Raw genomic sequence first — 56,519 nt, forward strand, 5'->3', positions numbered from 1 at the left:
GGGCCACGGCCACGACGTCGTCGCGGAACTCTTTGGGGTAGGGCTTTGCCACGGGGGACATCCTTCCGCCTGAGGCCGAAACCTCAGAGGTCAGGTGTCAACCGAACTCGGGGCAGACCCCGAAGACGATGTCGTGAGTCGTCACGATGCGCTCGAAGTCCTCGGCGCTCAGGTTCACGGTGCCCATGTGTCTTCTCTCTTCCTCCGGGTCTCTGACAGGTTCGTGCCCAGCAGAACCTTGATACCCCCGGCCGTATTCCAATTTCGCAACCGCGAGCACCAAGCACGACTTGGACATACCCCCGGGGGTGTGTATGGTCGACACGAACGCATACCCCGCCAGGTACCTCGCAACACGCGAAAGGACGATCGACACCGATGAGCGGACGCACACCTGAGATCGACGTCGAACACCTTGCCGCCGCGCGCGATGGCGAAGGGATGCTCATCGATGTCCGCGAATCAAGTGAGTACATCGCAGGCCACGTCCCTGGCGCCAGGCTGATGCCGATGACTCGCTTGGCCACTTCACTCAGCGAGCTGGACAAGACCCGGTCGGTGTTCGTGGTCTGCGCCTCCGGGAATCGCAGCGCTGCCATGACCGACTTCCTCGTGGCGAGCGGGTACGACGCGTACTCGGTGGTCGGCGGCACTACCGCATGGGTCCGCTCTGGCCGGGCTCTCGAGCTTGGCGCCCCGACGGTCGGCTGATCAGCGCAGTTCGGAACGCGGCCTAAGCAGTGTTCCTCCTTCGACAACGAGTTCCGTTCCTTTCCTCTTCCCACACACAGTTATCGGAGTAGCACCCATGTGCCGAGCAACCCGATGCAAGACCTGCGGCAAGACCACGTGGTCCGGCTGCGGGCAGCACATCGCCCAGGTGAAGGCCGGCGTCCCCGCCAAGGACTGGTGCAACGGCCAGCACACTGCGGCCGAGAAGGCCGCCAGCGGTCGAGATCGCGGGTTTTTGTCCCGCCTCTTCGGCCGCTGATCCCCTGAACTGGTGGGGACGCGCCCTCCCCCGAGCGCGTTCCCACCTTCCTGGACCATCGCCTCTAGAGGCCAAGGTGCAGAGAAGCCCCGAGCCACCATGTCGCACCTGTCGGCGCGCGGAACCATTTGGCGTCGCTGACGGTGAGGCTGCCCTCCAGGCTCACACTCCGTTGAAAGCGACCGGTCAGGCCCCGCCGGTCTCGACGGGCATGCCCGCGACGCGCCACTCGAGGACCCCGTCGCTGGCCCGCACGGCGTCGAGCCCCTCGGCGTTGAGGAGGCGGACGGCGTCGTGGGCCAGCACGCAGTACCTGCCGCGGCAGTACGCGATCACCTGGTGATCGCGGGGCAGCTCCCCGATCCGGTCGTTCAGCTCCTCGAGCGGGATGTGGATGGCCCCGGGAAGGTGCCCGGCGTCGTACTCCGGCTCGGGCCGGACGTCGAGGACGACGGCGGCCCCGTCAGCGAGTCGGCGCAGCAGCTCGTCGGTGTCGACGGCGATGGTGTCCTCGGGGCCGAGGTAGGCGCGCCGGGCGAGCTCCGTGTGCGGGCGGTGGGTCTGCGCCACCCGCCTCAGGTGGTCCCAGAGCCCGGCGACCTCGGTCCCGGCGAGCGAGTAGTAGATCCGCCTGCCGTCGCGCCGGGACTCCACGAGACCCGCCTCCCGCAGGGTCTGCAGCTGCGCAGAGCAGGTGCTCGTCCCCAGCCCAGCAGCGTCCGCGAGGCTCTCGACGCTGCGCGGGCCCTGGCTGAGGAGGTCGAGCAGCTCGAGCCTCCCGGGGTTGCCGAGCGCCTTGCCGACCGCGGCGAACTCTGCGAACAGCGCGTCCTTCCCCGCCCGGTCACCCATGCGTGGTCTCCTCGCTGGCCGACGCGGCCGGTCGGTGGTGGGTCTCGTACATGCGCACGGCCACGACGAGCCCGGATGCGGCGGTGAGGGCGGCCACGGTCCACACGGCAGCGGCAACGCCGAGGGCGTCGGCGACGACGCCGGCCAGCAGGGCCCCGGCGGCGAATCCGCCGTCGCGCCACAGCCGGTAGACGCCGACCGCGCGTGCGCGCCAGGCCGGGTGGGCCACGTCGCCGATCGAGGCGAGCAGGGTCGGGTAGACCATCGCCGTCCCGGCTCCGAGGAGCACCGCGGCGACCGCCCACGCGGGGAACGTGTCGGCGAGGGCGATCAGCGCGAGCGCGAGCGCCTGGATCCACATGCCTGCGGCGATGAGCCACTTGCGGCCCCACCGGTCGGAGAGCGCGCCGGTGACGAGCTGGCCGACGCCCCACACGGCGGGGTAGAGGGCAGCGAGGACGCCGATCTCGCCGACCGAGAGGCCAGCGCTGGCGAAGAGGATCGGGAACAGGCCCCAGGCGAGGCCGTCGTTGAGGTTGTTGACCAGGCCGGCCTGGCTGGCCGAGGAGAGAGCGGGCTCCTTGAAGCTGGTCTGCACGAACACCTGACCGTTGGTGAGCTCGCCGCGGAGGTGATCGTGCTTGCCGTCGATCCGGGCGACGTGCCCGGCAGCCTCGAGCCGGGCGTGCTCGCGGGTCTCCTGCACGCCGAGTGTCGACAACCCGAGCCCGAGCGCGGCGAAGGCGATGCCGAGGAAGAACGGCTCCGGCCGCAGCCCGTACGACTCCGCGACGTAGCCGGTGGCCAGCGCGGTCGCGGCGACGGCCGCGTAGCCGGCGGCCTCGTTGAACCCCATGGCGAGGCCGCGACGCGCGGGTCCCACGAGGTCGATCTTCATCACGACCGTCGTCGACCAGGTCAGGCCCTGGCTCACGCCGAGCAGCACGTTGGCGACGATGATCCAGGTCCACGACGGCGCCCAGATCAGCATGAGGGGCACCGGCACCGCGACGAGCCAGCCTGCGACCAGGACCGGCTTGCGGCCGAAGCGGTCCGACCAGGTGCCGGCGAAGTAGTTGGTGGCCGCCTTGGCGATGCCGAAGGCCAGGATGAAGCTCAACCCTGCGGTGTAGGCCGTGATGCCGAACTCTTCCTGGCCGAGCAGTGGGAGCACGGTCCGCTCCTGCCCCAGCATGCCGCCGACCAGGGCGTTCACGACGACGAGCAGGATGAACTGCGCGGCGTTCTGGCGCAGTCCGAGCTCGATGTGACGTCCGGTGCCACCGGTTCGGGTGTCGGCGGTCAATCTAATGCTCCTTCCGGGTGGCGGCTGATGATGGAGCGGAACATACGTCATTCCATGAAATCATGGATAATTAGGCTAGCGAGCACTCTTGGAAGGAAGAGGCGGACCGGGGCGGCAATGGCCGCGCGTCCACTACTGCTTGGCCTCCTTTGTCCTTCCCACGCGGGCCCCCTGCGGGCTCACCCGCTGCCCACGATCAAGAAGACCGCCGGGCACGGACTCCGTGCATATGTGCCACTACTCCCCTGATGGGTGTCAAAGCTCCCATCACAGCGAACTTCACCGCGTTCCAGAAGAAGAGCAGCACCAGGGCGTTGAGGTAGCCCGGGCCACCACCATCGACGGCATTTGCGCACAGGCTCGCGCAGAATAGGTAGGCCGGAACCACGGTCAGCGCGACAGGAGCAGCCCACGCAAGCCCCGGCGGGGTCTGCAGCCAATCCAACGCTCGATTGGACGGTAGGCCAGCGCGCGAATAGCCACGGACTATGGCGCTGAGGGTCCAGAGCAAACCCAGCATGACGATCTCCTTCCAGAGTCTCATCTGCCTACCGGACCCGGCGACGCTGCCGGACGTGGATCGTCTGCGCATGTGGACAATCGCCGAACGGCGGTCTTTTGGTCTTGATCAACCGATGAACTGTCCCGGCACGCGCGCGCTTCCGCTGTACGCGCTGCAGGCTGATAGCTCGCGCTGAACGACGCGAGCTCGGCCGATCGCCCGCCGAGCTTGGGTGGCGTCGAGCTTCTGAGCCTCGGACCGCGGCTCGTCCAGCGCACTTAATGTGACCACCTGGTAGCGATCGCGGTAGGCGGCCACTGTCCTGACGTCGTCCAACCAGCGGCCATGGGCTGCGTCTTCCTTCGGCGGCGTGCCGAGGCGTCTGAGCCAGGGCTCGTTCCTTTTGGCCGCCAAGTCAGCGAGTGCCTTGGCTCGTGACTCCATCAGCGTCTGCCGCGCATGCAAAGCGGCGCTCATCTCCGGGCTCATCGGGCCCTCGGCCAGGGGGATCAATCCGACGATGTAGTTGGGCTCGCCTAGGCCCATCGCGCGTTCGGAACGCGCTGCCCTGCGGAGTCGACCGATCAGTACGGCTCCTACGTCTTGGGCGTCTTGGAGTGATCGCAGTGCGACGAGTGCCGGCAGGAGACGGTCGACGTCATGACGATTCGCCTCGGCACGCCGCAGCGCAGCAGTGAGCGGCCCGAACGAGTCGGATCCGAGCACCGCGTCGAGCTGCTCGTCCGTCAACCCGCAGGTCTCCATCAAGCCGATCCATCGGTCCCGCTGGGCAACAGCAGCGATGGTCTCGTACTCCGCCGCGAGCTGCGCGATGGATGACCACTTCTCTTGCTCCTCGACGATTGTCTGGTGGGCGGACGGTTGTGCTCCCGCGTGCTTTAGCACGCCGAACAACACGGTGCGTGCGCTCACCTCGTCGGACCCCGGCGGGACGTGAACCTCATCTGGCTTGTCCAGCGCGACGTAAGCGATGTTCGCCTCCCTCCCCCGCGTCATGGAGACATAGAGACTCTCGCGAGCGGTCGCAGACGAGACGACGACATGGGAGGTGTCAACGGTGAGGCCTTGGGCGCGGTAAGCAGTAACGGCGTACCCGAGGTCGACGTGCTCCGCGACGTACGCCGCGGTCAACGTGACGGAGCCGGCGCCCGTACCGTCTCTGGACACGGTCATCGAACCGTCCTTGTTCACGTGGCTGACGCGCCAACGGTCGCCATTGCGGACCCATCCCTCTTGCGCGGCGTGTAGGCGGCGGTCATTTCGGCGAGTGATCACGAGATCACCCATCGACGCCCGCGTCCCGTCAGCGAGACTCACCTCGATACATCCACCTGGATCGCCCCCCGCGATGCGGTCGGCGCGAGCGCGGGTGTTGAGGTACGTCACCGTCTCCGTGGCATCCGCCACGAGGATCGCACTACGACCAGACCGGACGTCATCCCTCCACGCGAGGTACGCGGCGTCCATCATCTCTTCGGTAGTGCCCCCACGGACACGGTCGTGCTGGATGTACGTGCCGATGACCTCAGTGCAGCCGAAGCGCAGGTCGAGCGACGCGGCCTTCTCCCACTCGTTGCTGAAGCGGTGGACCTCGGTGAGCTCAGGGGTGTCGGGACGAGATGAGGCCAGGAGGGTGAATGCACCGCCGGCGTTGACGGATTGGAGCTGCGCCCAGTCCCCCACCAACAGCAACTTCGCACCGGCATCGGCTGCGAGAGCCGCGAGTCGGTCGAGAGCCAAGGTGCCGGCCAGTGTGGCTTCGTCGATAATCACGAGCTGTCCCTGCTGGAACTGCGCCCGCCCGCGGTCGTACTCGTGGAGCCACTTGGCGGTGTTCTCGCACCCGATGCCGAGGTCTTCGGCAAGCACCTGAGCGGCGAGAGCGCTCGGAGCGAGGCCGACGACACTGTTCTCCCCTTGCGCCTTCGTCCAGGCTGTCTTCAGGGCGTGCATGGCGGTGGTCTTACCGGCGCCGGCCGGACCGACGAGAAGGTCGACCTGCCGCCCGGACACGGCGATCCGCGCGAGAGTCTCGACCTGCTCAGCACTCAACAGGTGTTGCGTGCGAGCCACGCGCTCGATGACATCCCGGCTGACTGACGGAGCCGTGAGGTCGGTCGATCGAGCCAGCAACCGGTCCTCGGCCGAGAGCAGCGCCTCGGACGTGAAGACCATCGAGTGCCGCGGTCGGAACACGGACGAGCCGTCCTCTCGCCGGAAGACCTCGGGGCTGGTTGCCAACTCCGGTGGAGTCAGCGACTGCGACTGACCTTTCGCAACGTCGACGACCATCCCAACTACTGCTTCGCGGTCCTCGACACTGGCAAAGCGCCACCCCATCGTCTGTCGGGACGCCTCAGCCCAAAGGTTCCAATGTCGCCACGTCGAACGCTTTTCGCTGACCGACCTGACCACCGAGGCGCCCAGCGCGGCAACGACGTCGAGCGGGATGTCATCGGCCCGCAGAGTTGGACGGGCGACCGGACCGGCTGTGATTGTGCGGGCCCAATCAATTGCGCTGACACCCAGAATCGGGTGCGCCCGTTCCCGCCATGCGGTGGTGAGGTCGAACAGCGATCGGATGACCTTCTCGGGACGCGTGACAAGCGTCGCCTTCGCTCGCAGCTCGATGATCCGCGTCGCGGATGGGCGACGCCCGTGGCGGGCAACGTACTCCCGGACCAGACGGTCGGCCTCCTTGTCAACCATGCGCGAGCGACCTGAAAACTCGTGGATCAGCGATTCCGGGACGGACACCAGCTCCCAGGCAGCGTTGTGGTTCTTGCCCCTGTCGCGCTGCTCCCACTCGATCCCGAAAGTGAGTGTCATCCGGTCTGCGAGCACGGCGTTGTAGTGCGCAGACATGGCGACGACACCGGCGTGCAGTGGTCGTCCGTCCAGACTGCGCCAGCGCCCGTCCTCCGCGGTCTTGACCTTGTTGGAGATGACGACGTGCGTGTGGAGCTGCGGGTCACCAAGACGTGAATCCCAGTGGTCGTACGCCGTCGCGACGATCCCGACGATGTCGGCCTGGGCCACTGCGCCGTCGCCGGCGGCCACTCCTCTCCGCGTGGCGGCGACCTCGCGCTCGAGGAACGCGACTACTTCGTCTAGGGCCTGGTGATGAGCCTCGAGGATGAGTGCCTGGGTTCCCGAGTCCGCGACTCCCCAGAGCGCGGAGACTGACTTGGGGACGCTGAAGGTGAAGTCGTAGCCAGCGACGGCACGTCGTGTGCCAGCAGCCACTTCTTCGTGCGCGATGGTGGCCGCAGCCTCGATGCGCTGTTCGGTGCTGAGGTCACGAGGAAGCCTGGATACCCGAGCCGCGACCCGGGCCCTCACCCCGTCGTATTCGGGGAACGCCCGACCCAGCGGGTCGCCAGTCATCGGGTCTCGACCTGTACCGAGCAGCAGTGCGAGTTGTTGGGCGTCACTTCGTCCCCTCGCCTGATCTCGCCGTTGCCGAGCGCGTGGAGCCCTGAGCCGAGCCATCGGCCTGGTGGCGTGCCCGCCTCCGTGTAGTACCTCGTGAGCGGAGTAGCAGCGCCCATGTCGCGATCTCCACGGACCACGCTTTTGAGCAAATAGTCGTAGCCCCGGCCCGCCGACATCACCCGCATCGAGACGGTCACTCACGCACCTCCTTGGCATGCAGGTGCCGAAGTTGTTCCAGAGGCGGCCAGGCGGCTAATTGTCCACAGGCCGCAGACCCACAGAGCCCACCTCGTTCTGCAAACGGTGTATGTCGAGAAGGACGACGTGCAGGGCGAGGACGGGCGGACGGATGTGGACCGGCGATCGCACCTGGAGGGCAGCGAACAGATCAGTCAGGAGCGAGGAAGGAAAATCATGGGAGACAGTTGCGTGGGACGAGTAGTCAGTGCGTCAATTGGTCCTGACGGAGTTCAATCCGGAAGTCACAAAGTTCTCCGCCAATTCCTTCTCGGGGCGCCCTCGTGAGGGAAGTCAGGAACTCGGCGATGACGATCTCACGGGTAGCCCACGCACTCGCGACTGCAGCACTCCTGCTGGCCGCAGTGACTGCCTGCGCCGACGACGAGCCGGGCCCACCCGCAAGTGACCCGCCGAGCACAGCCGACCCCGTCTCACCGCCGGCGACCTCCGCAACGACGCCCAGGACCAGCAGCGAAGCAGCCGCTGCGGACGCGTCGGCACTGGTGCGGTCCTTCTATGCCGTTCGCGACGAGCTCCGCACGGACCCGGCGGTGAAGCTCACCAAGCTCCGCAGCGTCGCCATCGGCGGGGAGCTCTCTGCTCAAAGAACCTTGTTCGCCCGAGAGCGCGAACAGGGCCAGCACCAGACCGGCCACACGAAGATCGCCGAGCTCACGGTTGAGGGAGTCGTATTGGACAACTCTGATCCCGAAGGCGGTCGGGTACCCACGGTCCAGGTTGACGTTTGCTACGACGTCGGGGGCGTCGACATCCTCGACAGCAAAGGAACGTCGGTTGTCAGCGATGACCGACCCGACACCGGGTGGATTCGCTACTTGGTCTCCAACTACAACTTTGAGGCGGACCCGCGGGGTTCGTGGCGTGTCGCCTCGAGCCAGAATCTCGAGCGCCCGCCATGCGATCGCGCATAACGCGAGTCTTGACTCTCCTCATGGTCATGGCACCTCTGCTGCTGCTTGCCCCGGCCCCGGTCTTCGCGGACACCGAGTGCCAGGTCAATGACCCGCAAACCGGTGTCTGCCTCGTCTGGGTGGAGGTGCCCGGAACTCCCAGCACCCCCGGTGAAGAAGGTGATGACGTTCCGGTGGAGACGGGCGGCGGGGAGTCGTGCGTGTGGGATGGCACGGCTCTCGGTATCACGCAGCCCCCGCCGGGGCCGGTGCCGTGTTCGTCGGATGCGGGCTACTGGTCCAACGGCTTGAACTGTTACATCCAGCTGGCGACGCCGGTGCCACCCGCTGGAGACCCCGCCTGGCAGGGGCACGAACCAGGCGACGGCGCCGTCTACCACTGCTACCAACCGCAGACCGGGATCCTGGTCTACCTCTGGTCGCAGGATCCGCCCCCCGACTCAGGCACCACGCCGACGCCTGGCGAGGTCGCCCGGCTCGCGATCGAGGACATGCAGCTCAAGGCGATCAACATCGGGCTTGCCCCCGAACCCGGCCCGGGCAGCGTAGGTCTGGTCGGGATGCCGGTCTGGATGTGGGCCGCAGGCCCTGACGACCACACGTTCGGGCCGATCACAGCGAGCGCATCGGCCGGCGGGATCACGATCACTGCCACGGCCAGGGTTCACAGGGTCACGTGGGACATGGGTGATGGCACCGAGGTGGTGTGTCGTAACGCGGGAACGCCGTACAAGGCGGAGTACGGCAGGAAGCAGTCGCCCACCTGCGGCCATGTCTACGCGACGTCGAGCTCGCGGGAGCAGGACGGCAGGTTCACCGTCACGGCGAGCTCGGACTGGGTCGTGGCGTGGACGGGGGCTGGGCAGTCGGGGGTGATCCGCCTGAACGGACTACGGCGATCGGTCGCGGTTGCGGTCGGGGAAGCGCAGGTGCTCGTGCAGTAGCGGGCGCCGCGACCGGAGAGGTATCGAACATGACCAGCACCACCACGAGGAACGGTAGGAGCGTTGAGCGCGGGTCGACCCCTCCCTCCCCTCCACTCGTACCGCCTCCCAAGCTCCGGCGTCGGCCGGCATTGGTGGCGGGTGCTGTCGCCGCGATCTGTGTCGGGGCACTGCTCGCCGCTTGGGCCTGGACGTCGACCACGAACACGCAGGAGGTCCTGGTCGCGCGGTCCACCATCGAGCGCGGCTCACTGATCACGGAAGACGACCTCGCGCGGGTCCGGATCAGCGCTGATCCAGCCCTCTCCCCCGTGGCCGCCTCGGCGTTCAACGACCTTGTCGGGAAGCGGGCCGCGCTCGACATCGCTGAGGGCGGGCTGATCACGGCTGGGGCCACCACGACGGAGTCGGTTCCAGGGGACGGCGCTTCGATCGTCGGGGTTGCTCTCTCCGCAGCTCAGTCCCCAGGGATGGCGCTGCAGGCTGGTGACGTGGTGCGGCTCGTAGTCACCCCGCCACCGGGTGGTGAGCCGTCGTCAGGCCCTCCGGCGTTCAACGATGCTGAGGTCGTGGGGGTCAACTACGACCCCGAGAGCGGAGTCATGGTCGTCGACGTACTGGTCCCGCATGCCGATGCCACCGTGCTCGCCGCACGTGCCGCCACCGGCAACGTCGCGCTCATCCTCGATTCGCGGGAGAGGTGAGGTCATGGCCGTCATCGCGCTCACCTCGGCGTCCGGGTCGCCGGGTGTCACCACGACCGCACTGGGCCTGACGCTCCTCTGGCCGCGACCTGTGCTGCTGGTCGAGGCCGATCCGACGGGAGGCTCGGGGCTTCTGTCGGGTTTCTTCCGCGGCACACGGGAGTACGAGTCCGGGCTGATCGAGCTCGCCTTGTCGTCGTACGACATCTCCGACGCGCTACCGGGCGTGGTCCAGCCGATCGTTGGCTCGACGGCGGGGTTCATCGCTGGCACCCGATCTCACGCTCAGTCGGCGGGACTGCGCGACCTGTGGCAGCCACTGTCGGGAGCGTTGGCCGATCTCGACACGACCGGGCAGGACGTGATCGTCGACTCCGGACGTCTCGGTCTGGTCGGGGCGCCCGAACCGCTGCTCGCGAACGCAGACGTGTCACTCCTCGTCACCCGGACCACGCTCCCCGCCCTGGCTGCGGCGAGATCGTGGTCCGAGACGGTGAGGAAGGCCACGGCATGGCGTGATGCATGCGCCCTGCTCGTGGGTGAGGGCCAGCCCTACTCCCGCAGGGAGGTGGCGTCCGTGCTGGGACTGCCGGTGGTGGGCGCTGTCGCCGAGGACAGAGACGCCGCAGCCGTCTACCACCGTGGAGCCGCTCCCCCGCGGCGCTTCGAAACCGGTCCGCTCGTACGGAGCCTGCGGGCGACAATCGAGGCGATCCAGGCACGCATTGCTAGCGAGCGCACCGAGCTGGCGGAGGCCACTCGATGACCAGCCGGGCTGAGATCGACACCCCCGTCGAGGCGGCCGACGTCACCAGGCTGCCGCTGTTTGCCCAGACGATCCCGCCGCTCGGAAGCCCCGTGGTTGGACGTGAGCCGGCAGGCGTCAACCCCCCGGATCCGTCACAAGCATCAAACCTCGACTGGGGTTTGGTGGCCGCACTGCGTGCTCAAGCCTCCGAGCAGCTGAGCCAGTCGATCGCTGCCGATCGGGCTCGACTCGGTCCAGCATCACAGCAGGAGCTCGGCCGCTCCATCGTGCTGGAGCTGATCGACAGCGCACTGGCCGACGAGGTCAACGCCGGTGGCACAGCCTGGACGATCGCCCATCAGGACGCCATGGCCCGTGCGGTCTTCGACGCACTGTTCCGGCTCGGTCGTCTCCAGCCGCTTGTGGACGACGACCGCGTGGAGAACATCATCATCACCGGGCACGACCGAGTCATGCTCGAGCTCATCGATGGTTCCGTGACCCGAGGATCGGCCGTCGCGGACTCCGACGAGGAGCTCATCGACTTCCTGGTCTTCCTCGCCTCCCGTAGCGAGGTCAATGCCCGCGGATTCTCCGAGGCCCAGCCGAAGCTGCACCTGCGCCTCGACGGCGGTGCCAGGCTCGCCGCTGCGGCGTGGGTGACTCCTCGGCCGTCGGTCGTGATCCGCCGCCACCGCCTGATGAGCATCACGCTCGATGAGCTCGTCGACCGAGACATGCTTTCACCGGTCGCGGCCTCCTTCCTCCGTGCCGCCGTACGTGCTCGCAAGAGCATCGTCGTGTCCGGCAGTCAGGGAGCCGGCAAGACCACGTTGGTGCGCGCCTTGTGTGCCGAGATCGACTCGCTCGAGGCCATCGGAACCTTCGAGACCGAGTACGAGCTGCACCTCCACGAGCTCGATCGCCACGAGATCGTCCACGCCTGGGAGGCCCGACCAGGCTCAGGCGAGCGGGGCCTCGACGGCAGGCAGGCCGGGGAGTTCACCCTCGACGAGGCCTTGGTCGACTCATTCCGCTTCAACCTGTCGCGCCAAATCGTCGGCGAGGTCCGAGGCAGAGAAATCTGGGCGATGATCAAGGCGATGGAGTCCGGGACTGGATCCATCTCCACCACCCACGCCTCGGACGCGGTGGCAGCCGTCCGCAAGCTGGTCACCTGCGCGATGGAGGCCGGGCCCCACGTCACCCACGGCTTGGCGACCAGCAAGCTCGCCGCCACGATTGACCTGATCGTGCACCTCGACCTGCGCACAACGGCCTCCGACGGGGTCTCACATCGACATCGCCAGGTAGCCGAGATCATTGCCATCGAACCTGGTGAACGCGATACCGGCTACGCCACCACGCACGTCTTCACCCCCGACCGCAGCGGTAGGGCCGCGCCAGCGGTGTTGCCCGACGCCTACCGGAGCCTGGTTGCTGACGGCTTCGATCTCTCCGGCTTCCTCGCCCAGCAGGACGCACGGCCATGATCGTCCTCGTCCCTGCACTCAGTGGCGCGCTGATCGTGGCCGGAATCCTCGGACTCGTCGCCGGTCTACGACGCGTGGAGATCCCCGCCCCCAAGCCATCAACGGCGCGCTGGGGACGGCTCGGTGGCATGTCCCGCCGAACGCGGACCCTTATCGCGGCGGGTGTGGTGTCCGGGCTGGTGGCATTCTTGGTCACCGGGTGGGCCCTCGCCCTCGTCGCCCTCCCGGTTGCTGTCGTCGGTCTGCCGACCCTGCTCGCCTCGCCGCCCGCAGCTGCTCGCATCCGCCGGCTGGAGGCGATGGAGGAATGGACCCGCGCCTTGTCCGGCGTGCTGACGGTCGGCGTCGGTCTCGAGCAGGCCCTCGTGGCCACGTTGCGGTCGACCCCGGACGCGATCGCTCCCGAGGTGACTCGCCTGGTGGCCCGGCTGCGTGCCCGCTGGGTCACCGAGGACGCCATCCGAGCCTTCGCCGACGAGCTCGACGACGCCACCGGCGACCTCGTCGCAGCCAATCTGATCCTCGGAGCCCGCCGCCGCGGCGCCGGGCTGGCAGCCGTGCTCGAAGGACTGGCCGAGTCGGTCGCAGCCGACGTACGCGCCCGCCGCCAGGTCGAGGCGGACCGGGCCAAGCCTCGCTCGACGGCACGGTGGGTCACCATCATCAGCGTCGGCGTCCTCGTGATCCTCGCGGTCTCGGGGACGTACGTCGAGCCGTACCGCAGCCCGTTCGGTCAGGTCATCCTCGCGGTCCTGCTCTCGGCCTACGTCGCCACACTGGTGTGGATGCGGCAGATGGCGATCGGTCGTCCACTCCCCCGCTTCCTTGATCACCAGCCGGGAGCGAACCGATGACGACTGGGCTGCAGCTCGCGTTGCTCGCGGGAGCCATGGTCGGGCTGGGCCTCGTCCTCCTGGCGGCCCGACTGATGCCGGCGGAACCCGACCTCGCCGACGCCCTCCGCCGCTTGACGCCGACCCGCGCGCCCCGGGCAGACACATCAGGATCCGCGGCCGCGGGCAAGGAACGCATCGGGGTCTGGGCGATCCGCGCGCTCCCTCCCGGCGTGTGGGTCCGCACCCCCACACGGGAGCTCGCGCTGCTGCGAGTCCCGCTCGCACGGTTCTACGGGGACAAGATCGTCTTCGCGTTCCTCGGATTGCTCATCCCACCCCTCCTCGCCGCCTTCCTCGAGTTCCTCGACCTCGGGCTCCCGCTGACGATCCCCGCCTTCGCGTCCCTGGGGTTGGCCGTGGTGATGTTCTTCCTGCCCAACTACAACGCCATCGATGAGGCGAAGAAGGCGCGCCTCGAGTTCACTCGCGCCCTCGGCGCCTACATCGGGCTCGTCGCTCTGGAGCGCAACAACGGTTCGGGTGTACGCCAGGCCATGGAGGCAGCGGCCGAGATCGGGGACTCATGGGTCTTCCAACGCCTCAACGAAGAGCTGACGCGCTCCCGATGGTCAGGGCTCCCACCCTGGGAGGCCCTGCACACCCTGGCCGACGAGCTCGGACTCCCCGAGCTGGACGACTTCGCCGACATCATGCGCCTGTCCGGTGAGGAAGGTGCCAGCGTGTACGCCAACCTGCGTGCCCGCTCCGCAGCGATGCGCACCGCGATGCTCAACGACGAGCTCACCCAGGCCAACGCAGTCGGCGAGCGGATGACCATCCCCGGCTCATTGCTGGGCGTCATCTTCATGGCGCTGCTCGTCGCCCCGTCGCTGCTCCGGATGTTCGGCAACACCTAACCCAGAACGAACTCGAAGGAAGGAAGCAAACGATGCTCCAGATCTGCACTGCACTGATCAGGCTCAAGATCGAGCTGACTGCCCGGGCAGACCCTGACGAGCGTGGCTCGGTCACCACCGAGCACGTCCTGTGGGCCGTGGCCGTCATCGGGATCGTGGCCATCGTCGTCGCGGCGGTGAGGACCTATGTCACGACGCAGGCCGGCAACATCCAGTAGGCGCAGCGACCGCGGCTCCGCCACCATCGAGCTGGTCATCCTGCTGCCCGCACTGTTCGCGGTCATGTTCATCGGAGTTCAGGCCGCGCTCTACCACCATGCCCGCGAGGTGGCGATCGCCGCCGCCCAGGAGGGGGCTCGCACAGCCGCAGGCGAACACGGCAGCGAAGCCGCCGGCTCCACGGCCGCGACGTCATTCGTCGCCGATGCTGGCGGTGACGACGTCCTGGCCGATGTCGCCGTCTCGACGAGCCGCTCCGCCGGCACCGCGGTCGTCATCGTGACCGGACGCAGCCTCAGCGTCGTTCCCGGCTGGAACCCCGTCGTACGGCAACGCGCCAGCATGCCGGTCGAGAGAGTGACTGCGCCCTCCGGTGAGTTCACGAATACTGAAGGGTCTAGCGGTGGGAACTGACGGCTTCAGCCTCTCACGCAGCGCCGCGGTGGCCGCGGGTTCGCGAACCCACGCCACCAGGGGCAGCTACGGATGCTGCCCGGCGGTCGAGACGGCGCTCGAGGAGCAGCCACGATTGGTCAGCACTCACCGCGGGCGGACTCGTCGGAGCCTGGTTGCGGGGTCAGCTGATGAGGGTCCGATGGTCGCGCACCCAGGCGATCTCGGCGGCGTCCTGCTCGAGGGCGCCCTCGGCGACCCAGGTGCGTTGTGGTTCCTGTCCCTGCTCGGCGAGAGCTCGAACGAGATCGCTTGTCGCTTGCATGCGCTTGGTCACGGCGTCGACGACGTCGAATGCCGGCAGATTGCCGTAGGCGTCGAGGAAGACCTGGATCCTGTGGTTCCTGTCTGGGACCTCCGGGAAGTGATGCCATTCCAAGGCGAGTTCGTCGGAGCGGAGCGGAGCGAACCACTGCAGGGCGTATGCGACGTCGTCGATGCGGGGGGCGGGGTGGAGGTAGTCCCAGTCGATCAGGGCGACTGCCTCGTTGTCGTGCCAGATGAAGTTCCATGGTCCGGGGTCGCCGTGGCAGTAGACGATGTCGTCGCCGGGCACGCTTGGCGCACCCCACACGGCATCGGTGGGCGGGGTCCAGTCACGACCCGCTTCGTGGATCCGCCTCAGGAGGCGGGCGGCGGAAGCGAGGCCTTGGTCGGTGTGCTGGTGGTACCAGCCCTCGCCCCCGTCGGCGCCTGCGATGAATCGCAGTGTCTCGACGCCATCGTTGACACCCAGAGGCTCAGGAACGCAGTCGAGGCCTTGGCTTCGCAGATGGCGCAGAAGGCTGTGCACGGTGCTCGTGCCGTCAGCGGCTGGCCGACTCACTACTTCGCCATCAATCCCTATGGGGCGGAATTCCTCGTTGACCTGCTCGGCGCGAGCGCCTGCTTCGAGTGCGTCGTCCATGGCCGCACTCTTGTTGACAGCGGGGCAGCTCCGCAACGGAGTTTCCTGCGTTGCTCAATCGACAGGTCGGATCTGGCGAGGCACTTCGTCGGAGAGCCCGGGCAAGGGCTGCGCGCCGTCAACCTCAGGGCTTGGGAGGTAGCGCAAGGCTGCACCGACGGTTATCCCGAAGAGCTCGCAGATGCGTCGCAGGTCCCCGTCGGTGGCGGTCACTTCGTGGAGGATGCGGTCGTCGCGCATCACGCTGACGGGTACGTCCAGGGTCAGGCTGACCCAGTTGAATCCGACAGGGATGAGCTTGCCGGCGTTGCGGTGGTTGATGAACAGGTAGGGGTTGGCGCTGTTGGGCCAGCGGCGAGCGCGGTGGTCGAGCCAGGCTTCGATGCGGACTCGGACTGGTTCGGCGAGCGGGATCGTGCGGTTCCCGAGGTTGAGGCGGCCGTCCCTGAGGTCGGCGAGGTGCACGAAGCGGACCTCGCGGGTGCGAGCGCCGTGGAAGGCCGCGAGCGCGGCTATGGCGGCGCAGGCTGGGTTGGGCGAGTTCAGGGCGCGCTGGATTGTTGCGGTGTCCAGCGGCAGGGGTTGGCGACGTTCGTGTCCTCCGGTGCGGATGCGAGCGATCGGGTTGACGAAGAGAACCTTGCGGGCTTTGAGCAGGGTGAGGATCGAGCGGAGTCCGGCGCCCATAGTCGAGCGAGGGTTGCCGGCACCGGGCAACACCGCACGTACGTCGGCCGAGGTGATCTCGCGCAGCGACTCGATGCCTTCCTCGGCCCAGAAGGTGAGGGCTGGCAGTGCCCAGCGCAGGTAGAGCCTGATCGTTTGTTGATCGCGTGGCTTGCGTCGGGGCGGGGTCGTCGATCCGTTGAGCATCACGTCGAACCATTCGGTCAGCTCGGTGCGCATCTGCGTGGGCAGGTGGGCGGTGGTGGTTTCGAAGGAGGCGTGGATGGCGGGTTGACGGTCATCGAGCATGACGCCGGCGGCGGTGGCGACGTCGATGACCGGGATCGCCGTCAGTCCGATCTCTTGAAGCCGCATGGCGTCGGTGGCCAGGAGCATGGCGCCCGGGGTGTCCTGCGTGAGCTGCAGGACGCGCATCGAGCGTTGGGTGCGGTGGATCGTCGACTTGGGCCAGCCGTGGCGGCGGGCATGGTCGAGGACTGCGGCGTCGAGGAAGGTTGCCATCTGCTCGTGCGGCGGGTCAGGCAGCCGTTCGGTGGACAGTTCTCGATCCAGGGCGCTGGTGAGGTCGCGGGGCATGTCGAACAGCGCGAGCTGGATTTGCTCGACCGGGTAGAACTTGATGGTCTTCAGACGATTGGCACGGTCTGTGTGGAGAGGCCGAGGGTTGGGCTTGTTGAGCCGGCGAACGTTTCCCCCGCGGATCCTGGTGGGCTGCCAGGGCATGTTGGCGAAGTAGAGCTGCTGCCCGCCTGCGTTGGCGTCATCGACGGTGGTGCCGAGGAAGATGCTCATCTGCCGGTCGCACAGGTTGCACACTCGATCGAAGTTGACTCTGAGTGCGCGGCGACAGAGACGGCACGTTCCGTCCGGGAGTCGGGCGCGCCAGCTGTGGCAGCGCCAGCACAGCCACTTGTGCTTGCGGATGACGCCCCAGGAGTGGCAGTCGCGGCAGCTGTCGACGCGTTGGGGGGCACCCAGGTGGCAGCGGGTGCACATGCCTTGGGAGTAGTAGTCGACGCCGAACGGGTACCCCAGTGGGCCGTTGCCGGACTCGCAACGGGTACAGCCGGGCGGTTGGAACGGACCGCCTGGCAGGCACTGGTAGCAGTAGTCGACGCGCGGGTTGGTCCACGCGGCAGGACGTTCGCGGCAGCCAGTGCAGGGTTTTGGCTGTTTGGCGCTGCTCACGCAGGCGGTCGGGTGCGGTTACGCCCGAGTCGCGGCTGGACTGTCGAAGCTGACGGAAGTCCGCTGGCTGGCTGGTCGACGCCGTCGGCTGTCTTCGCGGACCGGCGTGCGGCGACCTTGGCCGGTTCACGGACCAGCAGCGTCGACGGCTCGCAGTCCAGGACCGCGCAGATCACGTCGAGGTCCTCGAGCCGGATGGTGGTCGGGGTTCCGGTCCACAGTGCCGACATCTTCCCTGCGGAGATCTCGAGACCGGCGTCGGCCAGCCTGCGGCGTAGTTCGGTGGATTTCCAGATGCCGCGTTCGGCGGCGGCCATGCGCAAGTTCCACTGCATCGGTTCATCGCTCCTTCGGATCGGATGGCAGGTCGAAGCGGTCGGTGAGGCGCTTGTTGGCTTCGGCCCAGGCGTGCTCGATGTGGTCGTCGTGGACGTGGACGTAGACGGTGGTGGTCTTGAGCCACTCGTGGCCGAGGAGCTCTTGGACGGCTTTGAGGGCCAGGCCGCGGTGGTAGAGCGACGTGGCGCAGTAGTGGCGCAGAACGTGCGGGGTGAGGCGTTGTTGCCAGGCCGGCAGCCAGCGTTCGACGGCGCTGACCAGTCCGGAGCGCAGGGTGTCGGCCCCGGCCCTGGTAGGGCGACCGGTCATCGGGTCGTGTCGCTCGCTCGGCAGCAGCGGCGCATCGGGGGCGTCCCAGTCGTCCCCGAACTGGTGGCGTACGTCGGTCAGCCACCAGTGCAGCAGGTCGTCGATGCCGTTGATGGCCGGCACCAGCCGGGTCTTCGGCCCGCGGCCGCAGGAGCCCTTGCCAAACCGGACGTGGAGCTTGCCGTGCTCACCGAGGTCGGGACGCCAGTCGCGCAGGTCGAGCATCACGGTCTCGTTCAGCCGCAGGCCAACCCGGCGCCACAGCGAGGCGGCCATGTAGTCCCGGGCCGCCGTGAGGTACTTGCGCTGATCGGGCAGCGCGTCGCCCCAGCAGGTGAAGAGGGTGTCGACTTCGTCGTCGCTGGGCGGCACCCGCACCGCCCGTGTCCAGGCGCTGGCCGGACGGTTGAACTCGTCGATCGGCTGGTCGACCACGACACCGGTCAGGGCGTGGATGTCCCCTTGGTAGCGGGCAATCATGAACTCGAAGAACCGCGCCACCGACCCCGCCCTGCCTTCCACTGTGGATCGCGACAGACCACGGTCGCGTCGCAGCCAGGTCAGGTAACGGTCGGCTTCCGATCCCGTCGCGGTCCACACGGGCCCACCGATGAACCGCGCGAACTCGATCACCGCGGAACGTTCGGCGTCGATGTACCCGTCAGTCAGGCCCGCTCCCACCATCGCCAGCGCGTGCTGATCGACGACCTCCTGCTCGAACTCCTCGACATCGGACGCCGACGTGAGTCGGCGCGGCGAGTCGAGCGAACGTACTACCGCCAGCGTCATGCGCGGCCCTTGGGATCACAAATCCGATGCACATGCCATGAATATCACGACTCGTTCAGGAATCTCGAACTATTGTCGAAGATCCATAGGAGTCCCCAATGGAGTGGCTGAGCAGCAACAACGGCCCCGGCAGGAACTCAGCGGGTCGACGAACTCACGGCACTAGGGACACCATGAAATCCCCGGGGGGCCCCCCAACCAGCAGGAATGGCAGCGAAGGTGGATCCGCATCGGTCGAGGCAGCGATTGCCGTGCCCGCATTCGCGATGTTCGTGGGCCTGATCATCTTCGGTGGCCGTACGACGGTTGCCCACCAGGCCGTCGAGTCGGCAGCTGTGGACGCCGCCCGATCCGCGTCGCTTGCACGAACCAGGTCGACGGCCGAGACCGCCGCCACCGCAGCCGCCACGAACAGCCTGGCGAATCAGGACGTGGCCTGCGTGAAGGTCACCGTCAAGGTCGACACCGCCGCTTTCGCCGCTGCAGTAGGCCAGAACGCTGCTGTGCACGTCACCGTCGGCTGCCTGCTGGACCTTGAGGATCTCGCTGTGCCGGGAGTACCAGGTAAGCGCACCGTCGAAGCGAGAGCAAGTAGCTCTCTCGACACGTGGCGGGAGCGCTCATGATCCGCGATGAGGATGGCTCGATAACACTGTGGATGGTCACCGCGAGCTTCGCGATGATGATGCTCGTCGGGCTTGCCGTCGACCTCGGCGGGCAGGTCCACGCCCAACAGCGCGCCCACAACGTCGCTGGCCAGGCTGCGCGCGCCGGCGGCCAGGAAGTACAGGCCGCACCGGCAGTCCAAGGACGCTACGTGGCCATCAACGCTGCGGCCGCGCGCAACGCAGCTCGGGACTATCTCTCCACCGCCGGTGTCAACGGGACTGTGTCCATCACCGACGGCACCACCATCACCGTGAACGTCACCGACACCTATCGCCCTAAGTTCCTGAGCATCATCGGCCTCGGCGACCTGCCCGTCACGGGTGAGGCCTCGGCACGACTGATCCGCACCGTCGCAGGGAGCGAACAATGACCCCGCCCACCCTCCGCCAGAGACTCCACGGACTCGCGGCCACGCTCGTCATCCTGCTGCTCGTGATCGGCACGCCCCTCATGCTGATCGCGATCGGCGCCCACCCGTGGGACACCGAGTTCAGCGAGCTCGGACTTCTGCTTTCCGCCCCAGACGACGGCACCCTCGCCCTCACCGTCATCGCCATGGCCGCGTGGACGGCGTGGATCGTGGTCGCAGTCTCGGTGGTCGTCGAAGGCGTCGCTCTCGTACGCGGAGTGCCGGCCCCGTCGCTTCCCGGGCTCAGCCTCCCGCAGCACGGTGCCAGCCAACTCGTCGCTGTGGCCGCGCTGTTGTTCATCGCAAGTCCGACAGTTTCCTTGGCGGTCTCGCCTGCGCCCGTCCACGCGGTCTCCGCGGCGCCCGTCCCGCACACGCCGCACCTGGGGTCCGCCGACGCTGCGCCCGTCCTCGCCGAGTCAGCGCCCGCCCCGACCGGTGTCTCGGCAGCTCCAACGCCCGTGAGCATCGACTACACCGTCAAACGGGGCGACAGCTTGTGGCGGATTGCCGAACGCATGCTCGGCGAGGGTGGGCGCTACACCGAGATCGTCGAGCTGAATCGCGAGGTGCTCCACGGGAGACCCGACTTCATCGTCGCTGGCACTGTGCTCAAGGTCCCTCACGAAGCGGACTCCTCTGCCACCGACCAGCCGGTAGAGCAGTACGAGGTGCAACCCGGTGACACACTCTCCGAGATCGCTGAAACGCAGCTGGGCGACCCGCTGCGCTACCCGGACTTGTTCGAGGCATCGCGCGACACGATCCAGCACAACGGGGCACACCTGACGGACCCCGACCTGATCAAGCCCGGCTGGACGATCACGATCCCCGACACCACGCATCGCGGCGGCAAGACCGGGGCACCTCAAGACCAACTACCGGAAGTCGTCGTCCCACCGCAGGTGCAGCCCACCCCTGAGGTCGACCCGACCCGTGCAGCTGTGCCGGAGCCCGACCCGACGCCTGCGGCGGAAGCGACGTCCCCAGCAGTCGACGAGACCGCTACCCCCTGGCTGCTGCCGGGCCTGACCGGCGCCGGCGCACTACTCGCCGGTCTGGTCCTGCTCGCGGTGCGAGCCCACCGCAACACCCAGCTCCGGTACCGCCGCCCCGGCCAGACCGTCGCCGCTCCCCCGCCGGAGCTGCGCGCCGTCGAGAAGACAGCGATGCACGCGGGAGCCCCGATGACAGCAACCATCAAGCAGCTCGACCAGGCATTGCGAGCGCTCACCGCCGACATGGCGGCCGCAGGGCTCGCCATCCCACGCCTGGTGCGGGCGGTCCTCGCCGACAACACGGTCACACTCCATCTTGCTGAGGACTCCGAGCTCCCTGCTCCGTGGACGGGCGCCGGTGAGGTCTGGGCGACCCGGTTGCGCGCGGAGGGGCCGACGACCGACGTGCTCGCCCCGTACCCCCTGCTCGTCTCAATCGGCCAGGACGAAGCACGCGGACTTCACCTCCTGAATCTGGAGGCGTTCGGTGTGGCGGGCCTAAGCGGGGACACCGACGCTGCGACAGCCCTCGCACGCCACGTGGCCGCGGAGCTGGCACTCAACCCGTGGTCGGTGCTCGTCGACGTCAACGTCATCGGCTTCGGGCAGGAACTGGCCGAGCTCGACACCCTGCGCCTTCATCACCACGACAACGGGGACAAGGTCATCACCTCGATCGCCGAGAACCTCGTAACCGCCCAGGAATCAGGCTCCGACGAGCCCGATCCGTTCTGGACAGTAATCACCACCGGGGACGGTGCGAGCGAACTCGCGATGCTGCTCACTACCACAACGACCGCTCGACTGGGCGCTGCCCTCGTGACTGTCAACGCGCCCGTGCCCGGATCGCTCGTCGTCGAGGTGGACAGCCGCGGACGCCTGCTCGCGCCCGCCCTCGGTCTGGACCTACAAGCCGCCGGACTCACCACCCTCGAAGCGTCGGCGTGCGCGGCCATTGTCGATCTCACCCGCGAGAGCGAAGCAATACCCATCCCGACCACCACCTCGGCCCCTGACGGGTGGCGGGCACTGACAGATCACGCAGGAGCTGTTCGCCCCGACCTAGCAGGCGCCCGCGCGGTTCACGGAGTCAGCGAGGGCTCGCTTCTGCCACGGCCGGTCGAGGAGTACCTCGACGCTGCCGCCACCACAGCCGAGGACGTGTTCACCCTCGCTCCGGTAGTTCCCGCACAGGTGCGCAGGCAGGTCGAGCAGTCCGACCCCACCCTGGACCAGGACGTTGCCGACTGGTTCGACAGCGAAAGCGTCCGCCCCCGCTTAGCCCTGCTGGGCCCGGTCAGCGCTCGCGCGTACGGCGTGGTCGCCCCGGCGATCACCAAGCGCAGGCCCTACTTCGTCGAGCTGCTCGCCTTCCTTGCCCTGCACCCCGAAGGCGTCACCGGCACTGCAGTGGCCGATGCCTTCTCAATCGCAGGCTCGCGAGCAAGGACTGACCTCGGCTCGCTGCGTGCTTGGCTAGGGGACAACCAGCGGACCGGCCACGAACACCTGCCGCCGGCAAACGACTCCCCGACCTTCCGAAAGACCGGAGTGAAGGCCTACCAGGTCCAAGACGTGCTCGTCGACCTCGACCTCTTCCGCCGACTACGAGCCCGAGGGGAAGTCCGTGGCGTTCAGGGCATCGTCGACCTCAAAACTGCGCTGAGCCTGGTCGAGGGCGTGCCCTTCAGCCACTTGCGCGAGCGAGGATGGAGCTGGTTGCTCGACGGCGAACGCCTTCACGAAACCATCGGCTGCGCGATCGTCGACACGGCACATGTCATCGTCGTCGACGCACTCGCGAAGGACGACCTGGCCACGGCCCGCAGAGCGGCCGAGACCGCGTGCAGGGCAGCGCCGTACGATGACATCTGCCGCCTCGACCTGGTAAAAGTGACCGCCGCCCAGGGGCACGTGGAGGCCGCTGACCGCATGCTCGTGGACGACGTCTTCAACCGAGCAGACGACCACCTGCCGCCAGTCGACGTGCCCGAGAGAACTCGAGATGTGGCCTCCAATCAAGGCTGGACCTCCCGGGGGCCGTCCGGAAGCAACTGATGGCGACAAGACGTCTCAAACGTGCCGCGCGTACCGGGACGAGCGACTGCCTGGATAGGGAGCAGGGACGGGCAATGGCGGGGCTAAGGCGCACCGACTGCGCCACAGGCGGACGCAGTTGGCTTCACCTCATGGCACTTCGACGATTCCTTTTCCATCATCTGGAACCCAATCCTCCGGGGCTTCGTTTAGCGCACCAAACGGCACGTGCACAGAAGGCGCCGACGTGGACGTCGAGACAAGGTGTCCCTGCTGATCGTCAAAGTAGATATGAGGTCGAAGCACGCTCATCACGGCACCCTTATCGATGCCTCCGAGGAAGAAGGCGTCGTTGACCATCACCCCCCACGATTTCAGTGACTGAATAGCTCGCTTATGGGACGGGGCGTTGCGCGCCGTAACTAGCGCGACGTGCAGACGCACGCGGTAGTCGGGATCCACCAGTTTGCGATCGCGCTCCGCCTCTTGGACCTTCGCGATCCTAAGAAGGAAGGGCTGCAGAGGTCCCGGGTCGTGTGCGGAGACGGCGTTAGCGGTCTCGTGCTCATGAAACTCCGGTAGGCCGCTCTCCTGCATGACCTGCTCAGACTTGTCGTCTGCGAGCACGCCGTCGAAGTCGAAGGCGATGCGCAGGTCGTCGTCGTCATCATCGACGGTCGCGGACGGCAGTACGCGCCCCGCAGGAAACCCTTGCTGGTTCGCGCTCCTGACAGTGTCGTCGTCGGCAGATAGGAACAGGGCGATGTTCAGGGTCGGGATGAATGCGAACGGCGCGCGCCCTTGCATGAAGATGGCTCGCGTGATCGGCAGATCGTGATGCTCGATCGACTCCATCACTCGGAGGCCAGTATCCGGGTCGTTGCGCGACATCACGATGACCTCGACAAGCGGATCCTCGGGCTCTGCCAGGTCGTTCAGAGACAGCAGCCGACGGATGAATGAGAAGGCGATCCCGGGTAAGAGTGGGACCTCAAGATGCGCTTCCTGGTATCGGCGATAGGCCTCTTCGCCATCCCGGCGGAACACTCGATCGGACTCCTCAAGATCGAACAACGCGCTCGACGCCACTCCAATGACGAGTCGATCTTCAAGCGAGTACGGCAAGGCGGTCCCCCAGTGTCGGCATGTAGCCAGTGTCCCTAGTCCAGCCTTTCGGGGAGCGATGACACGCGCGCGCCATACGATCCGCGGCGAAGTGAGGGATCGATCGAAGCATGCACGGGCGGAGGCGGTCCTCCGCTGCCTAGGGCTGAGGTGGTTGTGTTGGAAGTTTCGTCGTCCTGAGGTCACACGATTTCAACACTAGGACTCGAATGACTTCCAGCCTGTGGGCGTGACGCACGCCGGCGCCTGTTCGCCGTTACCGACAGCCGCTGCACACCCCGTCCTCGAGGTCGGGAGCCTTGCAGAAGCAGACGTTGCACGTGCCTTGCACGCCGTACCGCCGTTGGCAATCGCATTCGCCGCACTTCGGGCAATAGTGGTGACCGCACGCGTCGCATGGCCAACCGGCTACGGTTCCGGTGTAGCCGCAGTGGCAGCTAACCTCGCGCCGCGGAGCAATGGACTTTGATGGCGGAGCCTGACCTCCATGGAACTTGTCCACGCCCCAGAGGTCAGTAACGCTGAAGACTGCATATACGCGCTTCTCAGTCGCGACTGCGCTGACGTAGTAGGTCTGCTTGCGCCTCCATTCATCAGCCCAGGTCAGCTTCGTCGTCAAGCTGGTCCCGGGTGCGAGCGTGAGCAGTGGATGACTGGGCGACACGTACCCGTCCTTCCACGGATATACCACCAACTCATCGCCGCACAACGCGGAGTGGATGACCTTGGCGTTGGCGCGATCGAGAAGGGCAACGACGCCGGAAGAAAGGCGCGCCGAGAGCGCAATGGCGCACGCGGGGCCGCTCGCAGCCGAGTGAGTGACGAGATTCTTCAGGTCCTCGCCGGTGATCGGTCCTATGCCGACGATTTCGTTGAGCATGTCCTCGGGCAGGATGAGGGTTGCGGCTATCTCCTCGCAGAGACGCTCGAGCTCGACTTCGGGGTTGTCGCGGTCGGCGAGCCAGATCAGGGCGTCGTCGTCGTTTTCGACCAGGATGTGCGCGGCCTCATGGAGCAGGGTGAAGTTTTCTCTCTTCGAGCCTGGCGTTGGTGCGTACATGACCGTGTGGTGTTCGGCGAAGGATAGTCCGTCACACCAGCCGCCGGCGCCGCGCTTCGAGGTCAGCGCCAGTTCTGCAACGACGGTGTAGCCGAGGCTCTCGATGCCGGCGGTCGGATGGGCTGCAATGGCGGCACGCTGGACATCCGCCAACCGATTGACGATGCGGAGCGCGTGGGCGCGACGGGTGGTCATATCAGGTCTCCGAGCTATCGAATCCAGGCAGGTTCTTGAAGTGCTTGAGGATGGCCAGCAGTGTCTGCGGTGTGGCCGAGGTGGCGTTGCGCTTCCCGGCGGTGGCGAGAAGTCGTTTGGAGTGCTTGGCGAGTTCCTCGGCCGGAATGTTCGCCTCCCGCGCCCACTCATTGAGAAAGGCGTCTATGAGTTCGTCGTCGAACAAGACGTCCAAAGATTGTGTGGTGCCAGGGGTAACGCAGAGGATGGATTCCGCGGTCACATTCAGGACCTCGGCGATCGCATTGATGGTCGCCGGCGGGGGGTGGAGTCTGCCGCGCTCCCAGGCAGACACGGTGCTGACGGTCGTGTCCCAACCTCGCCGCTGGAGTCGGTTCGCAAGCTCTGCGATGTTGAGATTGGCCGCCTTGCGGACGGCGGCCAATCGGCGGCCGTCCAGATCGACGGCTGGGTCTACGACAAGGCCAAGCATGCGGGCGATCGGGTCGTCGGAGCGTACCGGTGTTCGAGCAGCTGGCTTATCGCCTGTTTCGAGGTTCGCGAGTGCTTCGGGAAGCCCCGGAGCCCATTCGCGAATGGCGAGGACCAACTTGCGCTCGTCTTCCGTGAGTCCTACGAAGATCTGGTGGCCGGCGACCGCGTCTAACACGGCTCCGGAGAACGCATCCAGAGTGGCCGCCGTCTCTTGGTCCTCGTCATCCGCGCTGGCGCGTCTTTGATCCGGGGTAGTGCCGTGGCTGTGCCCGTCCTTGCGCTCGTCAGTCATCTGTTGTCACCTCCTCATGAATCTGGTTCAAGATGGTCTTGAGTTGCTGACCGACGGCCTGCCCGCTGACGCCGAGCTCTTCGCCGATCTCCTTATTCGTGCGACCCTCCAAGACGCGTCGGACGACCGTCACTTGCCGCTCGCTGAGCTTCTCGAGTGCTTCGTCCAGTCGTGCCTGTTGCTGCCGCGCACGGTCGTCGTTAACGATCTCGTCGCCGAGCGGGTCGTGGTCGATGATGCGGGGCTTCTCGGGATCGCCCTGTGGGAACCTTTCGCGGACTCGGATCTCGCGGCGGACAAGGTCCACGCAGGTGTTGAGCACCATCCGGCGGAGATAACCACCCCAGCTGTCGCCCTTGTCGGTCAGCTTTTCCTTCTCGACTAGGTCCATGAGCCGAACGAAAACGATGCCGATCGCCTCGTCGACCAGGTCGGGCCGCTTCCCCTGAAAGTATCGACCGGCGTCGTTTCGCAACCGCTCATGATGCTGCTCGTACTGAGCAGCGACGTCTGACTGGGTGCAGATGCGGGCATCTGCACCGGGACCGTGTGGGTCCTGATCAGTCAGTTCGTCGGTCACCACTAAAGTATCGGCGATGCGCCGGTCAGAGCCCGGAAGGTCGCCGCGCGTTCTGCGGGGATTCGACGACTAGCCCCACACCCGGCTCTGGCCCCTGGCTGTAAAGCGACCGGTACCAGCGGCGACGCACGCCGGAGTGGCAGACGCAGGTCCCGGTGGTGTCGGCCAGCACGCTCCGCACAACACCAGCCGGCAGCCCGGCGACATCGAGGTCGACACGGCGGCTCACAGTCGGAAGCCCGAGCACATGCTTGACAAGCTCGGCGGCAACAAGAGTGCCCGCAAACCAAGACACCTGCGGCGAGGTGACGGCGATGACGTCGCCGCCAGCCCCGGGCGTCCCGTGGGGCCCGGCTCCTGGCAGCCGCATCTCGGCCTCCGCGTACGCCTGCCGGACCAGGTCGCTGAGAGGGGCGCCGACGAGCGCGTTGCGACGTTGCTCAGGCACGCGTCCAGCGGTGATCGCCGTGTCAACATCGCAGGCCTCCAAAGCCGCCCCGTCCTGCAGAAGCGCAAGCACCCGCTGTAGCGGGATGCCGGTCACTTGGGCGTACACCCCTGCTTGGGTTAGCGGCGGGTCAGCGCGGACGAAGTCGCAGAACGGGCAGGCATACCCGTCAGCGAACCCCTCCCACTGCACGTGCAGCTCGGTCCCCGACACCCCGGCCGACAAGGTCTGCTCGCCGAGCACGTCAGCGACGTCGAGCCGCCCGGCCAGGGTGTCGACGCTGGAGACCACGACGCCAACCCAACCGGGCTCTTCCTGAACGGTGTTCCACGTCGCCACGTCGCTATTCGAAGCCTTGGCGTTCAAGCCGAGCTGCATGAGGCGGTCGGCCATCCCGGTGGCCTTCTTGCCGGTCTCGCCGCCCAGCAGAGCGGGGTACCGAAACGGATTCCGGGACGGGTCAAAGACGTCCTTGTCGACGGCGGTCAGGTCCAGGGCCGCGGCCAACGCCACAGCGATGGAGCTGTTCGGGTTCAGGGTCGGGGAGCAGGCAGTCGCCAGCAGCGCGAGCGCGCTGGTTCCGACCGACCCCGCGCCAAGGAATGCGGTGGGGACGTGCGTGCGCAGAACGGTGGGCGGCAGTTCCTTGTCGAACCGGTGGAGGCCATGGTTGATGAGGTTCGTCTCGACCACCCCGGAGACTTCGACGCCCGGAAACCCGAGGTCGCCGAGCACCTTGAGGAGGACTTGGCTGACGGCCAAGCACGCGGCCGCGTGGATGCCAAGGCCGTGGTCGTTCCCGCTCTCCAGCGCGACGGGGCTGTCAGCGAGCACGATGTTCCAGTCTCCTCCGCCGACGTAAACGTCGCAGCCAGGCTCGAGTACGCCGAAGCCCACCGTCACGCGGCGGCAGGCAGGCAGGTCGGTCTGCGGGCGCACGGATGACAGCCGATCAAGTAGGTCGGCCCAGGAGGTGGCTCGCCACCAATTGGTCGGCAGCTCCGCGGAGGAGTCAACGATCACAGTAGGAACCAGCCGCGCGATCATGGTGATGAACGCGGCGGCAGCGACGCGCGCAGCGTCGTCCGTGCGTGAGTCGATCGAGACGACAACCTCGGTCCCGTCGAGCTCGCGCAGGACCGCCGCAGACGGGTGCCCCGCCCCGAGGAAAACCGGGGCGCTGTCTCCTGGCTGGCTCCCGAGCAGCCGCAAGCGCGGATCGTCAGTCATGCCGTCACCTCCTCGATTACCCAGCGGTCTCGGTCACAGCCGGGCTCCAGCTCGATCCAGCCGCCGTTGTGGAAAAGAAAGATGGCGCAGGCGTCCAGTCCGCGGCGAAGTCCCAGGCCGAAGAACGGCACTACGATCGACAGGCCGCCCTCGAACGAGATGACGGGATTGGCGTCGTCGGCCGCGGAGTGGAAGGCGTTGCCGGGGTGGGAGTGGATGCGCGCCACGTACAGGTCGTCGGGTCCGAGTGCGAGGGCGAGGTCCATCTGGCCTTCGCGGGGAACCTCGACACTGACATGGCCGTACTCGTCTCGGCGTGCGTTCTGCCGCGGCACGACCAAGTCGAGACTCGTGCCGGCCTTGATCATGGCGGTGCCCTCGAGGCCAAAGGTTCCGCGGTCCTCGAAGAAGGTTCGGGAGTCGTTGAGGACCTCCGAGGTCACGACCAGCGGGGCGGTGGGAGTCCGCAGCGCGCTCACGGTGTTGCGAGAGGTGTGGTGGTCACGCATGGATGCCTGCCTTTCGGAGCAGGGAGTCGAGCAGGGAGTCGAGCCGCAAGCTGAACCGATGGGAGTCCCACCGCTCGGTGAAATGGCTCTCGTGGGAGTAGTAGCCACGGGTGCCGCTCACGCAGACGAACGGGACGCCGAGGCTGGGGTGGATGCCCAGACCGAACCCGGGAATCCACTTTTCGACGGCGAGGACCGCGCCGTTGTCGTCGACCAGGGTCGCGTCGAACGGCTCAGAGTCGTACCGGGATCCGTCGAGCTGGAGGTTCCAGGAACCGTCGCCGCGGTTCAGGGTCATCAAGATGTTGGTCTCAACCCGGCGCAAGTCGCCGGCGTTCTCGCCGAGTTTCATGCGGGCCCGGCGGACCTCCGCGTCGAGGAGGTCCGCCAGGACAGCCGGGTGAAGAGTCACCGTCCGCTTCTAAGCGCGGACGGCGTGGGCGCCGTCAACCTGGGGCTTGCGATTGATCAGCACCAGGACGTCGGCCTCGACGATGCCCAGGTCGCCGAAGGTCGCCGACGGGTCGAGTTCGTTGTCGGAGACTCGGGGCAGGCTCAGCGAGTAGTCACCGACGGTGAGCCACCCCTTGTTGACGAAGTGCTTGACCTCCTTGTCGGCGACCTCGCCGATGATGTCGGTCGGCTTGACCGTCACCTTGTCGCTGTGGCCCGCCAATGACCGGACGGTCACCTTGAAGGGGTGGTCGGCGCCGGGACCCGGCTTGGACTTCGTGTCGCTCTCGCTGTGAGTGCTCACTGTGGGCTCCTCTCTGTTCGTGCCCGCGTACTAGATAGACGCCGGCGCGGGTCGCTGTGAAAGGCACCTAGAGGAAGAAGTTCGCCCGACATCCCAGTAGTCCGCCGGTTGGTCAAAGATGGCGCCTTTTCTGGGCAGGGTGCAGCGCCTGTTGGTACGCCCAATTTGGGCGGTTCACCTAGGTTCGTGCGCTGGGATCGCCCGCTGCGTCTCAACCTCTGGGCGGCCCGCACGCCAACCGAAACTTCGCGCTGAGGCCCTGGCGTCCGCCGTGCAGATACCTAGCAGCGCGCCTCCGCCCGTCCCATGCGCGAGGACGGGCGCCACCGAGGAGGGGCGGTAATTGGTGCCATAGCTGTGGACAGTCGAGTCCATGGACGACCAATCACAGCGGCAAGGCTCTGCACGGTGGAGTCCGCAGCTCCTGGACTCCCTCGTGCAAGCGCCGGACCTGGCGACGGCGGCGGCGTACGTCGCGGGCGGCGGCATCCCAGTCTTTCCGTGCGTCCCTCGTGGCAAGCAGCCCCTCACCGTCCACGGGTTCCACGACGCCAGGGCCGACACCGACATCGTTAGGGCTTGGTGGCGGCGATGGCCTAACGCCAACATCGGCGTCCCGACGGGTTCGGCCGGCGGCGTCGACGTGGTCGACGTGGACGTCCACGGCGCTCGGTCCGGGTTCGGTGCCTTCGAGCGCGCGCGACGGGCCGGACTCGTCGCGGGCTGGGCGTGGCTGGTCCGCACTCCCTCCGGCGGCCTCCACGCTTACTTCCTTCGCACCACCGCCACCGCCCAGAGGTCGTGGCAGGCTCCGAGCCAACACATCGACTTCCGCGGCGACGGCGGCTACATCATCATTCCGCCCTCCTGCGCGCGCACCGACGAAGGCGTCGACCGCCACTACCAGCAGATCGCGGTCGCCGAGCACCACCGACCCACTCCGGTCGACGCATCAGGGCTACGGCGGCTCCTTGACCCGCCCAAGCCGCTGCGCCCGTCCACGGCCCCGCCCTCGATCGGCACGGCCCCCGACAAACTGGCCGCCTGGGTCGCCTCACGTCCGGAAGGCGCGCGCAATGGCGGACTGTTCTGGGCAGCCTGCCGCATGGCTGAGGACGGACACGACCTGAGCAGCACGACATCGCTCCTCGGTCACGCCGCTCATGCTGCAGGCCTGCCCGAGCCCGAGGCACTGACCACCATCCGATCTGCCTTCCGGATCGTCTCGCGAGTGGCGCCGGCGCCGCCGTCACGCCCTACAAGAGCGGTCGAGGGGGTGGGACTGTGAACATCCGCCCGCCCTACCAACGCCGTCTCGATCGCGCACTTCCCGAGCCAATGCCGACGGCCGTACCCGACCCAGCTCCGAATGCTCTCGTCCTTCACGGGGACCCCTCACTCCCCCAGCCAGTCCAGCCGTCTGCAGAGCCGGGCCGACCGACGATCACGTGGGTCCGGCCCAGCGAGGTCTCCACGCTGATCGGGTCCCGATGGGCAGGGCGCGGGATCGACCTCCAGGACGAACTGACTCGACGCGCTCGACGCGCCCCCGCGGCTGCCGCAACCAAGGCAGCCCGACGCCTGACCCATCCCGCTCAAGGCCGATCGCTGCCCTCCGCACCGACGGCCACCCCACCGGAAGGACTCGGACTGTGAACAACCCGATCTACGCCACCGCAGAAGGACTTCGACTCCTGCTACTCGACCTCGCCTATGCCGGACCCGGTGCATGGGAGGCCGACCCCGACGCCGCCGAGCTGATGGCGTACGCCATGGACAAGTACGGCGCGCTCGCTCACAAGTACGGGCTGGAACCCGCAGACGCCGCGACGTACGCCTTCGAGATCATGAACGCACGTGCGACCCGGCTGGCCGAGGATCCGTGGGCAGTAATCACGCACGCGGTCCACCTCAGCCTCGTCTACGAGTCCCGAGCCCGAGGGCTGCTCTGCTCAACCCAGCAGGCGCGCCACAGCTCCGGCGCCAACTACCACGACGCCGAACGGTTCAGCGAGCGCGACGATGAGCTTGCGAACTACCACCCGGCCTTCCAGGTCGAGGACGACCTCAGCGCGATCGACGATCCGAGGCAGGAGTCCATCGAGGACGAGCCGACCAACGCCTACTTCGCCCTCGACCAGACGATCCAATTCTTCGTCGAGCTGGGCTGGTCCCGCCGCACTGCACGGCTCGGGTTGGAGTACATCGCCGCCCGCCTGATCCGCACCGGCACCCGCCTGAGTGCCTTCGAGTCCCTGCGACGCGACGCGAATGGACCCGCAATCCTGGACGTCGACCACAAGTCCTGGCTTGCCATCCTGCGCGGTGTGCTCGGAAACCAGCATCGCGACCGCTCCCACACCAGCGAAGGGCGCGGGATCCTGCTGCGTCTGATGTCCGGCGAGGGTCTCGACGAACTGTTCGAGGACGCGGCACTCGCCCGCCTCATCGAGCACGCAGCGCCCGACTACACGTCAGCGAGCACGGGCCGTGTCTGACAAGGGGTACGTCGAGCTCGAACGACAGATCGACTCGATCGTCGTCGGTGAGCGTCACCGTCGGCATACCGGTGACCTGACCAAGCTGACGGAATCGCTCACCCGCGTCGGCCTTCTTCAACCGGTCACGATCACCCCGGACGGCTACCTCATCTGTGGCTACCGTCGCTTGGCGGCCGCCAAGGAGCTCGGCTGGCAGACCCTGCGCGTCTGGGTGCGCTCGGGCATCAGCGACGAGCTGACTCGGTTGCTTGCCGAGCGCGACGAGAACATCACCCACCAGCCACTCACCCCCGACGAGGCAGCCAAGCTCTACCAAGAGCTTCTCGACCTGGTGAAGGAGGACGCGCGGCGCCGACAGGCTGCCACCCAGTACGGGGCGAAGAACGATCAAGTCGCAGGTCAGCACGGTCATGCTGAATCAGCATCACCGGGGCCGGGGCCGGGAGCCCTGGGATCGGCCCGCCGCCGAGCCGCAGAAATGGTCACGGGCAAGGCGTCGTACGCACGGCTCGAGCAAATACTGGAGATGGAACGCATCGCGGCGGACCGTTCCCAGCCCGAGACGATTCGCCAGGTGGCGACCGACGAGCTCGACTCGATCCGCAACGGCGGTCCTGTCGATCCTGGGTACCAGCGAGTCAAGGCAGCACAGCGCGTTGCCGCGCGGATGACCTCGCGCCAGGATTCGGACGTGGACGCCCTCACGGACGAGGCCCTGGCCGAGGCGAAGACTGATCACAGGCGTCGGGTCCGAGAGAACCGTGCGAAGCGGGCGTCGGCGGCAGCCAGCGCCAAGCGGTCCACGCGCGCCTTCGTCCTGACCTGGGCAGAACTCGACGGCTGGTCCACGCGATACGACGTCGAGCAGGTGGCACGAGAGGTGAAGCCGGACGACTGGACGCTCTTCCTTCGCGTCGTCGACGAGACGCGCGCGTTTGTCGAGGCTGTGACACGCGCACGGGAACACGCGGCCACCTCAGACACATGCGCTACCCGACACGTTCCGAAGTTGTCCGCCGACGTCACCTGATCATCGCCGGCCTCGCGCTGGGCCTCTTGTTGGTCGCCGTCTTCATCTACTCGCTGCAGATGGGTCCCTCACCGGCGCGGCCGGGCACCACCGGGGTCACACCCGCCACACCCAGGGCGATGACGACCAAGGCCCCCGTCTCCCCCGTCGGCGACCTCGCCCCGTTGCGCCCGACGAGCAACCCCGAAGCGTTCGCCCGCCTCGTCGCCGACGCCATCTTCGAGTGGAACACGGCAACGCTTGTCGGGCGGGCCGAACACGTCGAACAGCTCGTCGCCGTGAGTGACCCCACGGGTGAGTCCTCCCCCGGTCTGGTCTCTGATCTCGACAACTACCTGCCAACCGAGGAGACCTGGGCCGAGCTGGCCCAGTACGAAACCGCGCAGTGGCTCGCCATCGAGTCGGTGGTGACACCCACGCTGTGGGACGCGGCAGAGGCCCAAGCAGGTAACGAGCTGCTGCCCGGCACCACCGCCTTCACGATCGAGGGCACTCGACACCGCTCCGGAATCTGGGAGAACCAACCCGTCGCCTCGGAGCATGCGGTTGCCTTCACGGTCTTTATCGTGTGCGCGCCGTCCTACGCCGAGTGCCACCTGCTGCGCCTCTCGAGGCTCGATGAGCCCCTGGACTGAGCATGGCCAAGATTGCGCTCATCACCGTCCTAGCCCTCCTCTTCGGGCCCGCGATCCTGCTGCTGAGCCTCGGCGTGATGCTTAACCCGGCCGCCCAAGCCTCATGCCTGCCGGGCACCCTCTCGCCCCCGTCGATGAGCACCACCTCAGGCACCGAGCCAGAGACCTCGCGCGTGGTCTTCCCGCTCCCGGCCGGGTCGTGGACACGCTCGAGTGGGTTCGGGATGCGCGTCCATCCGATCACCGGCGAACTCAAGCTCCACACGGGAGTGGACCTGTCAGCCAATGCCGGCACACCCATCATGGCCGTTGCCGACGGACGCGTTGTCTCCACCGGGCCCGCCAGTGGCTACGGACACCTCATTGTGATCGAGCACACCGTGGGTGGACAGCCGGTGGCAACCGCGTACGCCCACATGTACGCCGAAGGCATCCACGTCAGCGTGGGTGACACGGTCACGGCTGGCCAGCACATCGCGGACGTCGGGTCGGACGGCTACTCGACGGGCGCCCACCTGCACTTCGAGGTCCGACCTGGCGGAGCGAACGCTGCGCCCGTCGACCCTGAACCGTGGCTGAGCACGAACAGTGCATCCGAGATCAATGGCAGCGAAAGCAACGGCTGCGACGAGACCACGAGCGGACAGGCGACGCCCTACCCAGGAACCAACCCGAACGGCTTGGTCGATGACCCCACGACCGACGGGCTGATCACCGAACAGACTGCGCACGTCCTCGCCCAGGTTCGGGCCACCTTCCCTGACACGGCCTGGGCATGCTGGTCACAGCGCCCCGGCAATGATTCCGAGCACGAGGTCGGACGCGCCTGCGACGGGACGTTCGGCAACGCGATCGGCACGGCTGCGACCGGGCCCGCCCTCGACCTCGGGTGGAATGTCACCAACTGGCTCAGGTCCAACGCCAGCAAGCTCGGCGTCGAGTACCTCATCTGGCAGGGTCGCATCTGGTCGGTGGTGCGCAGCAGCGAGGGCTGGCGTTCCTACGACGGTGGCGGGATGCACGACCCGACCAGCGTGACCGGCGGACACTTCGACCATCTGCACTTCACGGCCGTGGGCTGACGTCGGGAGCCATCCACCCACCTCGCGAGCTGGACCTGCTTGAGCACCTGCATGGCGTGCGCATCACGACAGCCCTGCTTCCACTGGTACAACCCGACTTCGGTGCCGTCGGCGGAGCAAACGACCTGCGGAAGATCGTCGGCGCACTGCTCACCTACGGCCTCGTCATCGCGGTCCTCATGGTGATCGCATGCGCAGCGACATGGGCGATCGGATCAGCACAGGGAAGCTGGCAGACGGCCAGCAAGGCAAAGACCGGGCTCTACGTCGCACTCGGCGGAGCCGTACTTACCGGGGGCTCACTCGTCTGGGTCAACTGGCTCCTCTCCATTGGGGCATCTCTGTAGCACCTGTAGCGAGTCCGCATCTCCCGCCGTTGCCTTCGATCCGGCGTCGCGCACGCACCTGCACTACAAGACCCCGTCCCTGCCCAGGAGGAACCGTGCTCTACCGCGCCCCGCTGCTCCCCTACGACATCACCATCAGTCCCAACTCCAACGGCCTACCGGGCATCGGACAGCTCCGAGATGTCGTCGGCGCCGCCATGACCGTCGGCCTCATCCTCGCGGTGCTGGCCCTCATCATCTCCGCGATCGTGTGGGCTCTCGGCGCAAACTCGTCCAACCCGCACCTCGCCGGGCGAGGCAAGGTCGGCGTCCTGGTGGGCCTCGGCGCCGCGATCATCACCGGCGCGTCCGTCACCCTCGTCAACTTCTTCTGGAACGTCGGCCAGTCGGTCTGACCCGGGCCTGAGACGAGAGGACGACACGATGGTCGACGTCTGCGACATCCCCGTGATCTCAGGTGTCTGCGACGTGGCCGGGGAAGCGGCCGGCTCCCTGGTCTCGGCTCCGTTCGACTACCTCGCGCAGTCCATGGGGAACGCAGCCGGCTGGATGTTCGAGTCAGTCTGGAGGGTCTTCGACTCGACCACCATGGTCGACGTCACCAGCAGCCACTACACCACGGTCTACAACATCCTGTTCGGCATCGCGGTCTTTGTGATGCTCGGCTTCTTCATGCTCCAGGTCATCGGCGGCATGATCCGGAGAGAACCCGCAGCCCTGTCCAGAGCCGCCCTCGGCATGGCGAAGTCGATCCTAGGTTCGTTCGTGGCGCTCACCCTGCTCGCAACCGCGCTGGAGCTCACCGACCAGCTGAGCGTCGGCATCGTCAAGGCCGCCGGAACCAACATGGAGGAGATGGGCGACCGGATCATGCTCCTGGTCGCAGGCCTCGGCGCCATCAGCCTTGCCGCACCCGGAGCGGGGGCCATCGTGACCATCTTCATCGCCGGCCTCGCCATCGGAGGCGCGGTGATCGTCTGGATCAGCCTGCTCGTACGAAAGGCACTACTTCTCATCGCGATCGTCTTCGCACCGATAGCGCTCGCAGGGGCGAGCTGGGACCACACACGCGGCTGGATCGGCAGGTGGGCGGGCTTCGTCCTCGCCCTCATCCTGTCCAAGGTCGTGCTGGTAGTGATCTTCCTGCTGGCGACCGCGCAGGTGTCCGCCCCCATCGACTCCGACCTCGCGTCGGCAAGCGAGCCGATCGCCGGTGTCGTGCTCATGCTCATGGCCGCGTTCGCCCCCTACCTCACCTACAAGGCAATCAGCTTCATGGGCTTCGACATGCACCACGCGATGTCGGCCGAACAGGAGACCAAGTCGGCGATGAACCGACCCATGCCCATCCCCCTGAATCGCCAGTCCGGGTCGACGCCCCGCAAGGTCCTCGGTGGCGGACCACAAGGCGGGAGTACGACGACGGGTGGCGGAGGTCCCTCGCCTGCCCCAGCGGCAGCACCTGGGTCCCCCCGGGGCAGGGCGGGAGGCGGCGCTGGGGGCGGATCTGGGGGCGGATCTGGGGGCGGAGCTGGGGGCGTCACGGGCGGAGGCTCTGGGGCCGGAGGCTCAGCGGGCGGGGTGTCGAGCGTGCGGACGGGCGGCGCGGCTGGGGGCGGCGTCGCTGCGGGACTGGCGGTCGCGAAGCAGTCCTTCTCCGCTGGCGTCAACACCGGCCGCTCGGTGGGAGCTGCGGCTTCGCAACAGATCGATGCCGCCAACCAGGCACCACCCAGCGCCGCGGCACCGCCGCCACCTCATGTGGCTGACCCGGTGCCCGCGTCGAACACCAAGAAAGGCCGAGGGTGATGAGTAGTGGTTCGGCGGGGCGCGACTACGACCTCGCGCCGGTGAAGTTCTCCCGCCTCGCCCGTCGCGGAGTCCTGCTAGGTCTCTCGGGCTCACAGCTCGTCGTAGTCGGCACGGGTGCCGTCACGCTGGTCGTCGCGCTGTACCTGGGCGGCGGCACCCTTTTGCTGTACGCCCTCCCGATGTTGCTCCTGTGCGCCGCCCTCGCGTGGGTCGGCATCGGTGGCCGCAAGCTGGTCGAGTGGCTCCCCGTGGTGGCTCGCTGGGTGTGGCGCTCGACCGGCGACCAACTGCTCTTCCGGCGCCGGATCGTGAGACCGCGACCTGTGGGGACTCTGGCGCTGCCAGGCGATGCTGCGCGGTTGCGGCAGTGGCTCGACCCCGAGAGCGGAGCTGTGATGATCCACGACCCGCACCGCTCAACACTGACGGCAATCGTCAGCGTCAACCATCCGGCATTCATCCTGCTCGACCCGATCGAGCAACAACGTCGCGTGGCCAGCTGGGGCCGTGTTCTGGCAACCGCCTGTCGATCCGGACGGATCGCGTCCCTGCAGGTGATGGAGAGGACACTGCCCGACTCGGGCAGAGGACTGGCGCAGTGGTGGTCCCAGCACGGTGTACAGGACGACTCGTGGACGTCCACGACGTACGCCGAACTCATCGACCGTGCCGGTCCCGCCGGTGAACGGCACGCGAGCACCGTCTCGATCTCGCTCGACATGAAAGCTGCTGGTCGTGCGATTCGCGCCGCGGGCGGGGGCAACCGCGGCGCTGCCGCGGTGCTCCGCCAGGAGATGTCGACGACCACCGCTGCCCTGAGGGCTGCCGACCTCGCACCGTCGGCGTGGCTCGAGCCGGGCGACCTGGCGGTGATCCTGCGTTCGGCGTACGACCCGGTCGTCGCCGGAGCGCTCGAACGCCACGGTGAGCTCGGTCGTGACCTCGCCGCGGCCGGGCCAGTCGGTGTCACCGAGCAGTGGTCAAGCGTGCGCAGCGACTCAGCCCACCACTGCGTGCTGTGGATCAGCGAGTGGCCGCGATCCTTGGTCTACCCCGGGTTCCTCGCGCCCGTGCTCCTGTCCTCGGGCGTACGACGCACCTTCACGCTGCTCTACACCCCGATGCGCACCGACCAGGCCGCGCGCGACATCCGCAAGAAGAAGACCGAGTACGTCTCCGACGCCTCGCAACGTCAGCGGATCGGCCAGATCGAGGACGCCCAACAATCCGCGGAGTACAGCGACGTACTCCAGCAGGAGGCGGACCTGACGGCAGGGCACGGCATCCTGCGCACCACCGGACTGATCGCCGTCAGCGCCGCGGACCTCGACGAACTCGAGCGCGCCGTGGCGCACCTCGAGCAGGCAGCCATCCAAGCCTCCTGCGAGACCCGTCGGCTCTGGGGCCAGCAGGCGCAGGCGTTCTCGGCAGCAGCCCTCCCCCTGTGCCGGGACGTGTGAGGGTGGCGCGCGACCGACAAGCGACGGGCTTCCGGGCACACCTCCTTCCCGACCACATCAAGTAGGAGGCGCCGATGCCCACGTTCGAGGACCCGGCTGTTGACGCCGAAAACGCACAGAGCGCGCTGGCGCACGTGACCCGGTCCGTCCATCCCATCGCCGTCGATCGTGGGCTCTCGTTGTGACGGGCTGGGATGAAGGCCGCTTGCACAGCTCCGTGTTGGTGTCGCCCCGTCGCGAGCGACGCCGTGACCGTCGCGTCCGGCAGAGTGCTGCGAAGTCCTTGCTCTCCGTGGACCGCGAGGCACGGAAGGCAGCAGCCAAGGCACGGGCCGACGAGCTGACAGCCGAGCGTCACGCCACCGTCGTACTGCCCCGGGCTGGCGAGCCGGGCCCCGCCGCGCTGCGTACCCCAGGCCGATTGCGCCTACGACGCCATCAAGACACGTCAGCCACGCTGGCGGGTGCATACCCGTTCCTCGCCGAGGGTGGCTTCGGAAGTGACGGCGTCTTCGTCGGTCAGGATCTCTACTCAGGCAGCTCCTTCGTCTATGACCCATGGGTGCTCTACTCCCGCGGTCTCATCACCGCACCGAACCTCGTCCTTGCCGGGATCGTGGGCGCCGGCAAGTCCGCGCTGGCGAAGAGCCTCTACACCCGCTCGATCCCGTTCGGGCGCCGCGTGTACGTGCCAGGAGACCCGAAGGGTGAGCACACCGCAGTCGCCGAGGCCGTCGGCGGCAAGGCCATCGCGCTCGGGCACGGCATGGCCAACCGGCTCAACCCCCTCGACGAGGGTCTTCGCCCCAGCGGCCTCGATGACGCGCAATGGACGGCGCAGGTCACGGCCAGGCGGCGGGACCTGGTCGGCGCCCTGGCCGAGACCGTGCTGGACCGACGACTGACGCCGCTGGAGCACACTGCAATCGACGTCGCCCTCGGTGACGTCGTCCGCGCCTCACCAACGCCTGTGCTGCCGATGGTGGTGGACCGGCTCCTCTCCCCCGACGCGGCCACCGACACGGACGGTCGGCTCGCAGAGGACGGACGCCTGGTCGCGCACGCGCTCCGACGTCTGGTCGCAGGCGACCTGGCCGGGCTGTTCGACGGCCCCAGCACGGTGCGGTTCGACCCGACCCTGCCGATGGTGTCGCTCGATCTTTCCCGCGTCACCGAGAACGCCACCCTGATCTCAGTACTGATGACGTGCGCGTCGGCGTGGATGGAGTCCGCACTCCTCGACCCGTCCGGCGGGCAGAGATGGGTGGTGTACGACGAGGCCTGGCGCCTTATGTCTCACCCGGCACTCCTGCGCCGGATGGACGCGCACTGGCGACTCGCGCGCCACTACGGCATCGCGAACATGCTGATCTTCCACAAGCTCTCCGACCTCGACAACGTCGGCGACCACGGCTCAGCAATGCGCGCCCTCGCGTCGTCACTGCTCGCCAATGCCGAGACACGCGTGGTCTACCGGCAGGAGTCAGACCAACTCGGTTCGACCGCGACAGCCCTGGGTCTGACCGGGACCGAGCAGTCGCTGCTACCGACCTTGGGGACCGGTCAGGGGCTGTGGCGGATCAAGGACAGGTCCTTCGTGGTACAGCACCAACTGCATCCCGCCGAGCTCGAGCTGTTCGACACATCCGCGCGGGCGTCCGGCACCCTCTAGAAGTTCGGGCGAAGGCGGGCGGTCCCGCGACGAACCTGGGCATACGCAACGTCCTCGAGCCCCGGCGGAAACCCAGGTTCAGAGACGCCGGGTTGGGAAGCGCGTCACGTGCCGGATGGGCCGCCACCGAGAACCTTTCCGGACGGCCTATTCGGGACTCTTGCGTAGCGGGTAGCAGGCCAGCCTGCGGCTTCACGTCGTGGGTTCAGCTGCCGGACGACCAGACGCGGCGTCGGCGTAGTCGGTGCGGATGGGTTCGAATCCGTCGTGGAAATCCCCCGACCCAGACCGGAAGCGGCGAGCCGGTGGTCTCGGCCGTTGGAAAGCACGCGCCGCTGGCGGCGGCGTTGGCGACGCGACACCTGAGATCCGTACCCGATGCATGGGTCGCTGATGTTCAAGGTCTTGCGATGGCGACGTTGTACAGGCCGAGGAGTCGTCGCAGGTGCCGGTTGCCGCGGGGAGTATCGAAGTCCTGCTCGTCCGGTGTCGGGAGTCCCGGGTTGTGCGGGTCGTGGTCGATCCCGCCCGAAGGAATCCGGTCCTCGAAGAGCACGTAGGCCAAGGTGGCTACTTCGCGTCGGCTGTACCAGACGTACCCCGCCGCTGAGGGCGACTTGCTGCGGATCCAGTGGCCCCAGTGACGGGTCTGGGCGTAGTCGCGAGGGTCGGCCATGGTGAGCCAGGTGTCTTGTGCGACCTGGGCGAGAGCTGGGCTCGTACGAAGGTCGACGAGCTCGAGGTTGGTTTGGACGGTCAGTGCGCTGATTCGGCGGCCCTGGTAGGCGGCTGCGGGTAGCTGGCGTGCACCGGTGTCATCGAACGGTAGGTCACGCAGCATGGTCTCGGCGATTGCGGTGGCCGGTTTCTCACCGGCGTACAAGTAGCCATATCGGTCATCGTGCGTACTGTCGAATCTGCCGCCGCCGTAGTACCTGTGACAGGGAACGGGGTTGAAGGCTTGGGCCGGGAACCGCTTCTGGTGGATGCGGAACAAACTGGTGCCTGCAGGCAAGACCGTCGTTGCGGGTGTTCTGGTGTACGCCGATGGTGGTTCGAGGTTCGACACCGCGTCACCAGCTGTCGTTGTAGAGCTGTCGAGCGGCATGGGCGAGTTCTGGCTCGCGTTCGGTGCCGAGCAGGAATGCAGGTTGGGTGCCGAGCCATGTGTTGGGCGACCACCACCATGAGAGGGCTCCAATAGGGTCGTAGTCGGCGGCGAGGATCTCGTTGACGTCGGCGAGCGCGGCATGTGTGTGGACGAGCTCGCGGTCAGCAAACTGGAAGGCCGGGTATGCGACGCCTTGGTCGAGCTGGACACCGATCAACCCGGGGGCGGTCTCGAACTGCTGACCCGGAGGCGTTAGTCGGTATCCGTGACCGAGTATCTGGCGGCGGACGACCTCGGTCACGGCGTCGGCCCCTGCGTCGGCGGCGATCCACTCCGATGCCATGGCTTCTCGCGCCAGGGCACCAATCTGTAGATAGGTTAGGTCCGCTCGGTCGGCCGAAGTCGTCGTTCGACGGGTGGCGGACATGTTGAGTGCCTCCCACGCCGCATGGGTGGGGGGCAGCACGCGCGCGAATTCCTGGAACACGGCGAGGACGTCGAACTCCTCCGTGTCGAGGGTCGCTGCGAGCAGAGAGAGTTGGGCCACCGAGAGTCGCGGTTCGACGTCGGCCCAGTCCTGGGCAATGGCTTCGAGGGCCTCGCGGATCGCCACAGTTAGGAAAGGTACATCAGTGCGGCCCAGCGGGCGGGGGCGTTGAAGGGTCGCGCGTCTGGTTTCCGGTTGGACGGGTGAAGACACAGGGCGCGTATCTCGTCCGCCAAGGTGGGAGGAAGCCACCCGTTGAAGTGGGCGTGCCTGTCGGTCTCAGCCAGGAGTTGGGCTGTACTTGTGTTCGCGACCCAGTGCTGGGCATGAGTGAGTGCGAGTTGCGGCGGGTCGCCGACGCCGAGCCGTTGGTAGAACTTGGCTACGACCACACTCGTTCCGAGGTCGTCGAGGTCCCATAGCGCGGCGACGACCCCTCGTGCTCCAGCGGCGAGCAGGGCAGCGCCCAGTCCGATCTGTTCGTCTGCGGCGCGTTGGTCGACGACGCCTGAGCTGCATGAGGTCGCAACGGCGAGGTTGATCCCGTGGAGGTCAATGTCGGCTAGCTCGCCGACGGTGATGGCGAGATTGTCTCCGAGATGAAACCGGGAGTTGAAGGGTTCGTGCGGGTCGGCCTCGCCGTGGCATGCGAGGTGGAGGTGGTCTACGTCCGCGATGTTGTCCAGCAGCCACCCCTTGATTCCGTGGCTGCCCGGTTCCACCACCGTGGTTGCGTACTGGTGGAGCGCCTGAACCTCTGTTCGGGCGAACAGCAGGTCACCTGTCGGGTCAACGACCGCGGCTGCGACGACTCCCGCCGCCGATCTCTCGCTGGCGTCGTCCTTCGTGCGTCGGAGTCCGACGAGGTTGTTGACGTCCAAGTGTTCGGCGAGCGTCCCGCGGCTTCCTGGGAGGTGAGCCATCGGGAGGGCTGTGAGTGTTCCACCCCAAACCGCGAGCAGCGTGTGCGCGTTGACTCCTTCGGCCAGCTGGAGCACGGCGTCAACAAGGGTCGGGCCCAGGTGTGAAGCGGCCCTATCGACTGCTTCTGAGATGAGGTCGGCGCGTCCGCTCGTCAGGTCAGTGAGGATGGGTTGCAGGACCGTCGATGGGATTGGCCACGTGAAGGCGCCTGCCCCGTCGGGAGTGACGACGACGGCGTAGGTGCCAAGAGAGCAAGTACCGGCGTAAATCAGTGCCGTGCGCGGTTGGAGCGCACGAGCTACCCGGTCGTCGAGGATGAAGCCCTCAGGGTCGTCTTCGGCGGGGCGCCAGCGGGCTCGTGCGCGCTCGATCGTGTGGATGGCGCTGCGTGCGTCACTGGCGTAAGCGTGCATGAAGGCGAGCCGTTGGAACAGGTCGCCGGTTGCGGACGCTTGCCCGAGGCGTGTCGCAGGGGTGCGTTCCTGGCCGATCAGTGCGTCAGCGTGCGCGGCGGCCTGCTGAAGGGCGGACCGGGCCTGATCGAGGTCGCCTCGCATCAGGTGCGCTTGCGCGAGGTTGCTGAGGACTACTTGATGAAGCCGCGTCGTGCTCGTAGAGGCGAGGTCGGCTGCGCAGTCCGTGAGCAGCCGCGTGGCTCGATCGAGGTCGGCACCGTCAGGATCGACAGAGGTGAGCAACGCGGCCAGAGTCATGCGCGACAGGACGCGCGTGGCGTCGTCAGCTGCAAATCCTTCGGTGTCGGTGATGGCGTTTTCAAGCCATCGTTCGGCACGCTCACGGAGTTCCACGGAATGCGGTTCGCGGAGGAGGCGGTCGGTGGCGATGCTGCCAAGGTTGGCCTGCGCCTTCACCCGGACGGGGTGAGCTGGTGGGAGGCTGTCCAACATGTCTTCGAGGGCTCTCATACCTGTGTCGAGTGCCGCGTCGGTGACCGGTCCCGGGTGAAGTTGAGCGTCGGTAGCGAGCGCGTTCAGTGCGTTGGTCTGACGCGTCACGCGATCGTGGGCGCTCACCGACGTCGGGTCTGAGAAAGAGTCATCGGCGATCTCTTGCAGTTCGACGAGCAGCGCCATGGCTTCGGCCGTGTTGAGTGTTTCGCTGCGCGTGAGACTCGACCGAATGGAAGCAGACAAGTTCACAATGACCGCAAGTCTGCGCTCGGGTCCGTCCGGGTCGAGGACGAGGTGGAGGTGAAGTGCGTCCCTGAGCATCCCGATCGCTTCTTCGTAGTCGTCGGCCGACGGTATCCGCGTCTTGGAGAGTGTCGCGATGCCGAGGTTGGTGGTGATGTCAGCCAAAATGCGCCTGCCTGAACGGGCTGCGCCGACCCGGGCGGACTGAAGGAGTTCCAGCGCCTCGGCGTGAAGGGCTGGCTGGTCCAGCATCAGCGCGGCTGCGTCGTTCTCTGCAGTGAGGGTCATTAGGTGATCTGGTCCGTACTTCGACCTTGCGAGGGCGACGAGCTCTCGCGCGACCTCTATTGCAGCGGCGAATCCGGCGGCCGTGTGGTCGCTGGAGTGGTTGAACCGCGTCAGTTCCTCAAGGAGGGCGATGTAGCGGTTGGCCTCATCGCGGTCGAAGTCCGGTCCTACGCTCAGGAGATGCGAAAGAAGGCTGACACGGGAGTCCTGCCCCAAAGCCTGCGCACCGGGTGCGCAGTTCACGGCGGGTTCCGACGGTTTCCGCCGGAGCGCCGGTAGCCAGGCGGCGAAGTCGACGTCCTGATGTTCAGCGAAGACCGCCTTGGCGGCGGTTTCGTCGGCTGCGTCGGAAAATGCCGTCAGGACTGGGATGGTTGCTTCCAGGTGGTGGGACATGACCGCCCGCAGCCATGCACCCAGTCGTCCCCCGGTCTGTTCGTTGAGGCTCCCTGCTGGATCGTCGGCACCCAGCAGCGCGAATCCGGTGTAGCGAGCGGCTACGCTCGGCAGTAGTGCGTGCTCAATGTTCGCGACCGGACCGACGACGACGCCTTGGTCATTGATTGCATGTCTCGCGAGTAGGTCCTCCAACGTCGCGACGTCAGTAGGGTCCGAACCGTCGATTGCGAAAAGCACCGGCACAGGGTCGCTGGGCCTCAAGACGACGATCGAACGATGGGCAGTCACCGTGCCTCCACACGATGGGCATGGCACGCACGGCACGGTTCGGTGCAGTTCATTGATGGCTTCTCGGTCACGCCAGTCGAGAAGGACAATCAGTTCTGAGCTCCAGCCGTGGCCACAACGTGCGCATGTGAGCATCGACCGTCTGGCCTCTCGGCGGAACAAGGGAGCGCCCGGTGGTACTGCAGAACGGTCCTCCCCGGGGATCGTCATCTCCTCAACATCCAGCAACCGAGGGTGCGAAGGCCACCCTGGGTTGGGTGTCACCCCCCTGGCGGCAGGCTGCCAAGTATCCAGTCACGAGCGACCTCCTTCTCGTTGCCGTCTAGTTCGAGGCCCGCTTGATCGCACCGCTGCAGCACGATTTCAAGCCACTTCTCTGCCAGTCCCTGGGCGTCGAGGTCCGCTGTGCGGGGGTCGCTCTTCCCATAGACCAGCCCGGTAACAACAAAGTCCACCGATTTACGCGGAACCGGCGCCGTGGAGTCCGCCGCGCGCTCGCGGACGTCGTAGCCGATCCGAGCCAGCCGTGTCTGTGTCTTGGCGACCTGTGCCAGCTCATCGAACAGGACGGCATACTGAGCGCTGGTTAGTGGGGGGACCTTGGTCACACGCGAGATACGGGATGGGAGGTCATCGTCTGGCTCCGTAGGGACCTCGCCTGGCTCTGTCGCATGCCGGGACGGATCAAGAACCATCCCTCCGCTGTCAGTTCTCACGAACCGCAACTCGGGAACCCGCTCGCGGATGAAGCTCGCGAAGTCGCCTGCGCCGGCCCAGCCAGCCTGTGCGATTCCCGGGACGGCTCGTCCTGCTTCGGCGGCTGCCGATGAGCCGGGCACGGGTGCCGCGCTACTTGCGACGCGAGATCGGATTGCTCCAACGGCTGCGTCGACATCGTCCTCGTCGGCCTGGTTGGTCTCGGGCGCGCCTGTAGCGTCGAACTGCGTAGCGTCTTCGTCGCCTGAGAACGCGGCTGCGATTTCCATTGCTCCGATTGTGACGTCGCATACCGCTTGGTACGCGGGAGCGGCGTTGCCGGCGGCAACCATGACAGTTCGCCGATCGTGCCGCCGCAGCTTGGTCATCAACGGACTGAAGTCGGCGTCGGCCGAGCAGATGATGAACTCGTCGTAGCGGGTCTGGTGAGAGATCGCGTCCACCACGTCAATCACGATGTGAGTGTCAGCCGCAGACTTGCCCCGCTGGGTCAGCGAAGGGCAATCGATTACACGGAAACCCGCGGCTACGAATTGCGGCCGGTACTTGGCGAAGTTCTGCGGGTTGATGTAGCAGTCTCGCACTAGGAAACGGCGCCGGAACGTGCCGACTTCGTCTGTGCCGGCGCTCAATAACTCCAAGAGCCGTGCGGGATCGTTCGCGAAGGCCTCTGCGGTGCTCTGATCGAAGTTGGCCAATCCGCTGTATATGTTGTCGAAGTCGATGTACAGGGCGGTCGTGACCTGACGCATGCTGTCCCCCGGTCGGTGTCGCTGCAGCCCAGAAACAACAGGCTGCTGCATTCGACTCGATGCCCGGCAGGCTCGTCAAGGCAATGTCCGGCCGGGTGTCGCTCGAGCGGTCGGCCCGCTCGGAGCCGCTGGCTCACCTGCGGGCTGGCTGGCGCGCCGGTCCGGAACCGTTACCAGCGCGGCCAGGCCGTAAGACGTCCATCGCAGCGAAACCACGTCAACACGGCAACCGGCCGTGCGTGTCGAGGTAGCCGCCCGTCGAACCGTCTATGTTGTGCCGCCCGCCGGAATCGAAGAACGAGTTGTGCCAACATTTGATCGACGCATCCGCAACCTTTCGTGTGAACGATGCGGCGCAGCTGCTGCTTGCGAATGAGCCGCCACGTTCGGATCTGCAATCGCGATCCTCGTCAAGATCCGTTCCGGTAGCGCTCACCGTATGACGATCCCGCACCGGGTCGCTCCGCGAGCCCGTGGTGTCGGGGACGCACCTGTCGTCTGAGAGACAGGAGTCGTGCGATGAGATCTCAGCCCCGAGGCGTCGCTTCCCGCGAGGAGAAGCTCGACGCGCTGCAGCAGAAGCTGGCCGAGTCCGTCGGCAATCTGGTGACTGGAGACGACTGGAAGCGGGCGATGGAGTTTGCGGCCAGATTTCGCACCCGTTCGTTCAACAACACGCTGCTGATCTATGTCCAGCACGCGGCCGCCTTCCAGGAAGGTCGCGTGCCCGAGCCTGCACCGTCGTACGTCGCTGGCTTCAAGCAGTGGCTCAGCCTGGGCCGGCACGTCATGAAGGGCCAGTCGGGCTACGCGATCGTCGCACCCGTGACGGCGCGGCTCGCGTCATCGACCCCGGCCAGCGCGGAGTCGTGGCGCCGCCTCGGCCAAGGTGAGAGGGCCAGACCCGGCGAGGTCGTGCGCACGCGCCTGGTTGGTCTCAAGCCTGCCCACGTCTGGGACCTGAGTCAGACCGACGGTGACGCGGTCCCCGAGCCACCGCGCCCCGTGTTGCTCCAAGGACAAGCCCCGGCAGGGTTGTGGGACGGACTCGCGGATCAGATCACCTCGCACGGTTTCGACCTGCGGCTGGTGTCGCACGCTGAGGCGATCGGCGGCGCCAACGGCCTCACGGACTACACGACCCGCGACGTGTCGGTGCGCATGGACATGGACGACGCCGCCCAGGTCAAGACGCTGGCCCACGAGCTAGGGCACGTCATGCTTCACGGACCTGACAACGCCGATGCCGCGATGCACCGCGGCATTGCGGAGGTCGAAGCGGAGTCCGTCGCGCTCATGGTGGGCGCCGGGCACGGTCTGGCGACCGACGACTACACCGTGCCATACGTCGCCACGTGGGCCGGCAGCGTCCCAGGCAAGTCTCCCGTCGAGGTCGTGCAGTCCACGGCCGAACGAGTCCGCAGCGCAGCCGTGACGATCCTCGACAAGCTGGAGACTCGCAAGATCGGCAACGGCGATCCACCAGGATTCGACCGCGAAGCGCTGACGAGCCGGCACAGCGTGGCACCGGCAAGGGCGCCCGCGCCGCCGCAGCCGTCGGAGGTGGTGGCACGATGAGCATGCTGAACGCTGCCGCGTCCTACCGACGCGAGGACCGTGCAGCCTCACGTGTGGAACAGCGTGTCCCCGTCGTCATGCCATTGGTCGATGTCCAGGTCGACCTCGACGGAACCGTGGCCGTCCGACTCAATCGAGAGCCGTACGCCGCCGGCACGCCCCTGCACCGTGAGGACCTCCAGCGCCTGCTCGGCAAGCTCGCGACCGATCTCGATACGCCGATCCGTGTCGAGGTACGCGAAGCAGACGGCTCGACGTTCACCGACATCGTCACACCTGGGTCTCAAGAGGTACGGCCGCCCGATCCTCCCCTGGCAGGCACCGCCCCACCCGACCAGACGACTGGCGAGACGGAAAGCGGACGGTTCCTTCCTTTCGAGGACGTCGCCGTGGCGGTCGTCATCGCTCGCCAGACCGCGAGCCAGGACGGCGTAGCCAACCTTCGCCTCCCGCCCGCGCTCCTCGAAACCCACGCAGGTCGTCTCGTGCTTGTGGGCCAGCAGTCCGGGGCCGTCGTGGTGGGCGGCGTCTCGGGATGAACCCTCGCGGTCGCGGAACCGACGACGAACTGGTCGATCTCGGTCTCGTCCTCGTCGCAGCCGTCGGTGTCATCGCAGCAACCCTTCGGCTAGCGGGATCTGCGGCGGCCTGGCTGTCCGGCGCTGGCCAGCCGGAGCGTGGCTGGGAGGCAGGATTGCGGGTCCTCGGCGACCCAACACGTCCTGCCGCGGCTTTGGGATCGACTGGTCTCGTGGCCTGGGTCTACTGGGTCGTCCTCGCGCTGATCGTGGCCATCGTCGTCACCAGCTCACTCGTGTTGTGGCGACGCATGGGGATGATCAGGCATCAGATGTCGAGCGACCCGCGGCGCCTGGCTGGGGTGGCGACAGGTCGCGACGTACGGGCCTACGCCTCGCGCAAGGCGTTGCTGGCTCGCGGCAAGGCACTTCGGCCGTCATTGGACCGACCGGAACCGTCGGAGGTTGGCTACCGCCTCGGGCGCTCGCGTGGTCACGACGTGTGGGCCTCGGTCGAGGACTCCATCCTGGTGCTTGGCCCTCCGCGATCCGGGAAGGGCTTGCACGTGGTCGTCAACGCGATCCTCGACGCCCCGGGGGCCGTCATCACCACAGCGACCCGACCGGACAACGTGGCCGCCACCATCCTCGAGCGCCAGCGACGCGGGCCCGTCGCCGTTTTCGACCCTCAGCGTCTCGCCGATGGGCTACCCGCAGGTCTGCGCTGGTCACCGGTCCGAGGATGCAGCGATCCCCTGACTGCGATGATCCGAGCGACCGGGCTCGCGTCGGCCACCGGCCTCTCGACTGGTGGTGTCGAGTCCGGCGGCTTCTGGGAGGGCAAGACCCGCACCGCCCTTCAGGCCCTGCTCCACGCGGCGGCCCTCGACAACCGAACCCCCCGCGAGCTGTTCGGGTGGACGCTCGCACCGTCGGCAGCCGCCGACGCGGTTGCCATCTTGTCCAGCGACCCGAGGGCAGCCCCCGGTTGGGCTGACTCGCTTGAGTCGACGATCCATGCCGATCCCCGCACCCGCGACTCGATCTGGATGGGCGTCTCCCTCGCACTGTCATGCCTGGCGGACCCTCGCGTCCTCGACGCGGTCTCCCCCGATCCCGGCGAGGGCTTCGACCCGGATGACTTCCTCACCAGCAACGGCACGCTGTACCTGCTGGCCACCGGTGCCGGAGCTGGCGCCTCCTGGTCGCTCGTTGCAGCCTTCATCGAGGACCTCGTCGAGACCGCCCGCCACCTTGCTGCGTCCTCCCCCGGCGCACGACTCGATCCGCCGCTGCTCCTCGCGCTCGACGAGATCGGCAACCTCTCGCCCCTTCCGTCCCTGCCCATGCTCATGGCAGAAGGGGGCGGGACCGGCATCACGACCATGCCCGTCCTCCAGTCGCTGTCGCAGGCCCGGGACAAGTGGGGCGATCACGCTGCCGGAGCGATCTGGGACGCCTCGATCGTCAAGGTCATCCTGGGTGGTGCATCGTCAGCGCGAGACCTACAAGACCTCTCCTCATTGATCGGCGAGCGCGACGAGCGCACCGACACCATCTCGATCGGCGACTACGGCTCGCGGTCACTCCAGCGCTCAATGCGCCGGGTACCGGTCATGCCGCCCGAGACCATCCGGACCCTCCCGTTCGGCAACGCCCTCGTCCTTCTGCGCAGCGCCCCACCGCTGGTCACGGACCTGCGCCCGTGGACGTCGCGGAAAGACGCGGAGCAACTGGGAAGGGAGCGCGCGCTTGTCGAGGCTGCCCTTCGCCGTGGGTCTCGCGGCACACCTCACTGGTAGAGCGGATGCCACCCAAGGCGCCGCATGGCCTCAGGAGTCAGCCATGACGATTCCCACGCAGATGAGCCTGCACGGCTACATCGCCACCGCGCCGGAGCTCAGCTTCACCGACAAGGGCCACGCACGGTTCTACTGCCGGGTGGGCATCGAGCAGCACCGCAAGGAAGTCGACGGGTCGTTCACCAGACTCGACCCCGTCTATGCCGACCTGGTGATGTTCGAGCGCACCGCCGAGCGCGCGTACTCCCGGTTCAAGCCCGGCGACCGGATCATCGCCTCGGGCTACATCCACGAATACGAGCAAGACCGACCCGGAGAGCCAAGCGAGATCCGCGAGCAGTTCGTCGCACGCCGCATCGGACACGACAGTGCCTGGACCCGCTATGTCGTCGACCGCACGCCGGCGAAGCAGCCTGACGCCCCGCACAACGAGATGACGGTGGTCAACGAGCCCACGCCAGCCATCAGTCTCTGACGGGGCTGCCACTCATGAGCGCTGACCTGGATCGATCGGATTGGCAGGGGCTCTGGGGACCGGACTTCGGTCAGGAGGACGACGCCACGTACGGGGATACCGGTCTCGAGCTACGGTCCTCCGACTTCGACCCGGACGCCCCCCTGCGCCCTATCAACTGGAACCTACTCTCGGCGGACGAGGCACTCGCGGAGTGGATGGATCTCGACGCCTGGGTCGACTGGCTTCGCAAGACCTTCGGCCTGCCCCCAGCCGTTGTGCCGCCGCTGTGGCACCGCCACGACGAGCTGGTGTGGGAGCTATCCGCGCTGCACACGCACTGGCTCAGCGCCTACGACCCGGACAGCTCGCCGTCGAGTCCGATCGGATGGCATCGCGACTTCGCCGAGTCCCGGCACCGGTTGCGAGAGTGGGTCTCGACCGCCGGATGCAGGCTCGACCGCGACCGCCCCACGCGCCAGACCACCTGGCCGGGCGAGGCACCAGCCGAGACGAGCGCCGAGGTGGAGATCACCGACCGGCGCGCGGACTTCGTTCGCTTCGTCGACGACGACGTGGCCACTCGACGCCTGGTCGAGGAGCGGGCTCGAGCGCTGTCGTCGCCCCATCACAGTCCGCCAATTCAGCGTCCGTCCACAGGCCACGGATCTCGAACCAAGCCACACGAACTGTGAGCGCACGGTGGTCGGACCGCCGGCTCGTCGAAAGGGAGAAGCACCATGCTGCCCGCCCACGCTGTTCTGCTCTCGGAAGCTCGCTCCTACATCGCCGCGCTCGCACACAACGCGAAGACTCTCGAAGCGTCCTCGGCGTACGACCTCGCGCTCATCGAGCTGGACTGGCTGCACGGTGACGACGCGTTCGCGCTAGACGCCACGAGCCCCCCGGTGGACCGCGATGTCCTGATGGCTCTGGCCACCGCTGCCGTCGAGTGGCTCACCGCATTCGGCGTGGACACGCTGCACAGCGAACTCCTGCTGGCGTCGCTTGAGAACGCCCGCGCGTTGGACATGCCCTGATGTACGGCGAAAACGGAGCGCTGCTGCGAACCGAGCTGTCCGCACTCCTCGCACAGCACCGGGTCCAGCTCAGGCTGGGCGGCGGGGGCAGTCCCTCAGTCCCTGTGACCATCAGCAGGGCGGACCGTGAGGAGATCGGCAAGCTGATCCGTCGATACCGGCAATCGGCTCTGGTGTGGTGCCAGCAAGCCTCACGGGCGGTCGCCCCGTACGCGTCCAGCAACCTCTCACCCGCGCCGCCCACCCCATTCCGACTGCCCCCGACGCAACACGGCGGACTAGCGTCCTTGAGGCTTGCCCTCGACCACACGGTAGACACTTCAAGCGCGCGGCTACCCGAGTTGCACGAGCTGGTGGCCCCACAGGAGCTGCCGCTGGTCGAGCACTGGCGACAGGCAGCCCGGGGCGCGGCTCTTGGCGAGCACGACTTCGCCGCTGGACTCCATCACGCCAGCCTCGACGTCCCCCAGGTCCACACCCTCGTCGGCGACATCGCGGCAGTCGTCCGCGCGCTCGTGATCCTGGACCAGCGCTACAGGTCCATCCCGGGCTGGGAGAGACTCCACCGGGCAGAGCGGCTCGGCTGGAGCGCCCTCGCGTGTGCCCTGGACTCAAGCCTTGAGCCGCCCAGCTACGCGATAGATGCACTCGGCTGGAGGGCCCCGACGAACGTCATGCCAGGCCCAGCCCGGCCCGGACTACTCGGCGTCCTCCAGGCCGAACGGAACCTCGCCGTGAGACTGCGGCCGCTGCCCAGCGCCATCAATCTGCGCCGGATCGTCCACTCACAGCAAGTGGTGTCCGGCGGCATCGCGGAGCTCGCCGCGAACGTCGACATTGCCCTCCGAGACCGGTGCCTCACACGCCAACAGACCTATGCCGACCTACAGCGAGAGCTACGCGACGTCGGCTCCCTCATCGGCACCGGTGAACTCGCGGTCGCTGACAGCGCCGACGTCATCGGCAGGCTCAGAGCACTGCGACCGGAGGTGGACCGTGACCTCCGGGTGCTTCGTGCATTCACCATCCTGTTCGACAAGATCGACACCCAGATCGCCGGCCACATCGAGACCGGTATCGAGCGCAACGCCTACCTGCGTCGAGTTACACTCCCTCGCCTCGTCGAAGACAGCGGCCAACTCGTCGCGCCAGTTCGAGAGCGGTTCACACCGTTCAGTGCTGCGGCGATCAGCACCATGACGGACCTGGTCCATGACCGCCTTCGGCCCTCCTCCGAGCCGACCGCTCGCACCCCAGATGCGGCCAGGAGCCGGGCGGAACTCCACTCCGCCATCGTGCATCGTCCGCAGTGCCGGAACGATGTCCTCGGCATCTGAGTCACACGTGTCCGGCTTTCGCGGCAACTTACGCATCTGGGCATCGAGTTCCTCCCCCGCGCACCTGCGGCGAGGAACAATCTTCCTTGCGGAGCCCCTCAGCGCCCACGCTAGGCCTGTCAGAAAGCGCCAGGCTGCGCCCGCACTGGGTTCACCGGCAGGCGCTGCACCCCGCCGCTTGTTGGCGCCGCCTGCGAGTTACCGGATCTGCCGATGACCGGTTGCGCTGCTTATTGAGAATGGCATGTTGCGACGACACCGCCGCTGTTGCCGTATGGCCCTTGTGGTCACGCTCGTTGTGCCTGGTGGCCTACGGCGCCCGTGGGTTGCTCCTCCTCGTCGGACTCGGCGTCGAGCCGAGCCCGCAACGCCGCCAGGCCGCGTGATGAGTGGCTTTTGACCGTGCCGTCAGAGATGTTCAGTTCGCGGGCTGTCTCGTGCACGTCAAAGCCGAGCCAGTGCCGCAGCACGATGACCTTGCGCTGCATCTCCGGGAGCCGCTGAACGGCCTCGATGAGCGCGTCGCGCTCGTCAACGGGCAACCCAGCCAGCGCGGCTGGGTCACCGGCTGCATCGAGGCGCGCCGTGCGAACACGACGGCCCCGCAGGCGGTGGTTATCGACGTTTGCTCGCATCAAGATGGTGCGCACGTAGGCCTCGGGGTTCCCGTCAGAGGAGATGCGTGGCCACGCCGTGTAGAGCCTTGTCAACGCGACTTGAAGCAGGTCGTCGGCGTCGTGCCAGTTGCCACACAGGGCGTATGCGATGCGTCGGAGGTGGTCCTGTCTGGACAGGACGAATGCCGAGTAGGCCGCTTCGCGTTCTGCTCGCCTCATGAGGTTGCCGGAGCGCCCGGGTAGTCGATGCCTGGTACGGCTTCTCCGCAACCCTGGTGCTCGGACTCTGCCAAGTAGGTGATGTCGACGTCCTCACCAGGAAGCATCCGAGCGACCACGCACAACAGCGCCCCGTCAACGTCGATCGTGCCAACTGCGCTGGGCACATCAGCGGGTGCCTGGTCGATCCTCGCCGGAGTGGATTGCTCCACGACGGTGGCCCCATTCTGAGCCGTCAGACCGCCGTCGCTGTCCAGCGTGACCCAGTCGCCGTCGGATGAGCCGTCGCTGAACATCTGCGCCGTGTTCAGAACCGTGAGTTCATGCACCCACTGCCCAAAGTTCCGGGACGAGGTCGCCTCTATGTCGGATCCCCAGCCCGACCGCCCGCGGACGACGGCTGCCATGACCCACCTGCGCTCGCCCCTGTAGTCCACCACGGCGGCCGCAGACGTGACGTCCTTGTGAGGGACCGGGTTCTCGACCTGTCGCACGATGGTGACACCGTCGGCCACCTCAAGCGCGGCGGTGTCGAGGTCGTAGCGGAACAGGGCGGTCGGAGGGGACGGCGTGCTCGTGGGCGACTCCGGTGCCCCAGAGTCGCGCTCAACGCTGCCTGCGTCGGACGCGACGATGTCCTTGCCAGAAACCGAGTCGACGCCGGGCTGGACGGCCCAGACGACACCGGCGGCAGTTAGTACGGCGGCCGTTGCCCCGGCGGCGAGGCTTGCCCTGCGTCGTGCGCTGGCACGGCGGCCAACGGCCAGCCTGTCCTCGATCGCCCGATGCTCAGGACCACCCGACGTGGCCTTCTCGAAACGGTCCATGAGGTCCATCGCTGCTCCTGAGTTCGTACCGATGCTGTCACACACAAATACGCAGAAGAGGCGGATCGGTTGTCATCAAGTCCCGACTGAGGTACCGGCTCCAGGACCGGAACCCCGTCCCGAAACAACGGCGCCACATCTAGTCCCCGCATGTCGATGGTCTCTCGGGGCGCCCGTATTTGCCGCGTTGAGGGCGGCTACGCTCGCCCGGATCTGCCGCGAGTTGTGCGGGGGTCTGCCGAGATCCGGGCGCAGAGAGTTGCGCGCACGGCTTGCTGTCAGGAGGTACGCGACGCAGTGCGCTGCCTGCGGACGAGCCTACGCAGCCCGACAATCAGAACGCCGAGGCCGAGCGCGATGGGTCCGAAGAAGAGCAGGTAACCCAGCGGACCAGCCTGCTCGTCGACCGGTAGCCACGCAGGAAGCACTCCCTTGTTGACCTGGGGAGGGATAGCGGACAACGAAGGGCCGCTCAGTTGTCGGGTCGCGGTACACGAGTTGTCGGAGTACGGCGACTCATCGTTGAGCGGGTGGAACTCGTACCTACCGCCCAACGCATAGCGACGATCCACTGAAGTAAAAGCGTTGTCGGACCTACCTGTCGTTCCCAGAACAGTGACGGTCGCACCACCATCTGTCACAACCTGCACTACTCGATCACCTTGGCTGGTTGCGATGACCGTTCCCAGAAACGCATATGGCGATGGGCCAGGGGCAGTCGCGCACGATGCGGCGGCCGGGGGCGCACCAAGCATGCTGAGCGTCCAAGCGCACAACAGCAAAGCCGCCACCCGATAGGGGTACATGTCGGCGAGTCTCACACGACTTCGACTCGCGACGTAGGGAAAACGTTCCAGCCCCCATCGTCCGGATCTGCCGCGATGAGTGCGAGGCTCTCGAAGAAGAAGTCGCACTAGCCTGAGTAGGTGTCCGAGAAGGCAGCGCGTCAACAAGCACGCCAACAAGTGGCCGCTTACCACGAGGCAGAGCTCGCCCAACTCGTCGCACACGTCGCCGGCGCAATCGATCACTTCCGCGACGGTGACCTCGACCCATTCGAAGTCGACCGCGTGCTGTTCCAATACTCCCGAGCGGCCAAAGAGCTCTGGAAGTACTGCAACCTAGGCAACGTCGAGGTGGCCGCACGGTACATACGGGAAGACCCGGCGATCGACTGGTGGGAGCGCGGAGCTTTCAGGGAGCGGTGACCCGCGTGCGTCATTCCGCCGCCTGTCGGCGCGTGTCCGACTTACCGGATCTGCCAATGTCCGGATGCGGGCGCTTCTCGCGATACAACGGAGCCGCCGCGCCGTAGGGCACTTGTCGGACAGCGCCGGGGAGCGCGCTAGTGAGAGCCCGGAATGCGTCGGCGGAGCAGCCCACGGTGAATTCGACGTCCTCGTCGACTTCGCAGGCCATGCACCAGGCGTGATCCTCTGGCCAGACGAGGTGAGGCTCTTGGTGGATGCCCTGCGAGGATCCGTACCAAGCCAACGCTGGCGCGTCCCTGAGTTCGTCGATGCGCCCAGCAAAGAGCACCATCTCTCGTTCCGGGATTGGAACTCGCGGCGCCTCTGGGACCGACGCCCGGCTCGTCCAGCCCTCCCAGATGGCGGCGTATCCAGTCATCGGAGTGCCCGTGTGATCGACCAACGTCGCTAGTGCCGCGCGGAGAGCGGGCTCTTCGCCGTCGTGGTGGGCACCGTCGGCGAAGGCGATCCGCACATAGACGCCGAAGCCCGGTGGGCCGTAGCGGACGAGGTCCCACCAATCGACGTCCGAGCGAAGTAGCCATCGCGCGGGGTCCACAGAGTCCGCTGGTCGCACCGTCATGGTCATTAGTCTGACCGAGCGCCGCAGACAAACGCACCTC

At 67.0% G+C, this 56,519-nt stretch carries 54 protein-coding genes and 1 pseudogene; 32 read left to right on the top strand and 23 right to left on the bottom strand.

The annotated features are described in order from the left end of the window. The first annotated feature begins 378 nt into the window (after positions 1-378). Together AC57BS_RS04170 and AC57BS_RS04175 are read left to right on the top strand one after the other, a co-directional pair. Positions 379-711, top strand: a complete 333-nt coding sequence (locus AC57BS_RS04170) for a rhodanese-like domain-containing protein (RefSeq protein WP_496410206.1) — start codon at positions 379-381, stop codon at positions 709-711. Between the two features lie 97 nt (positions 712-808). Beyond that, positions 809-991, top strand: coding sequence for a DUF8730 family Cys-rich protein (locus tag AC57BS_RS04175; RefSeq protein WP_496410207.1), 183 nt, complete (start codon positions 809-811; stop codon positions 989-991). A 186-nt stretch (positions 992-1,177) separates the two neighbouring features. Here AC57BS_RS04175 and AC57BS_RS04180 read toward each other — a convergent pair whose 3' ends face one another. The 4 genes and pseudogenes from AC57BS_RS04180 to mobF form a co-directional block, all read right to left on the bottom strand. Continuing rightward, on the bottom strand, positions 1,178-1,843 hold the full coding sequence (locus AC57BS_RS04180; RefSeq protein ID WP_496410208.1) for an ArsR/SmtB family transcription factor: 666 nt from the start codon (positions 1,841-1,843) through the stop codon (positions 1,178-1,180). Then, complete coding sequence (locus AC57BS_RS04185) at positions 1,836-3,149, bottom strand: MFS transporter (protein WP_496410209.1); 1,314 nt, start codon at positions 3,147-3,149, stop codon at positions 1,836-1,838. The genes AC57BS_RS04180 and AC57BS_RS04185 overlap by 8 nt, the downstream gene beginning before the upstream one ends. Positions 3,150-3,777: 628 nt before the next feature. Continuing rightward, a complete protein-coding gene (locus AC57BS_RS04190) occupies positions 3,778-6,012 on the bottom strand; it encodes an ATP-dependent DNA helicase (protein WP_496410256.1) in 2,235 nt (744 codons plus the stop codon). A gap of 255 nt (positions 6,013-6,267) precedes the next feature. Beyond that, positions 6,268-7,292 (bottom strand): annotated as a pseudogene (gene mobF, locus AC57BS_RS04195) (MobF family relaxase); the annotation flags it as partial. 360 nt (positions 7,293-7,652) lie between these two features. Here mobF and AC57BS_RS04200 point away from each other — a divergent pair. Genes AC57BS_RS04200 through AC57BS_RS04240 form a run of 9 tightly spaced genes read left to right on the top strand, consistent with a single transcriptional unit; the run spans position 7,653 to position 14,554 of the window. Then, positions 7,653-8,279, top strand: coding sequence for a hypothetical protein (locus AC57BS_RS04200; RefSeq protein WP_496410210.1), 627 nt, complete (start codon positions 7,653-7,655; stop codon positions 8,277-8,279). Between the two features lie 26 nt (positions 8,280-8,305). Further along, positions 8,306-9,223 (top strand): hypothetical protein, encoded by a 918-nt coding sequence (locus tag AC57BS_RS04205; RefSeq protein ID WP_496410211.1) that lies wholly within the window; start codon positions 8,306-8,308, stop codon positions 9,221-9,223. 29 nt (positions 9,224-9,252) lie between these two features. Further along, positions 9,253-9,927, top strand: a complete 675-nt coding sequence (locus AC57BS_RS04210; protein ID WP_496410212.1) for an SAF domain-containing protein — start codon at positions 9,253-9,255, stop codon at positions 9,925-9,927. 4 nt (positions 9,928-9,931) lie between these two features. Further along, the gene (locus AC57BS_RS04215; protein WP_496410213.1) at positions 9,932-10,693 is read left to right on the top strand and encodes a hypothetical protein; all 762 of its coding nucleotides are present in this window, start codon (positions 9,932-9,934) and stop codon (positions 10,691-10,693) included. Then, the gene (locus tag AC57BS_RS04220; RefSeq protein ID WP_496410214.1) at positions 10,690-12,168 is read left to right on the top strand and encodes a TadA family conjugal transfer-associated ATPase; all 1,479 of its coding nucleotides are present in this window, start codon (positions 10,690-10,692) and stop codon (positions 12,166-12,168) included. Before AC57BS_RS04215 ends, AC57BS_RS04220 begins: the two co-directional genes overlap by 4 nt. Then, positions 12,165-13,022: a type II secretion system F family protein gene (locus AC57BS_RS04225; protein WP_496410215.1), complete on the top strand. Its 858-nt coding sequence runs from the start codon at positions 12,165-12,167 to the stop codon at positions 13,020-13,022. Before AC57BS_RS04220 ends, AC57BS_RS04225 begins: the two co-directional genes overlap by 4 nt. Beyond that, positions 13,019-13,921 carry a type II secretion system F family protein gene (locus tag AC57BS_RS04230; RefSeq protein ID WP_496410216.1) on the top strand — a complete coding sequence of 301 codons (903 nt, stop codon included), beginning with the start codon at positions 13,019-13,021 and terminating at the stop codon, positions 13,919-13,921. Before AC57BS_RS04225 ends, AC57BS_RS04230 begins: the two co-directional genes overlap by 4 nt. A gap of 32 nt (positions 13,922-13,953) precedes the next feature. Next, positions 13,954-14,139, top strand: coding sequence for a hypothetical protein (locus AC57BS_RS04235; protein ID WP_193599407.1), 186 nt, complete (start codon positions 13,954-13,956; stop codon positions 14,137-14,139). Further along, a complete protein-coding gene (locus AC57BS_RS04240) occupies positions 14,108-14,554 on the top strand; it encodes a TadE/TadG family type IV pilus assembly protein (RefSeq protein WP_496410217.1) in 447 nt (148 codons plus the stop codon). Before AC57BS_RS04235 ends, AC57BS_RS04240 begins: the two co-directional genes overlap by 32 nt. Before the next feature lie 163 nt (positions 14,555-14,717). Here AC57BS_RS04240 and AC57BS_RS04245 read toward each other — a convergent pair whose 3' ends face one another. From AC57BS_RS04245 to AC57BS_RS04260, 4 genes are all read right to left on the bottom strand, one after another. After that, on the bottom strand, positions 14,718-15,500 hold the full coding sequence (locus tag AC57BS_RS04245) for a phosphotransferase (protein WP_496410218.1): 783 nt from the start codon (positions 15,498-15,500) through the stop codon (positions 14,718-14,720). A 54-nt stretch (positions 15,501-15,554) separates the two neighbouring features. Beyond that, a complete protein-coding gene (locus tag AC57BS_RS04250) occupies positions 15,555-16,979 on the bottom strand; it encodes a site-specific integrase (protein ID WP_496410219.1) in 1,425 nt (474 codons plus the stop codon). A 392-nt stretch (positions 16,980-17,371) separates the two neighbouring features. Continuing rightward, entirely contained in the window at positions 17,372-17,710 is a 339-nt protein-coding gene (locus AC57BS_RS04255) for a helix-turn-helix domain-containing protein (RefSeq protein ID WP_496410220.1), read from the bottom strand. A gap of 4 nt (positions 17,711-17,714) precedes the next feature. Continuing rightward, a complete protein-coding gene (locus AC57BS_RS04260) occupies positions 17,715-18,812 on the bottom strand; it encodes a tyrosine-type recombinase/integrase (RefSeq protein WP_496410221.1) in 1,098 nt (365 codons plus the stop codon). A 98-nt stretch (positions 18,813-18,910) separates the two neighbouring features. Between AC57BS_RS04260 and AC57BS_RS04265 the strand changes: the two genes are divergently transcribed. The 3 genes from AC57BS_RS04265 to AC57BS_RS04275 all read left to right on the top strand — a co-directional run bounded on the left by AC57BS_RS04265 (position 18,911) and on the right by AC57BS_RS04275 (position 22,946). Next, positions 18,911-19,438 carry a TadE/TadG family type IV pilus assembly protein gene (locus AC57BS_RS04265; protein ID WP_496410222.1) on the top strand — a complete coding sequence of 176 codons (528 nt, stop codon included), beginning with the start codon at positions 18,911-18,913 and terminating at the stop codon, positions 19,436-19,438. After that, a complete protein-coding gene (locus AC57BS_RS04270; RefSeq protein WP_496410223.1) occupies positions 19,435-19,851 on the top strand; it encodes a TadE/TadG family type IV pilus assembly protein in 417 nt (138 codons plus the stop codon). The genes AC57BS_RS04265 and AC57BS_RS04270 overlap by 4 nt, the downstream gene beginning before the upstream one ends. 500 nt (positions 19,852-20,351) lie before the next feature. Continuing rightward, positions 20,352-22,946 (top strand): LysM peptidoglycan-binding domain-containing protein, encoded by a 2,595-nt coding sequence (locus AC57BS_RS04275; protein WP_496410224.1) that lies wholly within the window; start codon positions 20,352-20,354, stop codon positions 22,944-22,946. Between the two features lie 129 nt (positions 22,947-23,075). On the opposite strand, the gene AC57BS_RS04280 is transcribed toward AC57BS_RS04275, so the two are convergent. From AC57BS_RS04280 to AC57BS_RS04315, 8 genes are all read right to left on the bottom strand, one after another. Next, the gene (locus AC57BS_RS04280) at positions 23,076-24,050 is read right to left on the bottom strand and encodes a 5'-nucleotidase (protein WP_496410225.1); all 975 of its coding nucleotides are present in this window, start codon (positions 24,048-24,050) and stop codon (positions 23,076-23,078) included. Positions 24,051-24,306: 256 nt separating this feature from the next. Continuing rightward, entirely contained in the window at positions 24,307-25,305 is a 999-nt protein-coding gene (locus AC57BS_RS04285) for an ImmA/IrrE family metallo-endopeptidase (RefSeq protein ID WP_496410226.1), read from the bottom strand. Position 25,306: 1 nt separating this feature from the next. Beyond that, positions 25,307-26,071: a helix-turn-helix domain-containing protein gene (locus AC57BS_RS04290; protein WP_496410227.1), complete on the bottom strand. Its 765-nt coding sequence runs from the start codon at positions 26,069-26,071 to the stop codon at positions 25,307-25,309. Beyond that, positions 26,064-26,651, bottom strand: coding sequence for a sigma-70 family RNA polymerase sigma factor (locus AC57BS_RS04295; RefSeq protein ID WP_496410228.1), 588 nt, complete (start codon positions 26,649-26,651; stop codon positions 26,064-26,066). The genes AC57BS_RS04290 and AC57BS_RS04295 overlap by 8 nt, the downstream gene beginning before the upstream one ends. Positions 26,652-26,676: 25 nt before the next feature. Further along, the gene (locus tag AC57BS_RS04300; RefSeq protein ID WP_496410229.1) at positions 26,677-28,329 is read right to left on the bottom strand and encodes a hypothetical protein; all 1,653 of its coding nucleotides are present in this window, start codon (positions 28,327-28,329) and stop codon (positions 26,677-26,679) included. Then, positions 28,326-28,808, bottom strand: coding sequence for a hypothetical protein (locus tag AC57BS_RS04305; protein ID WP_496410230.1), 483 nt, complete (start codon positions 28,806-28,808; stop codon positions 28,326-28,328). The genes AC57BS_RS04300 and AC57BS_RS04305 overlap by 4 nt, the downstream gene beginning before the upstream one ends. 22 nt (positions 28,809-28,830) lie before the next feature. Further along, positions 28,831-29,250: a hypothetical protein gene (locus AC57BS_RS04310; protein WP_496410231.1), complete on the bottom strand. Its 420-nt coding sequence runs from the start codon at positions 29,248-29,250 to the stop codon at positions 28,831-28,833. A gap of 9 nt (positions 29,251-29,259) precedes the next feature. After that, complete coding sequence (locus AC57BS_RS04315) at positions 29,260-29,595, bottom strand: hypothetical protein (RefSeq protein WP_496410232.1); 336 nt, start codon at positions 29,593-29,595, stop codon at positions 29,260-29,262. A 373-nt stretch (positions 29,596-29,968) separates the two neighbouring features. On the opposite strand from AC57BS_RS04315, the gene AC57BS_RS04320 reads away from it, so the two are divergent. The 10 genes from AC57BS_RS04320 to AC57BS_RS04365 all read left to right on the top strand — a co-directional run bounded on the left by AC57BS_RS04320 (position 29,969) and on the right by AC57BS_RS04365 (position 40,134). Beyond that, positions 29,969-30,883: a bifunctional DNA primase/polymerase gene (locus AC57BS_RS04320; protein ID WP_496410233.1), complete on the top strand. Its 915-nt coding sequence runs from the start codon at positions 29,969-29,971 to the stop codon at positions 30,881-30,883. 364 nt (positions 30,884-31,247) lie between these two features. Further along, a complete protein-coding gene (locus AC57BS_RS04325; protein ID WP_496410234.1) occupies positions 31,248-32,093 on the top strand; it encodes a hypothetical protein in 846 nt (281 codons plus the stop codon). After that, the gene (locus AC57BS_RS04330) at positions 32,086-33,126 is read left to right on the top strand and encodes a ParB N-terminal domain-containing protein (RefSeq protein WP_496410235.1); all 1,041 of its coding nucleotides are present in this window, start codon (positions 32,086-32,088) and stop codon (positions 33,124-33,126) included. Before AC57BS_RS04325 ends, AC57BS_RS04330 begins: the two co-directional genes overlap by 8 nt. After that, positions 33,081-33,761, top strand: coding sequence for a hypothetical protein (locus AC57BS_RS04335; RefSeq protein WP_496410236.1), 681 nt, complete (start codon positions 33,081-33,083; stop codon positions 33,759-33,761). Before AC57BS_RS04330 ends, AC57BS_RS04335 begins: the two co-directional genes overlap by 46 nt. Before the next feature lie 2 nt (positions 33,762-33,763). Beyond that, positions 33,764-34,843, top strand: coding sequence for a M23 family metallopeptidase (locus AC57BS_RS04340; protein WP_496410237.1), 1,080 nt, complete (start codon positions 33,764-33,766; stop codon positions 34,841-34,843). A 56-nt stretch (positions 34,844-34,899) separates the two neighbouring features. Then, the gene (locus tag AC57BS_RS04345) at positions 34,900-35,190 is read left to right on the top strand and encodes a DUF6112 family protein (RefSeq protein ID WP_496410238.1); all 291 of its coding nucleotides are present in this window, start codon (positions 34,900-34,902) and stop codon (positions 35,188-35,190) included. A gap of 95 nt (positions 35,191-35,285) precedes the next feature. Continuing rightward, the gene (locus AC57BS_RS04350) at positions 35,286-35,585 is read left to right on the top strand and encodes a DUF6112 family protein (RefSeq protein WP_091200440.1); all 300 of its coding nucleotides are present in this window, start codon (positions 35,286-35,288) and stop codon (positions 35,583-35,585) included. Positions 35,586-35,613: 28 nt separating this feature from the next. Continuing rightward, positions 35,614-36,999: a TrbL/VirB6 family protein gene (locus AC57BS_RS04355; protein ID WP_496410239.1), complete on the top strand. Its 1,386-nt coding sequence runs from the start codon at positions 35,614-35,616 to the stop codon at positions 36,997-36,999. Next, entirely contained in the window at positions 36,999-38,462 is a 1,464-nt protein-coding gene (locus AC57BS_RS04360) for an SCO6880 family protein (RefSeq protein WP_496410240.1), read from the top strand. Before AC57BS_RS04355 ends, AC57BS_RS04360 begins: the two co-directional genes overlap by 1 nt. Positions 38,463-39,024: 562 nt before the next feature. Then, entirely contained in the window at positions 39,025-40,134 is a 1,110-nt protein-coding gene (locus AC57BS_RS04365) for a putative type IV secretion/conjugal transfer ATPase (RefSeq protein WP_496410241.1), read from the top strand. A 397-nt stretch (positions 40,135-40,531) separates the two neighbouring features. Here the strand turns inward: AC57BS_RS04365 and AC57BS_RS04370 are convergent, their stop codons facing one another. From AC57BS_RS04370 to AC57BS_RS04385, 4 genes are all read right to left on the bottom strand, one after another. After that, on the bottom strand, positions 40,532-41,242 hold the full coding sequence (locus tag AC57BS_RS04370) for an RES family NAD+ phosphorylase (protein WP_496410242.1): 711 nt from the start codon (positions 41,240-41,242) through the stop codon (positions 40,532-40,534). After that, positions 41,208-41,858, bottom strand: a complete 651-nt coding sequence (locus AC57BS_RS04375) for a hypothetical protein (RefSeq protein WP_496410243.1) — start codon at positions 41,856-41,858, stop codon at positions 41,208-41,210. Before AC57BS_RS04375 ends, AC57BS_RS04370 begins: the two co-directional genes overlap by 35 nt. A 2-nt stretch (positions 41,859-41,860) precedes the next feature. Next, a complete protein-coding gene (locus AC57BS_RS04380; protein ID WP_496410244.1) occupies positions 41,861-44,734 on the bottom strand; it encodes a CHAT domain-containing protein in 2,874 nt (957 codons plus the stop codon). Between the two features lie 311 nt (positions 44,735-45,045). Continuing rightward, positions 45,046-46,254, bottom strand: a complete 1,209-nt coding sequence (locus AC57BS_RS04385) for an NYN domain-containing protein (RefSeq protein WP_496410245.1) — start codon at positions 46,252-46,254, stop codon at positions 45,046-45,048. A 519-nt stretch (positions 46,255-46,773) separates the two neighbouring features. Here AC57BS_RS04385 and AC57BS_RS04390 point away from each other — a divergent pair. The 7 genes from AC57BS_RS04390 (at position 46,774) to AC57BS_RS04420 (ending at position 52,983) form a co-directional block, all read left to right on the top strand. Beyond that, a complete protein-coding gene (locus tag AC57BS_RS04390) occupies positions 46,774-47,832 on the top strand; it encodes an ArdC-like ssDNA-binding domain-containing protein (RefSeq protein ID WP_496410246.1) in 1,059 nt (352 codons plus the stop codon). Next, positions 47,829-48,371 carry a hypothetical protein gene (locus AC57BS_RS04395; protein ID WP_496410247.1) on the top strand — a complete coding sequence of 181 codons (543 nt, stop codon included), beginning with the start codon at positions 47,829-47,831 and terminating at the stop codon, positions 48,369-48,371. The genes AC57BS_RS04390 and AC57BS_RS04395 overlap by 4 nt, the downstream gene beginning before the upstream one ends. A 212-nt stretch (positions 48,372-48,583) precedes the next feature. Further along, complete coding sequence (locus AC57BS_RS04400) at positions 48,584-50,152, top strand: type IV secretory system conjugative DNA transfer family protein (RefSeq protein ID WP_496410248.1); 1,569 nt, start codon at positions 48,584-48,586, stop codon at positions 50,150-50,152. A gap of 43 nt (positions 50,153-50,195) precedes the next feature. Next, a complete protein-coding gene (locus tag AC57BS_RS04405) occupies positions 50,196-50,627 on the top strand; it encodes a single-stranded DNA-binding protein (RefSeq protein ID WP_496410249.1) in 432 nt (143 codons plus the stop codon). Positions 50,628-50,641: 14 nt separating this feature from the next. After that, positions 50,642-51,301: a hypothetical protein gene (locus tag AC57BS_RS04410; RefSeq protein ID WP_496410250.1), complete on the top strand. Its 660-nt coding sequence runs from the start codon at positions 50,642-50,644 to the stop codon at positions 51,299-51,301. A gap of 45 nt (positions 51,302-51,346) precedes the next feature. After that, positions 51,347-51,646, top strand: a complete 300-nt coding sequence (locus tag AC57BS_RS04415) for a hypothetical protein (RefSeq protein ID WP_496410251.1) — start codon at positions 51,347-51,349, stop codon at positions 51,644-51,646. Then, entirely contained in the window at positions 51,646-52,983 is a 1,338-nt protein-coding gene (locus AC57BS_RS04420; protein ID WP_496410252.1) for a hypothetical protein, read from the top strand. Before AC57BS_RS04415 ends, AC57BS_RS04420 begins: the two co-directional genes overlap by 1 nt. A gap of 287 nt (positions 52,984-53,270) precedes the next feature. On the opposite strand, the gene AC57BS_RS04425 is transcribed toward AC57BS_RS04420, so the two are convergent. Next, on the bottom strand, positions 53,271-53,819 hold the full coding sequence (locus tag AC57BS_RS04425; protein ID WP_129473421.1) for a SigE family RNA polymerase sigma factor: 549 nt from the start codon (positions 53,817-53,819) through the stop codon (positions 53,271-53,273). Then, positions 53,816-54,655, bottom strand: a complete 840-nt coding sequence (locus tag AC57BS_RS04430) for a hypothetical protein (protein WP_129473420.1) — start codon at positions 54,653-54,655, stop codon at positions 53,816-53,818. Before AC57BS_RS04430 ends, AC57BS_RS04425 begins: the two co-directional genes overlap by 4 nt. A gap of 917 nt (positions 54,656-55,572) precedes the next feature. Between AC57BS_RS04430 and AC57BS_RS04435 the strand changes: the two genes are divergently transcribed. Beyond that, the gene (locus AC57BS_RS04435; RefSeq protein WP_496410253.1) at positions 55,573-55,854 is read left to right on the top strand and encodes a hypothetical protein; all 282 of its coding nucleotides are present in this window, start codon (positions 55,573-55,575) and stop codon (positions 55,852-55,854) included. A gap of 10 nt (positions 55,855-55,864) precedes the next feature. Here AC57BS_RS04435 and AC57BS_RS04440 read toward each other — a convergent pair whose 3' ends face one another. After that, positions 55,865-56,479 carry a hypothetical protein gene (locus AC57BS_RS04440; RefSeq protein ID WP_496410254.1) on the bottom strand — a complete coding sequence of 205 codons (615 nt, stop codon included), beginning with the start codon at positions 56,477-56,479 and terminating at the stop codon, positions 55,865-55,867. Between the last annotated feature and the right edge of the window lie 40 nt (positions 56,480-56,519).

It is taken from the genome of Nocardioides sp. BGA-UO-ETr-FS32, from assembly GCF_059567905.1.

What these genes read in the sequence shown, in the direction of transcription:
- AC57BS_RS04170 (WP_496410206.1), top strand. Translation starts at nt 379, where the DNA reads ATGAGCGGACGCACACCTGAGATCGACGTCGAACACCTTGCCGCCGCG.
- AC57BS_RS04175 (WP_496410207.1), top strand. Translation starts at nt 809, where the DNA reads ATGTGCCGAGCAACCCGATGCAAGACCTGCGGCAAGACCACGTGGTCC.
- AC57BS_RS04180 (WP_496410208.1), bottom strand. Translation starts at nt 1,843, where the DNA reads ATGGGTGACCGGGCGGGGAAGGACGCGCTGTTCGCAGAGTTCGCCGCG.
- AC57BS_RS04190 (WP_496410256.1), bottom strand. Translation starts at nt 6,012, where the DNA reads ATGGGGTGGCGCTTTGCCAGTGTCGAGGACCGCGAAGCAGTAGTTGGG.
- AC57BS_RS04200 (WP_496410210.1), top strand. Translation starts at nt 7,653, where the DNA reads ATGACGATCTCACGGGTAGCCCACGCACTCGCGACTGCAGCACTCCTG.
- AC57BS_RS04205 (WP_496410211.1), top strand. Translation starts at nt 8,306, where the DNA reads ATGGCACCTCTGCTGCTGCTTGCCCCGGCCCCGGTCTTCGCGGACACC.
- AC57BS_RS04210 (WP_496410212.1), top strand. Translation starts at nt 9,253, where the DNA reads ATGACCAGCACCACCACGAGGAACGGTAGGAGCGTTGAGCGCGGGTCG.
- AC57BS_RS04215 (WP_496410213.1), top strand. Translation starts at nt 9,932, where the DNA reads ATGGCCGTCATCGCGCTCACCTCGGCGTCCGGGTCGCCGGGTGTCACC.
- AC57BS_RS04220 (WP_496410214.1), top strand. Translation starts at nt 10,690, where the DNA reads ATGACCAGCCGGGCTGAGATCGACACCCCCGTCGAGGCGGCCGACGTC.
- AC57BS_RS04225 (WP_496410215.1), top strand. Translation starts at nt 12,165, where the DNA reads ATGATCGTCCTCGTCCCTGCACTCAGTGGCGCGCTGATCGTGGCCGGA.
- AC57BS_RS04230 (WP_496410216.1), top strand. Translation starts at nt 13,019, where the DNA reads ATGACGACTGGGCTGCAGCTCGCGTTGCTCGCGGGAGCCATGGTCGGG.
- AC57BS_RS04235 (WP_193599407.1), top strand. Translation starts at nt 13,954, where the DNA reads ATGCTCCAGATCTGCACTGCACTGATCAGGCTCAAGATCGAGCTGACT.
- AC57BS_RS04240 (WP_496410217.1), top strand. Translation starts at nt 14,108, where the DNA reads ATGTCACGACGCAGGCCGGCAACATCCAGTAGGCGCAGCGACCGCGGC.
- AC57BS_RS04245 (WP_496410218.1), bottom strand. Translation starts at nt 15,500, where the DNA reads ATGGACGACGCACTCGAAGCAGGCGCTCGCGCCGAGCAGGTCAACGAG.
- AC57BS_RS04250 (WP_496410219.1), bottom strand. Translation starts at nt 16,979, where the DNA reads ATGAGCATCTTCCTCGGCACCACCGTCGATGACGCCAACGCAGGCGGG.
- AC57BS_RS04255 (WP_496410220.1), bottom strand. Translation starts at nt 17,710, where the DNA reads ATGCAGTGGAACTTGCGCATGGCCGCCGCCGAACGCGGCATCTGGAAA.
- AC57BS_RS04260 (WP_496410221.1), bottom strand. Translation starts at nt 18,812, where the DNA reads ATGACGCTGGCGGTAGTACGTTCGCTCGACTCGCCGCGCCGACTCACG.
- AC57BS_RS04265 (WP_496410222.1), top strand. Translation starts at nt 18,911, where the DNA reads ATGGAGTGGCTGAGCAGCAACAACGGCCCCGGCAGGAACTCAGCGGGT.
- AC57BS_RS04270 (WP_496410223.1), top strand. Translation starts at nt 19,435, where the DNA reads ATGATCCGCGATGAGGATGGCTCGATAACACTGTGGATGGTCACCGCG.
- AC57BS_RS04285 (WP_496410226.1), bottom strand. Translation starts at nt 25,305, where the DNA reads ATGACCACCCGTCGCGCCCACGCGCTCCGCATCGTCAATCGGTTGGCG.
- AC57BS_RS04290 (WP_496410227.1), bottom strand. Translation starts at nt 26,071, where the DNA reads ATGACTGACGAGCGCAAGGACGGGCACAGCCACGGCACTACCCCGGAT.
- AC57BS_RS04300 (WP_496410229.1), bottom strand. Translation starts at nt 28,329, where the DNA reads ATGACTGACGATCCGCGCTTGCGGCTGCTCGGGAGCCAGCCAGGAGAC.
- AC57BS_RS04320 (WP_496410233.1), top strand. Translation starts at nt 29,969, where the DNA reads ATGGACGACCAATCACAGCGGCAAGGCTCTGCACGGTGGAGTCCGCAG.
- AC57BS_RS04335 (WP_496410236.1), top strand. Translation starts at nt 33,081, where the DNA reads ATGCGCTACCCGACACGTTCCGAAGTTGTCCGCCGACGTCACCTGATC.
- AC57BS_RS04340 (WP_496410237.1), top strand. Translation starts at nt 33,764, where the DNA reads ATGGCCAAGATTGCGCTCATCACCGTCCTAGCCCTCCTCTTCGGGCCC.
- AC57BS_RS04355 (WP_496410239.1), top strand. Translation starts at nt 35,614, where the DNA reads ATGGTCGACGTCTGCGACATCCCCGTGATCTCAGGTGTCTGCGACGTG.
- AC57BS_RS04360 (WP_496410240.1), top strand. Translation starts at nt 36,999, where the DNA reads ATGAGTAGTGGTTCGGCGGGGCGCGACTACGACCTCGCGCCGGTGAAG.
- AC57BS_RS04370 (WP_496410242.1), bottom strand. Translation starts at nt 41,242, where the DNA reads ATGCCGCTCGACAGCTCTACAACGACAGCTGGTGACGCGGTGTCGAAC.
- AC57BS_RS04385 (WP_496410245.1), bottom strand. Translation starts at nt 46,254, where the DNA reads ATGCGTCAGGTCACGACCGCCCTGTACATCGACTTCGACAACATATAC.
- AC57BS_RS04390 (WP_496410246.1), top strand. Translation starts at nt 46,774, where the DNA reads ATGAGATCTCAGCCCCGAGGCGTCGCTTCCCGCGAGGAGAAGCTCGAC.
- AC57BS_RS04395 (WP_496410247.1), top strand. Translation starts at nt 47,829, where the DNA reads ATGAGCATGCTGAACGCTGCCGCGTCCTACCGACGCGAGGACCGTGCA.
- AC57BS_RS04405 (WP_496410249.1), top strand. Translation starts at nt 50,196, where the DNA reads ATGACGATTCCCACGCAGATGAGCCTGCACGGCTACATCGCCACCGCG.
- AC57BS_RS04410 (WP_496410250.1), top strand. Translation starts at nt 50,642, where the DNA reads ATGAGCGCTGACCTGGATCGATCGGATTGGCAGGGGCTCTGGGGACCG.
- AC57BS_RS04415 (WP_496410251.1), top strand. Translation starts at nt 51,347, where the DNA reads ATGCTGCCCGCCCACGCTGTTCTGCTCTCGGAAGCTCGCTCCTACATC.
- AC57BS_RS04420 (WP_496410252.1), top strand. Translation starts at nt 51,646, where the DNA reads ATGTACGGCGAAAACGGAGCGCTGCTGCGAACCGAGCTGTCCGCACTC.
- AC57BS_RS04425 (WP_129473421.1), bottom strand. Translation starts at nt 53,819, where the DNA reads ATGAGGCGAGCAGAACGCGAAGCGGCCTACTCGGCATTCGTCCTGTCC.
- AC57BS_RS04430 (WP_129473420.1), bottom strand. Translation starts at nt 54,655, where the DNA reads ATGGACCTCATGGACCGTTTCGAGAAGGCCACGTCGGGTGGTCCTGAG.
- AC57BS_RS04440 (WP_496410254.1), bottom strand. Translation starts at nt 56,479, where the DNA reads ATGACGGTGCGACCAGCGGACTCTGTGGACCCCGCGCGATGGCTACTT.